This window comes from Nitrospirae bacterium YQR-1, from assembly GCA_039908095.1.
GTDB lineage: Bacteria > Nitrospirota > Thermodesulfovibrionia > Thermodesulfovibrionales > Magnetobacteriaceae > Magnetomonas.
In genome coordinates, this window is record JAMOBJ010000003.1 from 1 (window position 1) to 57,671 (window position 57,671).

Sequence of the window (57,671 nt, forward strand, 5' to 3'; positions counted from 1 at the left end):
ACTTTGTCAGCCCTCCTTAGTGGCTTACTCATTACTATCTTCTTATATCGGAGTTAATGACACAGTTTTTTGAACACTCTCCCACTTGAAAATACGATAATTCTAAAATAAACAAGCAGATGTTGTAATCTGATTACGATATTTTACACACTCTTCTCTAAAAACACCTGCAACTCATCCACCGAACCGGCTTTCTTTATAAGATTTTTGAAATCTTCTAATTTGTCTATAGTATTTATGGCTTTGACTGTATTCATCAACTCAAGTCCGGCATAACCAAATTTGAGTTCAAGCATCCCTTCAATCCCCTCAAGTAACCCATCACGCTTACCTTTCCGTTCACCTTCAAGTAACCCATCACGCTTACCCTCAAGCAAACCCACTTCAACACCATCCAAATAAAGCTCATCTTTTGTTATGTCAATAGTTACCGGCATTTTTTTAACCTCCCTTTTTACAGTTTTCGTCAAACCCCTTAGCCTTGATAGGGTTAGTAGTTTTAAAACATAGTTTTCTCGTTCTTCAACAGGTAATTCATATAATTTTGCAAGAATTCCCTTAATTGTTAAATCGGAATTGTCTGTTTTACATAGGATTGCCAAAATATTATCACATGGATCATCACTCTCAAGAAGTTCTCGGCAATCGATATCTCTGATATCTATTATCTTATAAGTGAAATGTAAACCTGGCATTTTAATCTCATTGCGCATATTGACTTTCCCATCACCGACATAAAGAACCACTTGGTGAACAGGTTTCCTATAATCGCAATATATTAAATGTAAATATTCTAACTCTCTACAATCCATATCCTTATCATTTTGCGCTTGCATTTCCATGTGAAATAAAGTGACATCTGGAAGTTCCACCAGCAAGTCGGGTTGCCTGTACCTGATGTCTGGAAATTGAACATCCAGAAACTTTGCTGTTTCAAACCCCGTTAATATCTTCATGAATTTTCGTGGCAACTCTTTCAAAATACTTTTTAATGTGATATCATAGTATTGTGGCACGTAAAAACTCCTTTCTATTCTATTTTCTTATTATAACGTAGATGCATGTTCTTATGATATATCAAAGCCGATTTTAAAAGGAAATTCAGGAGAAAAGAATTCTCCATTAGAGATAACATCAAAACTTTAAATCAACGAAACCAACAGTAAAAACCCACTCGTTCCGGAACCGTTCCGGAATACACAATTCATTAGTTAATCTCCTTATATTTAAAATTTAGTTCATATTAATAACTACTATCAAAAAGATTTTTTCTGATGATAAAAGATTTTTTTATTTCGACTTTGCACATAAATTCCTTAAAATACTACAGCATCATCTTACACAAAAATATATCTGCAAATAGAAAACACCCATAACCACGACAGAAACCTGCTTCACTCCGTTACGCCCCTACGGGTGACATTTTTTACCTTGCAGCTTTATAGAAATTAGGCGACGGGGAGGGCCGTTCGGTATTCATACTCATAGTCGAAAGCGCCGACGACGTATTGCAATATTGAATTATTTTATAATATACTAAATAAAAAAATATGGAGGTTAAGGCAATGGCAACATCTGATGGCGCTAAAGATGATAAGAACATGCTGACTCCAAAGCAAAACGCTCTTTCTTTTGAGATGGAGATCACAGGCACTACCATATGTTTTGACGGTTTTTTTGTAGATATAGGCTCAACTGTAGTGGTTAAGCTTAATGATGAAAGATTGTGCAGCGGAACAGACAGCTTTTTCAGGGTTGGTGACGGGATACTTGTAAAGTATTATATTGACACTAAGCTTTTTTTCTTTGAGTCTAAGATTACAAAAGTTATAACAGACCCCGCACTATTAGTAGTTATTGCATACCCTGAAAAGATCGAAAGAATGGAACGCCGTAAAGATAACAGGATTAAATGTCAATTGCCCTGTAAAATACTCCTCAAAGATAACAAAATCCATGCCTCAATAACAAATATAAGCGACACAGGGTGCAAGTGTGAATTGTATGAGTCCAGCCTAAGGGATAAGGCCTCAATGCATTTTTTTTATGAGGACGACTATATGGTGAACATTATCATCCCTGTCGGAGGCACTACCGGAGAGCATACCTTCAACGGAAAGCTGAAGTACCTTAGTGACAGCTATGACTCCTATCATGTGGGAGTGGAGTTTTGCTTTATTAATACCCAGGAAAGCCATATTCTGGAAACAATTCTCAAGCGCGGGTGGTAGTCTGCCGTCACTTTCCATCTCTGCCGTTTGTAAAATGTACAGAGGTGCAGAACTCTGCAAATCACAGGTAACATAGTTGATTTATTCAACGCAACGGTTTATCCTGCAACCGTGGAAATCAGCAATGCCCGGATTGCTTCAATAAAAAGGGAAATTAAGCCTTATAACAGCTACATTGTCCCCGGTCTGATAGATTCACACATCCATATAGAGAGCTCAATGCTTATTCCTTCTGAGTTTGCCCGTCTTGCCACCCCGCATGGTACGGTTGCCGCAGTATCCGACCCCCATGAGATAGCCAATGTTTGTGGAGTTGAGGGTGTGAGGTTTATGATTAAAAATGGAGGCAGTGTACCGTTTAAGTTTTATTTCGGAGCGCCCTCATGTGTTCCCTCCACCCCGTTTGAAACCGCAGGATACACTCTGGGAATTAATGAAATCAGGGAATTGCTCATGTCGGATAACATCAAATATCTTAGTGAGATGATGAATTTTCCAGGTGTGATTAACGATTTTCCTGATGTGCTTGCAAAGCTGGATTTAGCAAAGTCACTGGGTAAACCGATAGACGGCCATGCGCCGGGATTAAGATCGGAGAGCTGCAAAAAGTACATTGCTTCCGGCATAAGCACAGACCACGAGTGTGTATCATTAGAGGAGGCCATTGAGAAAATTACTTACGGCATGAAAATTCACATCAGGGAGGGCTCGGCCGCCCGAAATTTTGATGAGCTGGCTCCACTTATCAGTACTCATACAGATTCGGTTATGTTTTGCAGTGACGATAAGCACCCCGATGAGCTCTGTTTAAGCCATATTAATGATATGGTTAAAAGGGCGTTAAAGAAGGGCTTCTCTATAATGAAGATACTCAGGGTGGCCTCATTAAACCCTGTTAAACACTACGGCCTTGACGTCGGACTTCTAAGGGAAGGCGATTTTGCCGATTTCATCATTGTGGATAACCTCACGGAGTTTAATATACTTGAGACCTACATAAACGGAAGCCTTGTTGCTAAAGACGGTAAAACACTCATAGAACGTAAACATCCTGAACCTTTAAATAATTTCAAAACGCAAAGGAAGACGGAAGAGGATTTTAAAATAACGGCTAAACCAGGAATGATTAAAGCGATTGTTGCTGAGGATGGGCAAATTATAACTAAGATGGAGTTAGTAAAACCTAAAATTGAGGGGGCCTGTGCAATCTCCGACACTGACAGAGATTTACTTAAAATAGCAGTTGTTAACAGATATGAAAATGTTGCCCCCATGATAGGTTTCATAAAAAATTTCGGGCTTAAAACCGGCGCTATAGCCTCATCAATAGCTCATGACTCTCATAACATAATAACTGTGGGAGTAAGCGACACAGACATATGTCACGCTGTAAATTCAGTAATAGAGCGCCGTGGCGGCATATCTGCTGTGTATGCCGGCAAAGAGGATATTCTGCCGCTTCCTTTTGGAGGCATTATGTCTGATAGTGACGGCTATGAGGTTGCCAAAAGGTATCGAATCATTGACAACATGGCTAAGGAAATGGGCTGCACCGTGAAGTCTCCGTATATGCTCCTTTCTTTTATGGCCCTCGTAGTTATTCCGGCTCTGAAAATCAGCGATAAAGGACTTTTTGATGTTGACAGCTTTACCTTTACAGAGCTTTTCGTGTAAAGTAACAATAGTGTTACATAAGTTACAAACAAAAGGAGTCACAATTAGAAATGATGGTGGCAACAAAACAAAAGGAGATAAATATGAGATGGTTCAATAATATGATGTTAAAGAAAAAGTTTCTTCTTGTTTTTGGTGTACTGTTTTTACTTTCTGTTTTGACATTTGCTTTTACTATGTCAAGACTTAAGAAATTAAACACTAACCTTGAAGAGATAGTTACAGGGCGGTATGAGAAATTAGCAAAATTAAACTCAATCGAAAAAGAAGTACTTACAATTGCAGTAGAACTAAGAGATATATTGGTTGTTGATGACCCTAAGAAACAGGATAAATACATTAATGACATAAGGGCTATACAGACACAGATAGCACAGGAGCTGGAATATCTGGAGAAATCCATCAGAACGGCTGAGGGCAAACAAACATTAAGAGAAATAAAAGATGGAAGAGAAAAATATATTATAACCAGGGAAGAGCAGTTTAAGGCTCTGCAGGGCGGCAACAAAGTTTTAGCCACAGAGTTGTTGTTGACAAAGGTAAACAGCTCACAGGATGCATATATAAAGGTGCTGGATGCAGCTATTGTCTATCAGAAGAAATCCATGGATGCAGCTCTTAAAAGTGCTGAGAGTGAATATATAACCTCCATAATAGTATCAATCATCTCAGGCTGTGTGTTCCTTGCATTTGTGATAACCTCATTATTACTGCTTACAAAGAGCATCGCAGGCCCGCTGAAAGAGGGAGTATTATTGGCCGAGGCGATATCAACGGGCGATTTATCAAAGATGGTTTACTCTGAAAGCAGCGATGAGATAGGCATTTTGCTAAAAGCTCTTGAAAAGATGAGAACAATGCTGGCCGATAATATAATGATGATTTCAACATCATCAAGCCAGTTGGCCTCAGCCTCACATGAACTTTCACAAACTGTACAGAAGATGTCTTACAGCATTAAGGACCAGTCTGATAAATCATCCCAGGTGGCAACGGCATCTACGGAGATGTCACAAACGGTTGTTGACGTTGCTAGAAATGCAGCAAGCATTTCGGAATCGGCAGTGGAGACATCTACTATTGCTAAAAATGGAGCCGCAGTGGTAACACATACTGTCAAAGAGGTGGAGGGGATAGCAAAGACCGTATCAGAGTCGGCACATCTGATAACATCGCTGGGAGATCGTTCCCGGCAGATAGGTGAGATAGTCAGCGTTATAAAAGATATAGCCGATCAGACGAACCTTTTAGCTCTAAATGCGGCGATAGAGGCGGCGCGGGCGGGAGAGCAGGGGCGCGGTTTTGCCGTAGTTGCCGATGAGGTAAGAAAACTGGCGGAAAGAACATCCAAGGCGACCACAGAGATTGGAGATATGATAACAGCCATTCAGAAAGAAACCCAGCAGGCGGTAACCACTATGAATGACGGTTCACAGAGGGTGGTAAACGGCGTTGAACTGGTCAACAAGGCGGGGGATTCTCTTAAGAGTATAGTTGAAAGTGTTGAGGGATTACAGTCTATGGTGCATCAGATAGCATCGGCAACTGAGGAGATGTCACAGGTCTCTGAACAGATAAATGGTGATATTGAGATTATAGCTAATGTGTCAAGGGATTCATTTCTCAGCACAACCCAAATAGGTGAAGCCTCAAGTGACCTTGCAAAATTGTCAAATGAATTGAAATCAGTCGTCTCCAAATTCATTGTTGACGGGCACCATAAAGGCGGTTCACAAAGGATGCTGAGTTAGCTAATACCAGGTTGCATTCATTCGATTAACTTTGTCGGCTTCGTCAAAGGCTCCCAGCCGCCTCGTTACTCTTTTGACTGCAACCCGATTAAGTGCAAGAATCTCCGTTTTGTTCTTTTTCGTTCCAAAAGTCTTTTAGTCTTAAAATTTCGTCCACAACTTCAAAGAAGCAGTTTACAATATGCGGGTCAAAATGGCTGCCTGCGCTCTTTTTAATCTCATCAAGGGCCTTGTCAACCGGCCACGGCTCTTTGTAAGGCCGCATCATGGTAAGAGCATCAAAGACGTCGGCAACTGCCACTATTGCAGCGCTTTGCGGTATCTCCCCGCCCCTTAACCCCTTCGGGTAACCTGTGCCATTGTGCTTTTCGTGGTGGCTAAGGGCAATATCCGCCGACATCCTGAAAAGGGGTGTATTGCTCTTGGATAATATGCTGTGCCCGATTGTTGTATGGGTCATCATTATCACCCATTCATCAGGGTCCAGTTTGGCGGGTTTTCTTAATATGCTCCCAGGGACTCCGATTTTTCCTGTATCATGCATAGCGGCGGCAAGGGCTATCATATCAATCATTTCCGGAGGCCAGCCACATGCCCTTGAGAGCTCCACCGAGTATGAAGCCATTCGCCATATATGACTTCCCGTGTCGGAGTCATTAAAGTGGCCGGCTTCACCAAGCATAAATACGGCTGATTTCTGGCTTACCTCAAGCTCCTGTGTGCGTCTTTTAACAGTCTCCTCACAAAGCTGCTTTTGATGAAAAAGTTCTAAATGGGCTGCTACCCTGTGTAGTAAGACAGATGGAGATACCGGCTTTGTAATATAATCCACCCCACCGGCTTCAAACCCCTGTGATTCATCTCCCACATCCGTCAAAGAGGTAATAAAGATGACCGGAATGTCCTCAGTTTCAGGGTTGGCTTTTAACCGGCGGCACGTCTCGTATCCGTCGATTCCAGGCATCATCACATCAAGCAAAATCATATCAGGAATGCTCTTTTGTGCTATATCCAGTGCAGTAAGTCCATCTGTGGCAAATGATAGTTTATACGTATCTTTTAATATCTGCCTCATGATTTGTCTGTTTCCTGCCTCATCGTCAACTATCAAAATACTAAATTTAGTATCCGTCATTCTATATCTCTCCATCAGGCTTTATTTAGTGGTAGTTCTATTGTAAACTGTGCTCCGCCCTCTATGTTGGATGCAAAGATTTTGCCGTTCATTTTTCCCTCTATAATGGCTTTGCACATGTAAAGGCCGATACCGGTGCCTCCATCTCCCTTGGTGGTTATATATGGTTCAAAAATCTTTTCTATCATTACATGGTCTATCCCCCCGCCGTTGTCACTTATTTGTGCAACCACCATGTTTTCCGTTTCCTTTATATCAATAGTAATCTGTCCATCATCCTTGATAACTCCCTTTTTCCTTCCGGCATTTATTGCATCGCGACTGTTGTTTATCAGATTTAAGATAACCTGTTTTAGTTCATTGCGATAACCTGTTGAATATATCCGGCATGTTTCCGGTATGTTAATCTGTACATAAATGTCATGCTTTTTTAAAAGATCGGAAAAAAGATTAACAACCTCGTAAAAAGCCTCTGTCACATCGAAAACGTCTTTTTTATTGGAGGGCTTAAGAAAGTTTTGAAAATCATTTATCGTATGGGACATAAGCTTAATTAGTCCCATACATTGAGCTGCAAACTGTTTGAGATACACCTTATCCACCTCTGCGGCGACAAATGCCTCTTCAACATCCTGCACAATAAGCGCTAAGGAATTCAAAGGCTGCCTCCATTGATGTGCTATAGCGCCAATCATCTCGCCCATGGCCGCCATCTTAGACTGCTGAATCAGCATCTGCTCCTCAAGCCTGCGCTTGCTGACTTCCTCCTCCACCTTGCTCTCCAGTTGCCGTTGCAGATTATATAATTTCAGATGGGTTTCTATTCTGGATATGACCTCGTCACTTTGAAACGGTTTACAAACATAGTCAACCGCTCCACTTTTAAAGGCGTTAACTTTCTCAGCACTGTCTGTCAGAGCACTGATAAAAATAACCGGAATATCGGAAATCCCTGCAATAGCCTTTAGTTTCATGCACGTCTCATATCCGTCCATCTCCGGCATCATTATATCAAGAAGGATTAAATCCGGTTTTAAACTCTGAGCCGCCTCTAATGCCATAACACCGCTGGTTGCAAACGAAAGCCTGTACCTGTCCTGTAGTATCTGCCTCAGTAGTTGTCTGCTGCCTGCCTCATCATCAACTATTAACACGCTCTGTTTAGTTTCCGTCATTTTGCACCTCCATGACTATCGCTAACTCCCCGGCTAACTTTATTGTCTCCGCTTTTGCCATGGCAAAGTCGAGCTCCTCCACGTATTTTTTTATTGGTTTTACCTGCCGGATGTTGAGCGCAGTTTGTAATTCCAACATTACCGGTTCAACATCATCCGGGTTGTATTCGTCAAAAGATTTCAATAACCTGATGATAATCTCTCTTACAACAGGCATATTAGGCCCGCTTGTGCTGACACTTACCAGCGGCTCCTCTTCCTGTACCTCCATGGTACTTATTGAGTCAGTCACAGTTCTAAGCAGCCCTCTGAGCAGAGTTGCCTGTTCTTTGGCACTATTGAGATTCAACTCTCTTAGAAACAGTGAAAGTTGCCGCACCACAGGATAAACTTCCGTCATAGATAAAATCCCCGTAAGCCCGCTCATAGAATGTGCAATGCGATAAGCTTCCTCAATATTATTATCTTCGATTAAAGACAGTATTTTATCAGCCGAATCTCTATACTTGGCGGTAAATCCCTTAAGCGCTTTCTTGTAAGTCTGTGCATCTCTCCAGACACTAATACCTTTATTAATATCTATGCCGTCAATAGACTGTATTTTACATTCTGAAGTCACCACTGTCTCGGCGTCCTGTTTTGCATAAATCTCTCCGATTCCCTCAGGTGCTGAACTTTCTATTATTGATAGTAGTTTCTCCGTCTCGATTGGTTTGTCGGCTACGGCGTCTATGCCTTTCGTTAAATATGATGCTTTTTCCTCAGCCATAACGCCGGCAGTCAGTGCGATAATTGTTATGTGTCCTCCGGTTGAGGATTCAATTTTACGAATTTGACGGGTTGCTTCTAAACCGTCCATTACCGGCATTTGAATATCCATAAGAATAAGGTCAGCCTTTTCTCTTTTAAAACAGTTCACCGCTTCCTGTCCGTTGCGGGCAACAATAGTTGTGTGTCCATATTGTTGAAGACGAATTTGTAGTAAAAGAATATTCTCCTCAATATCGTCTGCAATCAGAATCCGGAATTTGCGCCTTTGTTTTGTTAAGGCCTGAGGTTTTTGGTTATAGAGTGTTTCACCGGCGGGTGCATCAGCTTTTTTCAGAGTGATGGTAAAATAAAAAGTGCTTCCCTTGTTTGTCTCACTTTCCACCCAAATTCTGCCGCCCATGAGATGTACAATCTCCTTACATATGGTAAGGCCTAGCCCTGAGCCTCCGTATTTTCTGGTTGTGGAACTGTCTGCCTGAGTAAATCTTTCAAATATCATCTCTTGTCTGTCATGGGCGATTCCGATTCCGGTATCTTTTACTGAGAAAATGAGACTGACCCGGCCTGCCTGAGTCTGCTCATTCGAAACATTCAGATTAACGTCAATTCCGCCTTCTGTTGTGTATTTCAAGGCGTTACCTGTTAAATTAATAAGTATCTGCCTGAGCCGGGTCGGGTCTCCGTTTAATTTATCCGGAACCTCCGGTGAGACGTTGTAATTAAGGGTTAGTCCTTTATTTTTAGCTAAGATTGCAAACATATTACAAGCAGCAGCCACCACTGCTTTGATGGAGAAATTTACACTTTCGAGTTCCAGTTTTCCTGACTCAATTTTCATAATATCCAGGATTTCGTTAATTATGGATAGCAAAGAGTCGGCGGAGCCTTTTACTATTGCGAGATACTCCTTTTGCTTTACGTCAGCCGACATCTCCATGGCAAGGTCAGTCATCCCTATTATGGTATTCATGGGGGTTCTGATTTCGTGGCTCATGTTTGCCATAAAATCACTTTTTGCCCTGTTAGCTTTCTCAGCTTCCACCTTACTTATGTTCAGGTCACGAAATAACAGGTCAAAAGGTTTATTCATACCTGTGACGATTATGGCCCTATAAATAAAATAATAAGATATGACTTTTAAACAATGTCCGAGTATATTTATGTAATCGTATAACCCTACATAAAGAGTAAAACAAAGCTCTGTTAATATTGTAAAAACGATAGAGGCTGTTAACAACATTATGACCTCTTTATCAAAAAATCTTTTGTTTTTAATCAACAGAAACAGCGAGGCAATCAGAATGAAACAAACAATATACTCACTGTTTTTCTTAAACGCCGTCAGGCCGAGCCCTTCCACATAGCAAGCAGGAAAACTATTCCATAAAAAGATTGAGATAAATATCATTACACTTATGCAGGTATAAATGGCAAATATAAGAAAATCTTTTATTTTTTCTCTATACAAAAAAATTGGAGCAACCAGCAGGGAAATACTCTCAACATATCTGGTAGCTACCCATATCTCGGTTGCCACTCCGACCCTGTGCATATGAATTACATCCATACCCTTGTAAGTTAGCGTATGAAGCGTATCAAGGCTGCCGACAAAAAGATATGAAATACCGATAAAATAAAGATAATTATTTTTCATATACTGTCTTGTGTTATAGGCAAGAGTAAAGGTGCAAAACGCTATAATTATACTAAAAAACTCAACAAAGGTATGAAACACCAGATAGCTGTACAAGCTGCTGACATACATGGCTGATATAATTAATCCCCACAATAGTATTCCTTTGATTATTTTTAAGGAACCGGATATTTTGTGTGTACTATTATCTGTCATAAACCCCTTGCCAAAAAATTGAAAAATACTTTTATTTAAACTGTACATTATAGCAGATTTTGCTGGTTTTTAGCATGTTCCGTGAAATGGAAGGCTACTGAGAAAGGTTACAAAAATAAAATATCCGTTATAACTAATACACCGGTCTAAACCATAAACGATTTTTGACAACCCTTACAATTTTCAATTACAATACCAATATGCTCTACGGAGAAAGTGCGATAAAAAACGCTGCTCTTGAGATATGGGAAAACCCTAACCCTGAAAAGGACTATGAAATATCAATATCTTTTTCTGAATTTACATGTCTGTGTCCGCGTTCAGGGTATCCTGACTTTGCAACCTTTAAAATAACCTATGTGCCGGATAAGTTTATTGTCGAGTTAAAATCCCTCAAACTATATCTTAATTCATTCAGAGACATTGCCATATCTCACGAGAAATCGTCTAATTTAATATTTGATACGATTAAGGAAAAATTAGAGCCGCGCTATCTTCAGGTTATCGGAGATTTTAATCCCAGGGGAAATGTAAAAACAATAATAAAGGTGGAAACACCGTCTGCGGCAAAGCCTTCCTTAGTGGGAGACATATGAAGAGATTCAAATTTCTGCTGTTTTTCATTTTGGTATTAACATTTTTTATTTCAGCAGCCACTGCAGACGGCTTTATCGACAGTAGTGAGATTTCCAGACTTCAGCAGAAAATTAAAACGTTTCCTTTGGGAGAGAGAATAGCTCTTTGGGCTGAGAGATTTGTCGGCGTCCCCTATGATACCGACCCTCTTGGTGCATATGTAAGAAACAAGGTTATAGTCTATGACGAAAAGGTTGACTGCATGTATCACGTATTCAGGGCTGTGGAGCTTGCCCTGGCCGACACCCCTGACGGGGCTGTTGAGACTGCCCTCGATAAACGCTTTAAAACCCGCGGCAAACTCGACGGCAACGGCCTTGTTGAAAACTACGACGACAGATTCCAGTACGCTGAGGACATGGTCTTTAGCGGCAAGTGGGGTGAGGATATTACCGGAAAACTTGGGGCCGCCCCCGCTCAGATAAAAGGAGACAGGGGGGTGGATACAGTCTCAATAATTGCAAAGGAAAACATAAAGGAAGTACTGCCGCATCTAAAAAGCGGCGATATTGTGTTTCTGATAAAAAAGGTGGAAAAACGTGTCGTTGGTGAAATAGTCGGCCACGAGGGCATAATCAAAGTAGAAAAAGATGGTGACATTTATCTTATCCATGCAAGCGGACTTAAAAACAAAGAAAGTGAAAACTATAAAGTTAAAAAAGTCTCTTTACTTGATTATGCCGCTAATATGCCCTTTATCGGTATCAAAGTATCAAGGTTTGTATTTCCATAATCATAGAATCTGAGGAGTTATTCCAAGTTGCAGTCGGAAGTAAACACAGGCGGCAAGAAACAAGCGACGCTTCCCCTCACAGGGGATTCTCCTTTAGGGGAGACGCCCCGGAGCTTGTGACAAAGCCAACAAAGTTAGACAAATGAATTATAGCGAAAACCATAATTCCGTTCATTATTTTTAGTGGTTGAGATTGCCCTCCCCTGAAGGGGATTCCCCTGGTCGCTATCGCTCATAGCAATGACGAATAATAAAACACAGTAAAAACAACTACATGCCGTCATTGCGAACCCCCGCAGGGGGTGTGGCAATCTCTTCTTTAATAAAATCAATAAGAACATACTTTTGCTTTTTGCTATAGAATTGGAGTTATGTTATACCAAGTTGCAGTCGGAAGTAAACACAGGCGGCTGGGAGAAAGCTACACCTTCCCTTATTCCAACTCTAATTCATTGGTACTAGTGTCTAATTGCAGAAGTTTGCGATAGTTTTTCAGAGTTATATCCTTTTTATAATGGCTTGCAAAATTTCGTTGTCAATGAGTTTTACCTTTAAGGGCTGAGATTGCCACACCCCTTTGGGGTTCGCAATGACGGCGCTGGGCTGTGCGTTGACGTTTCTATCCGTCATTACGAGGAGCACAGCGACGTGGTAATCTCCTCTTTTAAAAAATTAATCAGAATTATTTGAAATATCTATTACTTTTGCAATTAGACACTAGTATTAGCTATCGGCAGCATCCTGACGGAAAAGAATTTTAATTACAGACAGTCATGCAGGGAAAACATACACACCCACAGATGAAAAAACAACTGAATCTGCTTTCATCTGTGGCGTATTCTATGATTAAAATCTTTATTAAAAATGCCTATTTTCTTCTTCTTGAAAACTTCATCTTCCTGCGAAGCTTTTTATGTTTGTGTTTTGACATCTTCTTCTTTCTCCACTTTTTTACATTACCCACTCAATCACCTCCTTACAGTTTGCTTATGATTATTACCATTTTTGTTTCGTCCGACTGCCTGCTCCATAAAGGTCTCCAGTTGAAGCTCCGTCGTAGTTGACTCAGTACCGTCATAGGGTATGCTGATACTGGGAATACCGCAGTCACGGCTTAGCGCCCTCATTAGTGCTGTCACGATGGTTCCCGGCATACAGCCAAAAGGCATAGCATTTACAATCCCCGCCACCCCGTGCTCTACTAAATCCACAGCCTTGCCGACGCTTAGAATTGTCTCACCCTCAAAGGACTCATGCACATACGGGGCTGCCTTTTTCACGATAACTCTCGTATCCGGTTCATGCAGGGTCTTCAAAAACCCTCTGAAGTGCCGTGCATACTTATACTCAATCGCTTTCTTATAAACCCGCTTTATCGCTATATCCATCAGAGCCTTGTAATCTTTCTTTATCATAGCATGTTTGAATCCAAAATAGTTTACGTAATAAATCCATTCCTCAACCGGCGCAAGCCACGCCTCACCGCCCAGGTTTTCTATTTTTTCAATTAGGTTTTCATTTGAAAACTTACTGGAGCGTACAAATATCTCGCCGATTACCCCTATAAGCGGACGCTTTTCTTCCGAGCGGGCAACAGCCTGAAAGTCCTTTCTTACCCGTTTTAATATATCATCCAGCTTCATATCTTTACTTCGCAATGCATCATATATTTCCATCAAATAGCTGTCATAAATCTTCCGGGTTTGTCCTTTAACCATTTCATACGGCCTTGTCTCATGCAAACACTTGGTCAGAAGCTCAATAGCCACGATTCCATTCCATGAGCGCATGACAAAGTCCTGTCCGGCTATTCCCAAATCTGCATAAAAGGTTGTATCCTGCACAGGGGAAAATATCTGAACTTCCTGAAGTCCAATTTGGTCAAGCAGAAGCCTCTGAAATACCGTGTATTGTCCAAACCTGCACGGCCCCGTTCCCGAGGGCATAAAGAAGGTTGACTTATCAGAATCAAACCCCTCTGAAAACACCGTTCTGAGCATATCTCCGGTTGTCACCACACAGGGGTAACACTCCTTGCCGGAGACGTAGCGCCGTCCAAGTTCAATGGACTCCTCATCACTTTCCGGCAGCACCTCAGCCGCTATGCCCGAGTACTCAAAGGCTGCAGCAAGTGCATATGCGTGGTCTGACATGCGTGGAATATAGATTTTCTCATATTTTCCATGTTTCTTTTTAGCCGCCTGAGGCGCAGCTTCCACTGTCTTAGGTTTTAACTTATTCCTGTTAGCAATGCTGTCAAGGAATGCCTCACATCTGGTAATTGCTCCGGCATCGGCGCTGTGCTCATCTATTTCAAGGTGTAAAAACGGCTTATCTCCCAGTTCCTCTTTAAAGTACTTTAAAATAAAAGAATCCGGCCCGCAGTTAAAGTTTCCGATAAATACAGGGTACAGATGCGGGTGGTTTTTTATAAACCTTGCCGCCTTTAAAATCCTCTGGCCGCTTCTCCAGTACATATCCGGCCAGTCGGCCTTAATTTCAGTTTCGGAAAGAGGCAGCATATCCATAGGCAGCGATCTGACATCAAGTGTGGCCAGCTTCTGGGGTATCTGAAGGTTTACCCCGCTGTCAAATGAATTATACGGCCTGCCCACTATAACGATGGAGTTTTCAGTAATCAGAGAGAGCGCCTGCCGCCCCTTTTTGCGAATTTCAGAGAAGAATTTATCCTGTGCCGCTTTTGCCTTTGGCATAATTTTTCTTATTCTGGTAACCCTAACTCTAAAAGCTCGTGCTATTTCCTTTTCAAGAAAACTATCGCTTCTTGAAAAATTAACTATCGGGCTTATAACACTTATGCCGCTAAAGGTGGCTTGTGCCATATATGGAATTGTTTGAGTATATGGGCAGGGAGAGCCTTTGGAAAACTCATCGCTCTCCCCTGCAGTATTTACATAAGAAGGCAGAAAGATATTCTTAATTCCCTTATCAAGCAGCCACTTAACATGGCCGTGGGCTGTCTTTACCGGAAAACACGACTCCGACAGCACCACCTCGGCCCCAAGATTCACCACCTGCCGGTTTGTCTTAGGCGATACTACTATGTTAAAGCCAAGCTCTGTGAGAATCACCCGCCAGAAGGGCAAATAATCGTGCATTAAAAATATGTACGGAATCCCGATTGTATTTTTTAACGACGCCGCAGCCTCAGCCTCTTTATAACTGTTTTCAAGACCGTTCCACAGCAGTTGTTCCCTGTAAAGAAACAGGTCATCGATGTTATTGTGCTGTTTGCGTTTGATGTCATACTTTTCGCATCTGCCTCCGTAAAAGAGATTTCCATTTTCGCCGTCAATTGTAACTTTATTAATTTCGCACATATTGGCACAGCTCTTACACTCAAAAGATTTAACCGAATAGGTGCTCTCCACAATGGAAAACCCTTTGAATGCCGATGTTCCAAGGCTTTCCTGCATACTGTCCCGTGCAATCAGCGCCATGCCGATAGCACCGGTTACATCGTGGTTAGGGGGCACGGTTATCAGCTTTCCGGTAAACTTTTCAAACGCTGCAACCACTGCCTTGTTGTAAGCAGTACCGCCCTGAAAGAAAATATTGTTACCCACTTTTTTCCCTGCAACGACCCTGTTTATATAGTTTTCCACTATTGAGTAAGAAAGGCCGGCAAGTAAATCCTGCCTCTGCGCACCCTTGTGAATGTTAGCCATAAGGGAGTTTTCCATAAACACCGTGCATCTTTCACCAAGACTGCAGGGAGATGAGGAGCAAAAACACTCATTGGCAAAGTCTTCCTTTATGGATATACTGAGTTTTTCCGCCTGTTCTTCTAAAAATGAACCGGTACCGGCGGCACAGGCCTTGTTCATTTCAAAATCCACAATGACGCCGTCCTCTATGGAAATGTATTTGGAATCTTGGCCGCCTATTTCAAAAATCGTATCCACCGTGCCGTCAATGTGTATGGCGGCTGTGGCCTGAGCGGTTATTTCATTTTTCACCACGTCGGCGCCTATGAAATCCGCTATCATGTATCTGCCTGAGCCTGTGGTTCCCACGCCTGCTATTTCAACATATCCGCCTATGGACTTTCCGACCTCACGAAGTCCCTGCATAACGGCCTCTATGGGGCGGCTTGCGGTCATCAGGTACTCCCTGGCAAGGAGGTTTCCATCAGAGTCAATAACCGCCACATTTGTGCTTATTGAGCCGATATCCACGCCCATGTAGGCTTTAATCCTCCGGTTTTCCTCTGAGAAACAGGACGCCCCCTGAGGACTATCGGGGACACTTTTTGTGCCAAACCCTCCGTTTCCACCTCTAAAGTGTCTTTCTTTGAAATCATCACCTGTGGAGATAAGGGGTTTTTTACCCTTATCGGAGTATTTAATAGCTTTTAAATAACTTTCAAGGCGCTTTAAATCATAGAGAACTGCAACACCGCCGTCAATATCCTTAAGGGCGGCGCCGATAGCGCCTGTTAAAGCACAGTGTTTAGGCACAATCAGGTTTTTAAGATCAAACACCTCCTTAAAGGCTCTTACCATTCCCTGATTGAGAGCAACGCCTCCGGTAAAGGCAATCTCAGGAAATATCTGTCTTCCTTTAACTATTGAACCTTTAAAATTCCTTGCCACGGCAAAACACAACCCTGACACAATGTCCTCTACCGGGGTGGCTATCTGCTGAAGGTGTATCATATCGGACTTGGCAAAAACACTGCAACGACCTGCAATGCGGGGTGGATTTTCACACTTAACGGCCAGCTCACTGAATTGCTCAATGCTTAAGCGCATTCTTTCCGCCTGCTGGTCTAAAAATGAGCCGGTGCCTGCGGCACATACGGAGTTCATTGAGAAGTCTTGTATGGAGTTCTCACCAAGCAGAATAAGTTTAGAGTCCTCACCGCCCATTTCGATTATGGTTTTAACCTCAGGGTTCAGCCGCAAGGCCGCGTAGGATTGGGCGGCAAGCTCGTTTATGTGGTTAATACCCAGAGCCTCGGCAATTGCCTTGCCTGCTGAACCGGTTATTGAAAGAGTGAGAGACCTACCCTCGTATTCTTTAAGGATTTTAAGGGCTATGGGTAGCGGATGCCCCTTGTGTCTTTCATAAATATGTTCCTTTAAGTTCCCGTTGTCATCCAGTACGGCTGCCTTTACGCTCACAGAACCGGCATCAAGCCCTAAATGGTCCATTTATACATTCCCCTGTTCGCATGTTTGAGTAAATTGCAACGATACCTATTATAGAGGATAAAATAGATTTTATTCAAGAGATGTATTTTTAGTCCAAAATATGTAAATTTTTTGGTGGTTGGCAATAGGCTATTCCCCTATTCAATATTAATACCAAGTTGCATTCATTCGATTAACTTTGTTGGCTTCGTCGAAAGCTCCTTGACGTACGAGCATAGTACGCCTGCGTCGCTTTCTCCTTGCCGCCTCGTTACTCTTTTGACTGCTACTTGGTATAAGGTATCTTGATACTATGTAGTTGTCAAATCGCAATATAGTGGAAAATTGCCCCCACAGGGGAAGGCTGATTCCGCCTGCACACCATGAGTGACTTATTTTACTATGCGCACTTCAATCTTTAATAAGTATAGCCGGTAACATTGTCTTTATAGCGGGAATTGTTGTCATAAGATTCCGCACCATACCAGCCAAAGTGTTCAACTGATATATTATAAGGTCTGAGGCCATCTACCTGGCTGTTGCCTAACACAAAGCCTGCCTCACAGGAATACCCGCCGATATTGCGCATTGGGGTTGTCGTTCCCTGAAAGCAGCTCATTACAATACTCTTGCAATTAAGATGGCTGTCACGATTTGAAGCTTGCCTGGCTGTACCATAAAGGTCGGTAAAATCTGCAGCTACTCCGCTACTTTTCTTTATGCTGGATATAAAAGTCAGCTTAAGCCCATATGACTCGGATGTTCCTACATATGTTGATAAAAATGGTACCTGATTAGTATCACTTGTACCGACATAAATGGACTGTCCACTAAAAGTTATCATAGATGTTTTCTTAAATGTGCCGGCATTGGTAATCGGCCCGGATACAACAAAAATTGAACTCCCATCCACGCTCCCTCTTGAGTTGCCGGTAACAGTAAAGCCGATTTTAGTTACATTGTCAGCGTCCGTACCAAAATTTGAAAAAACGCAGTATGTAGGATTATTTGTATTTGTATGCAGATAAGGCAAATAATATGTCACATATGTTCCGTTGTCGAACTGTGTTAGTGAGGAAAGAGCCGCTGAATGAGCTGTACGGGGCTTTGAAGCACCACCTATCAGTGCTGCTGCTATTATCAGATTAATAAGTATAAATAAATAAAGCCTTGTAGTTTTTTTCACTTAAACCTCCCTTCCGTTGCAACGTAAGGGAACGCACCGGCGTCCCCTTTCCCAACATCTGCAATGACCTCTGCGTATAAACCTGCATATAAGTTTGCCCATATCTTTGCAATTGATGCATTACGGCCTCTCTGCACAGATGTTAATAAGTATATCCGGTTGCGTTGTCAGCAGTGGTTTCACCAGCAAAATTAGCAGGTGTTATATTATAGGGTCTGTAGGTGTCAGGGGTATCCGGATCACTGGTATAACCTGATTCACAAGAATAACCGACAAGGTTACGTTTAGGGCTTGTTGTACCCTGGAAACACGCCATTGAAATGTTTTTACAGTTAAGATGGCTGTCTCGCTTTGCATTTGTTCCGAATTTAATTGTTGATATGAATGTGAGCCTCGCTCCGTAAGACTCAGATGTACTGATTATGCTTGATAAATCGGTATTTTTATTCTCAGTGCTTGTACCAAAGTAAATACCCTGCCCACTGAAAGCTATCTGGGTTGTCATTCTGTATGCAAACTTGTCAATTACATCATTGGAAAACATTACTTTATTGTTCCTGGTCGTACTGCCTGAGGAGTTGCCCATTACAGTAAATGCAACATGGGTAACATTATCTGCATGAGTGCCAAAGTTGGTAACTACACAATAAACAGTATTATTCGTATTGGAGTGTAGGTAGGGCAAATAATAACTTACATAGGTTGCATCAACGGCACCGGATATAGTCGCAAGCGTGACAACAAAAATAATTGACAGAGCCGTCACTAAAAATAATTTCTTCATTATAGCCTCCTTTGTAGAGAATTTATTTTATTCATTGTCATTTTCATAAATAACCAGCCAGCCACCAGTAGAGTATAGATTCATGCAGTATAGTTTGTCAATAGTTTTCAATAGCAATTTATATTATTTCCTTAATCGAGTGTTTTATGGAGATGAGAAAAGGGATTACCTCTGTTTGCAAAGTAACGGCAATTAAATCAGAGTTTTCGATAACAGCCAATAAGGGCTGATTTCCTGACATCAGTACTTTTCCCTCTTCTATTATTGTGTCTATATCTTTGCAAGTACTTTCTAAATAAGCTGGTTTAACATTGCCGGTTTCGGTTTTTAGCAGTTTTCTGCTCTGAGCCATTTTTACCAAAAACAATAACAGTGATATCTTGGCAAATTGCTGCCACAGGGCGGTATCATTAATAAAAATAGTGCCCTCCGTCCGGAAATCTCCTTCAATGTACATTTTAACAACAATTTCAGGTTCAAGCGCTGCTGTTATTGAGCTGGAAAATATAGCACCAATGGCCTGCCATATTGTTTTCATCAATGCCTGATTGCCGGCGTATAGTGAATAAACAAAAAGATTAAAAATTATTCTTAAAAGATATATGCCTTTTGCCATTGAGCTGACATTTTCCAGTATATCCGTTTTTATCTCCTCAATACGCCTGATTTTGTCTTTCTTATAATATGATGATACCTTGTTGTGAAATTCGTTGAAAGCCTCCGACCACTCATTGAGCATTTTTATATTTCTAATCTCAAGAGCCCTTCTTTGCAGAGCCTCCAGTGTAGAGTAAACAGAAAATTCATCACTCATTTCTATGTATTTTTTTCGGTTTAGTTCAATGAGCGCCTGATTGTAGGGTTCAATGGAAAAGGGCGGAGGGCCGGGGAGTGTATGGAGTTCTTTGAAAAAAGCCTCGATAGTTTCCATGCCGCCCTTTAGCAGAGAATTACTTAAGGAACATGCGAGGGATTCATTTAAAATATCCATATACTCTACAGAGAACTCCGCATTTCTAAAAACCGCCCCGGTAAACCATAAAAATATGTTTTCAGGTGTTGCCATTCTGCCGGACATTTCAGAAAATATCTCCAGAGAGCGTCTTATCACATCCCTGTTTCGGCTGCATGAGGAGACAGCAGCAAAAATTTCCATCCCTGAGCTCTCAACAATTGCAATCACCGGCAGATTGTTGCACAAGCTTGCAGCACTGTGTATTTTTGCTATTTGCTCGATAGGTAAAAGTAAAGCTGTCTGAAAATTCGCCACAGAGGCATCACCGGCCCGTGACGGCTCATCGTTGTCCTCAACAGTAAAGGCCGTCGCAGAGTCGTTTTTCTTTAACAAACAGGATGTTAGTTGTAGCAGCTCCGGAAGGATTTTTACAAGATTTTTACTGTTATGGGCTCTAACCTCCCGGGAGAGAATCTCACCTGTGCTTTGGAGAGCTTCAGCAAATTTTGAAAATCTGTTCCTTACCCTTGTTTTTGACACTGCATCCCATGCCTCCTGCAGAAGCCTGTTTAGAGTGTATCCGGCATCAGAGAGAAAAAGTCTCATCTTGATAAGATAATTCAGGGAAGCCCACAGGCCGGCGGCAAATATCAATAACGAAATCCACGCAGAGACCGCCCACAAGTCACTGTATGGCATCTCACGAATAAAAAACTTTAAAACAATACAGTAAAAAACACTAAAGGCAAGTAAAAAGGGGAGAGCCTTTGCCTCCCATATGCTAAAAAAAGCTGTTGATACTTTTGCCGTACCGTATCGCTTATCAGCTCTGTCCATTATCAGGTAGGAAAGTGGAATTAGCATGGCAAAAACGGCGGCATTAAAAACTACCATATCGCTTAAGAAGCCGGCACCGGGCATTATAAATTTGTTGATGTGCCATGTAAAATCAATGTTACCATCTATTCCTGGAACGTATAGATTGTTTTGCCGAAGCTTCTGATACTTTGTAAGAAAAGACTCTTTATATTTTAAGTAGTAGATTAAAGAGGATGCTGCCGCCCCAAAGACAAAAAGTCCCAGTGAATATAAAAAGTACTTTAAAGCCTTCATGCAAAGCTATTATACAGGCTGTCTTTAAGTAAAAGCTATTGGAATTTTTGAATCGCCGTTTTTTAAGAGAGAGCGTTGCGCTGACACCCTGATACTAAGTTGCCGACTGCGTTTACTTCTGACTTTTCTACACACTCGATCTGGTAATGAGCCCGAAATTATTACTTACACAAACCTGCTAAAAGGATATTAGCAGCGGCTTGTTTTTTCCGGAACAGAAATGTGCAGGTTGACGATTTCCCTGATCACGGCACTTCTGAAATCATCCAGCGGTGCATTCAGACAGTAGTAGCTCCAGGGTCCCTCCCTGCGCACCTTCAGAAAACCGGCATCTTTTAATATTAACAAATGCCTTGAAAGACGCGATTGTATCATGTTAAAAGAGGCCTGAAGCTCGCAAACACAGCTCTCCCCGTAAGTATAAAGAAATCTCAGTATCATCACACGGGTTTCATCTTTTACTGCCGATACTGTTTTTATAAAGTTTTCCATCTGCTGCATTATTAATTTTAACATAAATTATTTATATTATTATATCTACATATCTTGATATATTATATGTGATAGTGTATAATTAATAAATAGAGAAAATGAGGAGTTTGAAAATGGAAAAAATCAAAGTGTTATTTGTTTGTGTCCATAACAGCGCAAGGAGCCAAATGGCGGAAGCGTTTTTAAAAATTTACGGGGGTGACAGGTTTGAGGTTAAGAGTGCCGGCCTTGAGCCCGGAGTACTTAATCCGCTGGTTGTCAGGGTTATGAGAGAAGACAGTGTTGATCTCTCCGGCAACAGCACTAAAAGCGTGTTTGATATATTTAAAAAAGGAGATTTATTTGATTACGTCATAGCGGTCTGTGAAGAAACAAAAGCGGAAAAGTGTCCGGTTTTTCCGTTTGTAAATAAAGCTCTGCACTGGGGATTTGATGACCCGTCTTCCCTTGAGGGAACCGAGGATGAGAAACTAGCTAAAATACGGGCTGTCAAAGAACAAATTAAGGCAAAAATACAGCAGTGGATTAAGGAGATTTAAAAAACCATGACTGCGATTAACTCTAAGAAATTGTCCTTTATTGACAAATTTCTTACGCTGTGGATATTTAGTGCTATGTTTGCAGGGATTGGCATAGGATACTTATTTCCACAAACGCAGGATTTTTTAAATTTATTTCAGGTGGAGACAACTAATGTGCCCATTGCGATAGGGTTGATTCTTATGATGTATCCACCCCTTGCGAGGGTTAAATACGAAAAGCTTCACGATGTATTCAAAAACAAAAGTGTTCTGATGTTTTCTCTTTTACAGAACTGGGTTATAGGTCCGATTCTGATGTTTTCTCTTGCAATAGTGTTTCTCAGAGATTATCCGCAATACATGTACGGCTTGATTCTTACAGGCATAGCGAGGTGTATTGCAATGGTAGTGGTCTGGAACGACCTGGCCGGGGGTAACAGAGAATATGCCGCAGGGTTGGTAGCGTTTAATTCCATTTTTCAAATGTTGTTTTATTCTGTATATGGTTATTTTTTTATAACATTTTTACTTCCATTTTTTGGGCTGAAAGGAATAGTAGTTTCTATTACAATTTTGCAAATATCAAAAAGCGTATTCATTTATTTAGGAATCCCATTTATCGCAGGTATTCTAAGCAGGTTTATTCTTATTAAGAGAATGGGGACGGCATGGTATGAAAATGTGTTTATCCCTGCCATAAGTCCGATAACTTTAGTGGCACTACTGTTTACCGTGGCGGTAATGTTTACTTTAAAAGGACGTTATATAGTGCAACTGCCTTTTGACGTTGTAAGAATATTTGTGCCGCTTGTCATCTATTTTGTGGTAATGTTTTTAGTATCTTTTTATTTAGGCGGATTGCTTAAGTTTGGCTATGAAAAGACAACGACTCTGTCCTTTACAGCGGCAAGCAACAATTTTGAATTGGCTATAGCAGTGACAATAGCCCTTTTTGGAATAGACTCAGGGGCCGCCTTTGCAGCAGTTATCGGGCCCCTTGCCGAGGTACCCGTGTTAATATTTCTTGTAAAGGTAGCTCTGTATTTTAAAAAGAAGTATTTTGTTGTCTTTTAATAAACGCAGCCGTAATACCAAGCAGCAGTCGGAAGTAAACACAGGCGGCTGGGAGCTTTCGACAAAGCCAACAAAGTTAATCGAATGAATGCAGCTTGGTATGAATTATTTGACGGCTTCTGTGTACAAACTGTGCCTGCGTGATGTATTATAAACGTGGTGAGATCATGTAGAATATGCTGAAAAATTCAGATTATTGGGCTGAAGGTTTACAATAAAACTATAGTAACTGGAAAAATTTTATATAAAAACACGGGATTTGGAGGATTAAGTGATAGCGACAAATGATTTTAGAAGGGGAACTAAAATAGAGTATAAGGGTGAGCCCTATGAGATTATAGAGTTTCAGCATGTGAAGATGGGCAGGGGCGGGGCCTTTGTAAGGGCTAAGATGAAGGGACTTAAAAGCGGTAAGGTAATAGAGGATACGTTTAACTCAGGCGATAAGTTTCCTAAGGCCAATCTGGATGCCCGCCAAATGCAGTATTTGTATTTTCAGGATAATTACTATTACTTAATGGATATGGAAAGTTACGAGCAGCTGCCTCTGACAGCGGAGCAGTTAGGCGATACCAAACAATTTCTGAAGGAAAATATGATGGTTACGGTGCTCTTTCATAAGGAAAAACCGCTTACTCTGGAGCTGCCGATATTTGTGGAGCTGGCTGTTGCGGAAACAGACCCCGGTTTTAAAGGAGACACTGCCTCAGGCGGGGCAAAGCCTGCTGTGCTTGAGACCGGAGCAGCCATAAAAGTGCCGTTTCACATTAACGAGGGGGATGTCATTAAAGTTGACACACGAACCTTTGAGTACATAGAGAGGGTGAAATAATGGATCTGGAAAAAATCAAAGAGTTATCGGATTTTCTAAAGGAAACAGATATAACTGAGTTTTTTTATGAAGAGGGCGGAATTAAGATAAAAATAAGAAGAGGGCACAGGGCTGTGCCGGCTGCCGCCCCTGCAGTGGAGCCTTCTCAGATTGTAAAGGCACAGCAGAGTGATGTGGCAGCGGCTGAGGACAGATATGTAACTGTGAAATCTCCAATAGTGGGTACATTCTACCGGTCGCCGTCTCCGGGGGCTGCCAATTTTGTAGAGCTTGGCGATAAGGTTAAGCGCGGACAGATACTGTGTATAGTGGAGGCAATGAAACTCATGAACGAAATAGAGAGTGAGTGTGACGGAGAGATAGTTAAAATATTCCACGAAAGTGAAACGTCGGTAGAGTACGGCGAACCGCTTTTTAGTATAAATCCACTTTAAAAGCTGCAGTGTCAGAAGGTGATAGAATGTCTCTTTTGAAAAAAATACTTATTGCTAACAGGGGAGAGATAGCCATAAGAGTAATCCGTGCGTGCAGGGAGCTGGGGATAAAAACGGTGGCTATATACTCGGAAATAGAAAAAGATTCGATGCATGTGGCTTTAGCGGATGAGTCGGTGTGTGTGGGGCCCTCAAGGGCGGCAGACAGTTATTTAAATATACCGTCAATTTTAAGTGCAGCCGAGATAACCGACTCAAACGCAATACATCCCGGGTACGGGTTTCTTTCAGAAAATCCGCAATTCGCCGAGGCTTGTAAAAAATCACGGATAACATTTATAGGGCCTACCCCTGAAAACATCCGCCTTGGCGGGAATAAATCAAAAGCAAAGCAAATACTTCGCCGCCATGGTATTCCAGTAATTCCCGGCAGTGACGGCAACATAACAGATAAAAAAAGCGCTTTGAGCATAGCTAAAAAGATAGGCTTTCCAGTAATAATTAAAGCCTCGGCAGGGGGCGGCGGCAGGGGGATGAGGATAGTGCGTGAGGAGCAGGTGCTTGAACAGGCGTTTTCTGCGGCGGAGGCGGAATCGCTGGCCGCTTTTGGTGTCGGTGATTTGTACATTGAGAAGTACATAAATTTTATCCGGCATATAGAGGTTCAGATAGCGGTAGGTAATGACGGCACTGCGATTCATCTTGGTGAGCGGGATTGCTCTGTGCAAAGGAGACACCAGAAGCTCATAGAGGAATCACCCTCACCTGTGATTACTGAAAAGCTGAGAGAAAAACTCGGCAAGTTTGCAATTAAGGCCTCTGAGGTTCTTAAGTACAGAAATGTCGGGACGGTGGAGTTCATAGTTGACAGAGACGATAATATTTACTTTATGGAAATAAACACCAGAGTGCAGGTGGAGCATCCGGTAACTGAGATGGTAACTGGTGTGGATATAATAAAAGAGCAGATACGGCTGGCCTCGGGACTTCAACTGAGTGTAAAACAGAAAAACATTAAGATTCAGGGCCATGCGATAGAGTGCCGGATTAATGCCGAGGACCCTTACACTTTTGTTCCCTCCCCAGGTAAAATTACCTTTTTGTATCTCCCCGGCGGCCCCGGCATAAGAGTAGATACCTTTATACATAGCGGCTACACCGTGCTTCCACACTATGACTCTTTGATAGCCAAGGTGATTTCCCACGGAGCGACCCGTAAGGATGCAGTTGACAGGATGCTCAGAGCTCTTTCAGAGTTTAAACTGGAGGGCATAAAGACAACAATTCCTTTTCACAAGACAATTCTTACAAATCCTGATTTCCTGTCCGGCCAATTCGACACCGGATATCTTGAAAGACTAAAGGGAGGCCACTGAGATGAGTGGTTACAGAGGGCTCTACTTAAGCGGCCTCTGTTTGATTATGGACAGGGGCGACCGTGCTAAGCCTGCTTTTGATTCAGCCGTATCAGCTATCGGCTCCGGTGTTAAGTGGATACAGTTACGCGACAAAAACAGTGACAGACTTCAGATATTTAAAACCGGCAGAGTGCTTCGCTCTTTAACCTCCGCTAACGGGGTCAAATTAATAATTAATGACTATCCCGACATAGCCCTTGCTGTTGATGCTGACGGAGTGCACATCGGGCAGTCGGATATGCCGATAAAATATGTCAGAAAGGTGTTTGCTAAAAATAGACACAAAATAATCGGTGTATCCACGCACAGTGTGGAGGAGGCGTTGAGGGCTGAGGAGGAGGGCGCAGATTATATTGGTTTTGGTCCAATGTTTAAAACAGTAACTAAGAAAGAGGCCGGAGCTCCGAGAGGTATAGAGATGCTCGCTGAGGTGTTAAAACGGGTGGCAATACCGGTAGTGGCAATAGGCGGTATTATGCGGGACAATGTTAAACTTGTACTAGAGGCGGGGGCACATGCTGTTGCCGTTGCCTCGGCCATTATGGATAGCGATGATATTGGAACAACAGCATCAGAATTTATTTCAGCCGTCTCAGGCGGCGGCAGGCATGCGAGGTAAAGCAAGTGTAGCACTGCTTAACCTCCACAATCCTCTGCTTCAGTAAAGGATTTATTCCAATTCTAATTCATTGGTATTATTCGTAATTTCTCTGTAAAATCAGACACTCTCTGAATTTTGCTTTTGCTCTGTAGTTGTCCTTTACCCATGAATCAACAGTCGGAGGAATATAAACCTCAGAGGTTACTATGTTTCCAATTACTATAAATTTAGGCGGATTTTTTTTCAGTTCATTAAGTACCTGCTCCTCCTTTTCCGTGCCTTTGCTTTTAAGCGTATCTATAAAGAGATGCTTTAACGAATAAATGTAGGAAGTTGAGCTTAGGCGCTCACTTTCAATATATGTGTATTTGTTATAGGATGGCGACCATATATAGTCGGTACTGAGGCTGTTGTTTTTAATGTAGAGGCTGCACTCCTCCGGCGCCCTTTCTTTGTATGGCCTCTTTATTCTTTTGTAAAACTGATCAACCATCGGCCAGTCAAAAACGCTGAGACATATAGCAAATATGGCGATAACGGCTATGGTTGACAATTGTGCGGGAAAACGGTGAAAGTACCGCTTAATAGTACAAGCCGAAAAAACCGCTCCGGAGGCGGCAAGGGCGGTAAATGGTGCAACAAGCTGCAGATAGTAATGGGCAAAGTGTGTTATAGTAATATTTACACCTATTGTGCCGAAAATAAACCAGATTAATAAAACCAAGGGGGCGTAACGGTATTCTTTATTGTATTTTTTTGAAAAAGAACCAATCACGCCGAGTAAAAAAAAGAAGTCTGTTGAAAGTATAAATAACATATGTTTAACCATCATACCAACAGCAATGTTGTAAATCTGTGATACACCCAATCCGAATTTTTTATAGGAATAGTGTTGTGAATATGATAGGTTATTGGAAAGCACCTCTGCAAAATAAGATAAAAGGTCTGCCTTTGTAAGATACGCTGCAATTAATAATGCAGGTAGTATGGCGGCTGAAACAAAAATAACTCCTAAACGGAGTTTTTCCTTAATGTCTGCATTTATGTTTATAAAAAGATAACCGGTCCATGGAATAACCAAAAAAAGAAAAGGCTCTTTGGTTAACACGGCCAGGGATAAAAACAATCCGGATGCAATTAAAAGCAAGGTTTTTTTGTAACCTTCAGAATCAGTACAATAAAGGGAAAAAAACACCCCTGTAAGTAAAAAAGCAGAGGCGTACTCCTCGGTGTAGTTGCCGGAGGAAAACAGAAGGGGAGTGTAAAAATGGCGCAAAAGAACTAATGTAAAAACAATGGCGATAAGAAAATTACCATGAAACAACTTTAGAAGAGTTAAAAAAAAGGCAATGGCAATGAGCATGGCAAATAGGCGTTCCATAGCATAGATGCTGTTTACGCAGGGGCCTGCTATTTTAAACGCTAAAAGGTTCAGCAAAAAAATTGCCGGCAGTTTATGGTCATAAGCATCCCTGTAAAGAGCTTTACCTTTAAACATGTGAAACCCTGTGTTTACAAAGATACCGGAGTCTCCGACATGTGCAGTGGAAGTAAAAAAATTAATGGTTCTAAATGAAACCCATATGACAAGCAGTACAAGAAGTGCTTTAGCAAATATGTAAAAATTTTTTTTTAGCTTTACCATAAACTATGTGTCCCCGGAATTAGCGGCTTATCTGAAACGCACTCTCTCCAAGTGTGTTTTTTTTAAACCTTTTCTTTATCTGTCATTTTCCCGGCTTGATTGAGAATCCACTTCTTTTTTCCCTTTTATAAAAGGACATAGATTCCCTTTTTCACGGCAATGACAATATAGAAGGGATAACCCTTTAAATCCATATCAATAGTTCCCATCTAAAAAAATGCCGATCTCAGGCGATAGTGCTCTCTTATGAAATCAACTTTGCAGCGTCAACAGCGAAGTAAGTCAGAATCAAATCAGCGCCGGCACGTTTTATGGAAACAAGTATTTCCATCATGACGCCTTCATAGTCAATCCAACCCATTTTTGCAGCGGCATGTACCATGGAGTACTCTCCTGAGACGTTGTAGGCGGCAACTGGAATCAGCGTATTTTTCTTGACCTCTGCGATAATATCCAGATATGAAAGGGCTGGTTTAACCATAACAATATCAGCCCCCTCTTCTATGTCAAGCAATACTTCACGGAGCGCTTCCCGCCTGTTGGCAGGGTCCATCTGATGGGTTTTCCTGTTACCGAACTGAGGAGTTGACTCCGCCGCTTCCCTGAAGGGGCCGTAAAAGGCTGAACTGTACTTTGCTGCATAACTCATTATAGGTGTTTCTGAAAACCCGTTTTCATCGAGAGTTTTTCTGATAGCGGCCACCCTGCCGTCCATCATATCTGAGGGGGCTACCACATCTGCTCCGGCCCTGACATGAGAGAGTGCCTCTTTACAGAGGAGTTCAAGGGTGGCATCGTTAATGATTTCCCCGTTTTGCACTACCCCGCAGTGGCCGTGGCCGGTATATTCACACATACAGACGTCGGTTATCACGGTAAGCTCAGGTGCAGCATCCTTGACAGCCTTAACGGCATTCTGTACCACACCGTCGTCTTTATAGGCGTCAGAGCCAAGCTCATCCTTATGCTCAGGCAGCCCAAAAATAATAATGGCGGGTATCCCCAGGGAATGTACCTCATAGGCGGTCCTAGCCAATTGCTCATGTGACTGCTGAAAACACCCAGGCATAGAACTAATCGGCCTGTTTATGCCGCTGCCCCCAACAGCAAACACAGGATATATGAAATCATTGACTGACACGGAGGTTTCCCTGACCATATCTCTTATAGCCTTTGTTTTCCTGAGTCTGCGCGGCCTTGTTATAGGAAACATCCTGATAGTGTAGAAGAAAAATACAAAAAAATCAAGAAATTTAAAATTAAATAATTTATGGTATTGCCATTTTTGCATTAAATTTATAAACTACCGGTAGTCAATTAAAAAAATGCACTGGCTTATTAAATAAAAAGAGCACAGGAGACTTTTGATGTTAGAAGTATATTTTGGCAACATGCTTGAGGAGATCATAGGGGAAAAGGGGCTTTCAATCGCTCAAGTTGAGGGGATAAGAGAGAAAGTGGAAGGCGCCCACAAACAGATAAATGAAAGAAAGTGGAAGGAGCTGGCATTTTTAGACCTTGGCAGCCAAAAAACGGCTAAGATAAAGGAAATAGCCCGCAATGTCAGGGATACCTCCGAGCACTTCGTAATACTTGGTATTGGCGGCTCAGCCATCGGGCCAAGAGCGATACTGGAGTCGCTCAGTCCGCTGCATAACTATAAAGGAAAGCCGAAAATCCATATCTTTGACAACATTGACCCAAGAACCATAGCAACCATGCTTGACGTCATAGACCCGTCTAAGACCACTGTTAATGTTGTAACAAAATCCGGTAACACTGCTGAAACCATCGCCACATTTATGCTTTTATGGGATAAAATAGAAAGAGCAGTGGGCAGCGATGTTGTAAACAGGTTTATATTGACAACCAACCCTGAAAAGGGTATCATCCGCAGCCTGATAAAGGAATATAATATAAAAAGCCTTGAAATTCCAACCAACATTGTCGGCAGGTACTCGGTGCTGACCACAGGGCTGCTTCTTTCGGAGGTGGCGGGGATAAGCTCGGATGAGCTGCTAAGAGGTGCGCATGAGATAACTCAAAAGTGCAAATCGGCGGAACTCTGGGAAAATCCGGCATATATATTTTCATGCCTGCTGTATCTTATGAGCACTGAGGAAGGCAGGAACATTAACGTAATAATGCCTTATGCCGATGGGTTAAGAGCATTTTCAGACTGGTTTTGCCAGTTATGGGCGGAAAGCCTTGGGAAATTAGGCTTTGGTATCACACCGTACCCATCAGTGGGCACCACAGACCAGCACTCACAGCTTCAACTTTGGATGGAGGGCCCTGAGGATAAAGTTGTTATATTTGTCAAAATAAAGGACTATGGTAGAGATATTAAAATTCCGGGGGTGCTCAGTGACAAGGAGGGTTTTAATTGTCTGTCGGGGCGCTCGCTCAATGAGCTCATAAGCACAGCGCTGCAATCCACCGAGCATTCGCTTTCAAATGCCTCAAAACCAAATGTTACGGTAGCCATACCGATTCTGGATGCTTACCATGTCGGGCAGTTATTTCAATTCTTTGAGATAGCGACAGCATTTATAGGGTTCCTCTTCGGGGTTAATCCGTTTAATCAGCCGTGGGTGGAAACCGGTAAGAATAACTTGTACGGCGCACTGGGCAAGCCGGGATTTCAAACCCGCAATGAGCAAATAGAAAAGATGCAAAAAGACTCTGTTTGCTGGAAAATATAAAAGGTTACATTTCATCCTGCCGTCCTGGGGTTGGTATTAATTCCTGAGCTCAAAACTTGTGTATGATATGAGGAACTATGAAAGAAACTATTTTAAATAACGGAGCGCATTACTCCAAAGACGGCAACTGCCGGTTTTCTCTGTGGGCGCCGGATTTTAAATCTGCTGAGTAAAAAAAAGTTATCTATAACAGGTAGTACCTTAGCCAGATATAAATCATAGATATAAAAATAGTCAGCATCATAATGGGAAAACCGTATGCCGCAAAACGCATAAAAGAAATCTTCCTTCCTGCCTTTTCAGCCATTCCAACCACTATGACATTTGCTGTGGCACCGATGGCTGAGCCGTTACCACCTAAGCACGCTCCCAATGCCAAAGACCACCATATGGGCATAAGGTCTTTGTGCCGGAGCAGGTCAATACCCTCAAGGTTAGGCCAGAGTTGATGCGCCATGTTTATTATCAGGGGATTCATAGTGGCAACAAAAGGAATGTTATCAATAATTGCCGATGCAATTGCTGAAAACCATAGAACGACCATGCTTGTGGCAAACAAGTTTCCATTGGTAAGAGCAAGCATTTTAAGCGATAACAAATTGACAAGCCCACCCTTTACCACGCCTCCGACTATTATAAAAAGCCCTATAAAAAAGAAAATCGTCGGCCATTCTACCTCCGCAAGTATATGGTGCGGCTCTTGGGTCTTTGACAGTAAAAGTAAAAGCCCCGCACCAAAAAGCGCTATTGTTGCCGGTTCATAGTGAAGCACGCCGTGAAAAACAAATCCGGTTAGTACCAATCCCAGCACTAATAGAGACTTCTTAAGCATCAACGGATTTCTTATTGCCTCTCTTTCATCCATTTGAAGAATTCTTAATTTCTTTTCTTCCGTTGTCTTCAGTTTGTTGCTGAATACTATTTTAATAACAAAAACAAGTACAACCATCATTAAAACAACTATCGGGGTCAGATGTACGATGAAATCCATAAAATCAAGTTTCGCTTTTGAGGCAATCATGATGTTTGGCGGATCCCCTATGAGCGTTGCCGTCCCTCCGATATTGGATGCTACAGCCTCCATAATAAGAAACGGCACGGGGTCAACATCAAGAGCATCTGCTATAAGAATGGTAACCGGCGTTATAAGTAACACCGTTGTAACATTATCTAAAAGGGCGCTTAATACGGCGGTAACTACAGCAAAAATTATCATAATGCGGATGGGGTCACCTTTTCCCATGCGGGCGCCCTTGATGGCAATGTATTCAAAAAAACCTGTAGGCCGCATAAGGTTAATTATTATCATCATGGAAATAAGAAGGAAAATAACATTCCAGTCAACACCAAGCTCCTCAACATGAAAAGCCTCGTGCTGATTAAGTATATTAAGAATTATCATGAGTGAGGCGCCGAATATCGCTACTATTGTCTTATGAATTTTTTCGGATATTATAGCAACATAAGCTGCTACAAATATTATGGTTGACGCATAGAAAACAAAACCTCCGGCAGTTATTGTAGTTGCAGCAGTTTCGTGCATCATTTTCCCCCTGTTTCATTATCTAACAGCGTCTTTATTACCACGTTGTATAAATCACGCAAATGTATCATGCCGATAACCTGATTTTGAGTATTTACAACCGGAAGCCTTCCAACATTATGCTTTAATATAATATCCAGACATTTCATAAGTGGAGCGTTTTCATCTACGGTGACCGTGGTTTTACTTATTATACCCTCAATCGGCATATCGGAGATTTTGCTTACCAGTGTTTCAAACATCCCGTCCCAGGTAAAAGCGCTGAGGTCATCCCCCATTTCCATATAGCTCGGATGAACTGCCTCTAAGATGTTTATCATACTGAGCATTCCAATGAGTCTCCCGTCATCATCAACAACATGGAGCCCTCTCACTCCGGTTACTCCCTCAGAGCGCCTTGCGCCTGCCATCTTTCGCACCGCCATCCTTATTGTGTCTGTATGTGAGATTGATTGATCTACAACCTCCATTATATCTTTAGCTTTCATAAGGGGCCTCCTTTGGTATATGTTATTGATTATAGCAAAATAATTTAAAATCTTGACAAGAATCTGTTGTGGATTAACATATCCTAATACAAAGCTGCAGTCAAAAGAGTAACGAGGTGGCAAGGAGCAAGCGACGCCTCCCTGGATTCCCCTTTAGAGGAGGGTACGCCCCTGAGCTTTTGACCAAGCCAACGAAGTTAGACGATTGAATGCAGCTTGGTATAATGTTATAATAACGCCGATGATAAAGACCGACAATACTCATAAAAACATACACTTTAAACTTATAGGCCGCCTTACGGCCGGATGGCTTATACTTTCACTGTTATTAGGGATTATAGTGTTTTATGTTAAACTTGAGAGCATTGATGAATTAGTGATTAAACTTGCAGAAAGCGAATCCAGGCCGCTGGTTGAGGATAAGAGTGCATTAGAAAATTTGCAGTGTAGTACTGAGGAGTGTATTGAAAATCTGAGGATAGACATGAATGAACACATAGAAAAGGGCCATTTTATTATTGTTGAGTTATATGACAGAGAAAAGAAAAGAATTTTAGAGGTGGAATCTCCGGATGCCGACACTGTGCATCGTTATGAAAAGATGGTAAAAAAGGAAAAAACGACCCACAAGTTTAAGGAGACAACCAGCTACAACCGGCTGTATGTTTCCGGGAATATTTTTATTCAGGTTTTTGTGCCTCTTCAGGAGCCCGATGGCGCGATAGCAGGCTACTTTGAGGGAGTCTATAAAGTTGACAACAGCACTATGGATGAAATAACAGATTTAATAGCCGGTTCTCTTTTGCTTGTAGTTGTTTGTGTTTTTGCAACTACTGCAATTCTTTATCCAATAATAATTGTTATGAATAAGGATTTGATAAAACTCTCAGCGGACCTCTCTGAGGCAAACATTGGAATGCTTGTTGCTCTTGGCAGTGCTATTGCCAAACGCGACAGCGATACAAATGTTCATAATTACCGTGTGACCATTTACTCTGTGAAACTTGGAGAACGTGCCGGAATTAATAAAGAGGCTTTAAGAAGTCTAATTAAGGGCTCATTTCTTCACGATATCGGAAAGATTGCAATATCAGACAACGTTTTATTAAAACCCGGCAAACTCACTGAAGAGGAGTTTGAAATAATGAAAACACATGTGCTCCACGGCGTGGATGTTGTTGATAAGTATAACTGGCTTAAGGATGCCATAGATGTGGTAAAGTACCACCACGAAAAATACGACGGCTCAGGGTATCTGTCCGGTTTAAGCGGAAATGATATACCTTTAAATGCCAGGATATTTGCCATTGCCGATGTCTTTGACGCTCTTACCTCTAAAAGACCCTACAAAGAGCCCTATTCCTATGCGCAAACCATCGCCGTTTTACAACAGTGCAGCGCAAAGCATTTTGACCCCAAATTCCTTGATTTATTTATAGAAATATCTAAAGACCTTTATGATTCTTTTAGTAAAGCGGATGATTCCTTTTTGGAGGCGGAACTTAATGGAATTGTCAGGAAATATTTCTGATTGCAGTCAACTTGGTATTATACATATTCCGGCAGGAAACCGTTTTATTACATTGCACTAAAGGCAGCCTGCCGTCATTTCAAGCTTAAGATACATAGTGGTCTCACCGGTTACAGCGTATCTGTGGTCTGCTCTGAGCCCTGCCACCCATATTAAGTCAGAGCCGGAAAACACCAAAGGTATTGAGTCTCTGAGGTGTCTGTGAATTTTTTCGTCAACAAAAAAATCATGGAGTTTTTTCTTTTTACCAAATCCCATTGGATAGAAAAAATCACCCGGGCGCCTGCAGCGTACCGTTAAACAGGGGGCTGTCCTGCCGCCATCCAGACATACCTGATACTTACCGCCACAGGGGATATTCTCAGGGCTTACTGAGGCTCTGAGAGCTAATCCAGTTTCTTTCAATACAACACAACCGGGGATATTTAATTCATATTCGCTGATTTTTAAAGGGGGTTCTGTGGTTATTCTCAATGTGGAATATCCCTTGATTGCTTTAACACCGTGTGGCAGCACAATGGTATCACCAGCTTTGCCGGTTCTTATTAATTTTATTATTTCATAGATATGGACATAGCCAACCTTTCTGAGAGAAGCTGCTGCTTCTATGGCGGTTCTCAGAGTGCGCCTGAGCAGGGCAGTCTCCAATACCTCAAGCGGCGGCAAAAAAAGCTCAACGGTCGTATCAGATTTTCTGCTAATCAGCGTCATAGTTTTTTTGGCTGCCTGGACTGTCATATAAGAGTCCTCTTCCCTTATGACCTCACCGGTCTTTGCAAGTGTGTGTGCAATACCCTGGTTAAACTCTTTAGCAAGGTATGGTATCAGGAAATGGCGTACTTTGTTTCTCAGGTAGTCTGACTTTAGGTTTGATGAATCCGTGATAAACTTCAATCCGTTTGTTTTAAGATAAGCCTCAATCTCACCTCTGGGCAGCCCGATAACCGGTCTTATAAATTTTCCCCTGACCGGAGGAATTCCGGAAAGCCCCCTCATGCCGGAGCCTCTTATGAGGTTTATCAAAATTGTCTCGGCCTGATCGTCCATGTTATGCCCCAAAGCCACCTTTGTTGCTTTTATCTCATATGCAAAACTCTCAAATATTTCGTACCGGAGGTTTCTAAAAATCTCCTGTTTGTTATGTTTTATCGAATCGGGGTTGGTAATTACTCTGACGTCAAAGGGTATGCCAAAGGAGCGGCAAAGGCCGGCGCAAAATTCAATTTCCACAGGGGTCTCCTTTGGCCGCATTCCGTGGTCAACACAGAGGGCATAAAGGTTAAGGTTTAAATCGAGAGTTTTCAGCACATGCAGCAAGCACACTGAGTCCGGCCCCCCGGAAAGCCCCACTATAACAGTCTCAGAGCCCGCCAACATGGAGTGCGCTCTGATTGTCTCTTTTACCTTTTCTATTGTTGTCACAGTTCAGCAGATACTAAGAAAGATTTATAATCTGTTGACATTTCAGTCTCTGAACAGCAATCCTGTCCGTTACGTTTTTTTTTATGGCCTTATGCACCCCTACTACACCTCCCTTATACCAAGTTGTAGTCAAAAGTACAACGCAGGCGTCGCTTGTTCCTTGCCGCTTGAGTTTATTTTTGAATTAGAATTGGAATTATACCAAACAGGCGGCTTACTTTACAATTATTTTGCATTATGTTTAAATATTAGCATGACTAAGGAGGAGACTTGGGCGGTTCTCAGGGAATCCGGAGCTGTGACAGGTGAAATGCCGGCGGGAAGATGGGACTTAAGCGGAGCTAAATTAACCGGCACTAACCTTAAAAGGGGATATTTTCAGGACGCAGTCCTCAGAAAAGCCGACTTAAGGGGAGTTGACCTATACAAATCAACCCTCCGAAACGCTAATCTTGCGGGGGCAAATCTCCACAGGGCCAGTTTAAGCAGATGCGACCTCTTCGGCGCTAATCTCTCTGATTCAGACCTCTCAATGGCCTCTGTGTCGGAGAGCGACCTCTCCGGTGCCATTTTAACTGACGCAAATATGGAAGACGGCATTTTTTTCTTTGCTGAGTTTAACAAAGCAAACCTTAAAGGCGCAAATCTCAAAGAGGCAAATTTCAAACGCGCTGTCTTAGTTGGTGCCACTTTGGCAAATGCCACCATGGTAAACACAGATTTCTCTTTTGCCGATCTAAGCGGCGCTGACCTAACCGGAGCCGCCCTAACCGGCATCATTACTGTTGGATGGACCATCAGAGCCGTTAAGGCCTCACACATATACTACACAAGTCAATCACTTAACGCTAATGAACAGAACAGGCACAGAGTCACTCTTAAAGAGGGCGAGTTTGAGTCTCTTTTCAGATCATATCCTTATATTGAAGTAATTTTTGCCGGAGTCCATCTCTATGATGACCTGCTGACTATGGGCTCTATTGTTAATTTTATTAATTTACAAAAAAAGGAGTTTAATTTAAAATTGGCAGGCATGAATATTAAAGGACAGTACTCTTTTGTAAGAATTACAACAGACAAGGATGAGTACTTAGGTCTCTTATCGTCTATGTTTTTAACACTGCTTCAAAAAGCCATGAAAGAAGGTATTAACATAAACAGCCGGTTATTGGACTTTGGAGGAAACGTTTATAAAATACTTCCTCGTAAACAAACTCTCAATATCAACGCAAGGAGGTTAACCGTAAACCTCATACACAGCGACGGTACCTTACATGCTCAAAGTGGAAAGATACTGGAGTCAGCGTCAAATGAAATCAACCGGCAATCATAACTCAGGAATTTACACCGCCTTTATAGAGAATAGCGTACATTGGCTTGTGCCGGTGTTATTGTGCTTTGTTATAACGGCAGTATCACTTAGGTGGAATTTTGTTCAACTGGACAGCAGTTTTAATGCAATTGCCCTTGAGGATGGCAGAGTGATATTTCAGATGGTGGAAAACACAAGACTCTGGAATGCGCGTCATGGCGGTGTCTATGTCGCTATAACAGAGCAGACCTTGCCAAATCCCTATCTAGATGTAAAAAGCAGGGACGTTACGACCACAGAGGGCTTGAGGCTAACCCTTATTAATCCTGCATACATGACACGGCAGCTATCTGAAATCATGATGGAACGCAACAGTATGATGTTTCACATAACCAGCTTAAAGCCTATCCGCCCTCAAAACAGTCCTGATGACTGGGAAAGCAGAGCGCTCAAAGAGTTTGAAAACGGAGTTACCGAGAAATCTGAGCTCTTTGAAAAAGCAGTTTTCAGGTACATGGCGCCTTTGAAAACCAAAGAGGCCTGTTTGAAATGCCATCATAAGCAAGGCTACAAAGTCGGCGACATAAGAGGTGGAATAAGTGTTACCGTTCCGGTTAATGTACTTTACAGTTCTATAAAAAAGCAAAAACTTAATCTTGCATTTCTTCACACAATTATATTTTTGTCAATAACCGTCATGATACTGTTTTTTATGTCTAAAATTCGCTCTCAGTGGTATAAACTCAAACTTGCCAAGGTGGAACAAGACTCAGTGGTAGAGCTAAGGACACATGAAATCAAAGAGGCTAACGAACAGTTGACAATAGAGGTTGATGAGCGGAGGCGCACTGAGGAGATTTTAACCGAATCTGAGACCAGATACCGTTCCCTCATTCAATCAGTGCAGGATGGTATAATTTCAACTGATGAAAATGGCCTGATTATTTCGTTTAACCACGGGGCGGAAACTATTTTTGGATACAACGAGGCTGAGTTAACAGGCAAACCGGCTACCGTGCTGATTCCTCTAAAGCTTCAGGATGCTTACATCAGAGGAATTCAGATGATGCAAATTCTCGGAGATTCCTACTTTGCCGGTAAGAGAGTTGAATTTGAAGGCCTTAAAAAGGATGGTGCTGAGTTTCCCTGTGAGATTTCCATAGCCTCGTGGAAAATTAAGGGTAATAAGTTTTACGTTGCCATTGTCAGGGATATTACGGACAGAAAGCAGATGGAAAATCAAATAACCGCCTCTTTGCACGAAAAGGAAGTCCTTCTGCGGGAAATTCACCATCGCGTTAAAAACAACATGCAAATCATCACAAGCCTTCTTAACCTCCAGAACAGTTACCTTAAAGATCAAAGTGATATTGAGATTTTTAACGAGACAAAGAACAGAATAAAGGCCATGTCTTTAGTGCATGAAAAACTGTACCAGTCGGAAACCTTGTCAAAAATAGACTTTAGCGATTACGTCAGAAACCTTGCAAGGGGTCTGTTTAGGTCTTACGGTATCAGTGAAAACAAAATCAGCCTGAAACTGGACATACCGGCTATTTCTTTTGTCATAGACACTGTCATCTCTTGCGGGCTTGTAGTAAATGAGCTGATTTCCAACTCGATAAAATATGCCTTTCCCGCTATTACCGCCAAAGATTCTCAATCCGGCGCTAAAGCACCTGATATGGAAATAGGCCTCTCACTCCGTCCTTTGGAAGATAATAATTATGATTACAAGTTACTGGTTTGGGACAACGGTGTGGGCATACAACCGGATTTTGAATTAGCCAATGTGAAATCCCTGGGGCTTCAACTGGTACAGTCCATAGTTGAAAATCAACTTCAGGGCCGGCTTAAAATCGAGCGTACAGGCGGCACTAAGTTTAAAATTGTTTTTAAGGAAAGCACGTACAAACAACGTCAATAGAAGAGGACAAATCCGGTATATGATTATAACTGTGACCTTAAACCCTGCTGTAGATAAAATACTAAAAATATCGAACTTTCAAACCGGCTCAATTAACCGTGCCGATGTGCTGAAAAAGTATGCAGGCGGTAAGGGCATAAATGTGGCAAGGGCGTTAAAAGCTCTTGGTAAGGAGTCACTGTCTCTGACAGTTGTTGGCGGTGGAACAGGAAAACAGATACTCGACATGGCCTCCGAGGAGGGTTTAAACCTCAGATACACAGAGATAACAGAAAACTCCCGCATGTGTATGTCCATTATAAGTGAGACATCTGAGACTGTCATCAACGAAGCAGGCCCTACTGTTACAGAGTCTGAAATTGCCGCGTTTAAGGTTTTATTTAACGAAACAGTCTCCGCCGGAGATATGGTTATTATCAGTGGTTCGGCAGCCTGTGGTTTTGGCGGGGATATTTTCTATGATTTAATACTAATGGCCGGTAAGCGGCAGGCCGGCGTGCTTTTAGATACAAGCGGTGAGTCTCTAAAAAGGGCCCTAAGTGCCTCTCCGCACGTAGTGAAAATTAACAGGGATGAGCTCATGGCAATTTCTGATAAAGCCCCTCCGTCTGAGGATATGATACTTACAGGGCTTGTAAAAATCAATGAAGCCGGAGGAGTTTTTTTAAGCATAGCCACAGAAGGTGACAGGGCGGTGTATGCAGTTTCAGAGGGTAAACACTACACGGTTATGCCGCCTGAGGTTAAAGCGTTAAACGCCCTTGGATGCGGCGACAGCTTTACCGCCGGCCTGGCTCTTTCCTTAAGTGAAGGCAAAAGCATAGAGGAATCTTTAATTTCAGGCGTTTGCGCAGGGACTGCAAGCTCACAGCAACTCGGAGCCGGTTTTCTGGATATCGAAACGGAAAAAAATCTAAGAACAAAGATGACAAAGAAACGGAAAGGAAATTAATACAAGGCTGCAGTCAGAAAAGTAAACGCAGGCGGCTGGGAGAAAGCGACACCTCCCCCCTGTATGTTTCAATAGCTTGTTACGATGCCAACAAAGTTAATGAATGCTGCTTGGTATGAAACGATTGAAGACAGCTTGGTATTAGGGGAAGACAGCGCCTTCCCCTAAACTCTTCTCTCTCTTACCCGACAGCTACTTTTTTAACTTCTTTGAGCCAGAATAATCTGGAGCCGTTTACGACATGTGCGTTTACCATTTCATAGATTTCAAGCGAAACTGCGTCTAAATCAGTGCGTTTTTCAAATGGTGACGCCTTCGGTTTTATTGTTTCTTTTGCCAGCGATTCAACATCGGAGGCTTTTACTGAAATATCTATTCCGGCAGCCTTGCCAACCTCTGCAAAAATATCGGCTACCGATTTTGCCTGACCAAGGGGCTCAACGGCTTTTGCAAGTTTTTTGAGCCTTCCCTGATAATCTACAATTGTACCGCCGGTCTCAAGAAATGAAGCCATCGGAAGTACCAAATCCGCCTCTTTCACTATATCTGTCATATTTGTTACGGCTGCCGCCCAGAAACCGGCTTTTGGCTTTTCAGGTAATGGGCCGTTGCCTACTGTCAACAATGCTGTGGCCTTGCCGCCTATCATATCTTTACACTTTGCACCTTTACCGGAAAGCCCCATCAGCGTTACGCCCTTAGAATTTGCCTCATAGGGGACGGACACCGCAGTGCCTTTGAAGAGAGAAAGGTTAGCTGCAGCCTGATACAGTTGCGGAGTAGTTATAACAACCGGTAATTGCGCATTTTTGAATAATTCAGCCGCTTTAGTCATATCCTCAGTTACAGCGGCCCCGGATACGTCTAAGCCGGCAGGCAGCGTAAGTCCGGCATCTGCAATTGCCTTTGCCAGTGACTTTAACAGAGAGGCCTCATCACCACTTAATGACACATCGGCAATACCGGCAATTTTTGCATCATCAGAGCTAATCACAATAAGTTTTGTTTTTCTGTCTGCCTTTGTTCTGATAAGAGCATCAATTGATGGAAGAAAGCGTGTCCATTGATCAGGATTAAGCCCTGCAACTACCATTAAATCAGCGCCTTCTACATCTACTGCATCCCCGATGAGAGACACTTTATCGCTATATGAAGACACTGAGGCGGCTAAGTGCTCTACAGAGGTCTTCTCGTAATAACCCTTCAAAGCCAGGGCATCCTCGTTGGTTATAGTGGAAACCGTTAAAATTCCGGCGCCGGCGCCTTTTATCTTTTCAGAGACTATCTTTGCGGCATCCGCCCATGTGGTCTCCTCAAGTTTTCCGTTTACTCTCTTAAGAGGATTTAAAACTCTGGTTTCAGCATTTAGTGAATCAAAACCGTACCTGCCCATAGCACAAATAAAGTGCTCAGCCAGTGCATCATCTCCACCTGCACATACCTTTGCTACATCCCCCTTATAAGTGCTGACGGTTATGTCGCAAGCCCCTGTGCAATAAAGACAAACCGATGCGGTCCTCTCGTACTGCCACTCACGCCCCTTACGCCATCTGTCAGCCTCAACTATGGCATTAACCGGACAGACATCAAGACATGAGCCGCAGAAGGTGCAATCCGACTCATGCAGCGGTTTATCGGCTGCCGTCGTTACTTTTGAACCAACACCTCTGCCGTAAAATTCCAACACCGAGGTTCCCTGCTCCTTACACACCCTTACGCATCTGCCGCAAAGAATACAGTAGTCAGGGTCCCTTTTAATAAATGGATTTTTATCGTCTATCGGGAATCCAAACTTTTTACGCGTAAACGAGGAATCCTTTATCTCAAAATCATAAGCATAATTTTGCAGTTCACACACACCGGCCTTTGTACAAGTCATACAATCAAGGGGGTGCATGGAAAGAATAAGATCAACAACAAACTTGCGCGCCTCCTTAACTTTCTCACTGTCTGTCACCACATCCATGCCGTCTTTGGTTTTCATAATGCAGGCGGTCATAGAGCGGCCGTTAACCTCGACAAGACACATGCGGCAGGCCCCGATTCCCTTCATTCCCTTCAGATAGCAGAAATTGGGAATGTGCACTCCCACACTCTCTGCGGCATCTATGAGATTCACTCCCTCAGGTACCTTATGCTCGGTGCCGTTTATTTTTATTGTTATCAGATTAGCCATTAAAAAATCCCTCCATCTTTTTTATTTCAAGCCTTAACCGCTAAGGTGTCTTTAATATTGACGATTTCTATCGCCCCGTATTTACATACCTCTGCACACTTCCCACAGCGGCTGCACCTGAGATCAACCACCTCGTATGCATAGTAGCCGGAAAGATATGGTTTTCTCTTTTCCCCTAATATGGCAAAGTCCTTACAAACAACCCTGCACTCGTCACAGGCAACACATTTATCCGGTATCACCCTGTAGGCTATTAACTTTACACATTCCCTGTCGGGGCAGGCGCCCTCTGTGTGCGCCTCATACACCTGAGGCAGTGTTTCCATGGTGTCAAGAATAAATTTGGCGGTGTCTTTGCCCTTTTTACACATGGAAGCATCAAGCATAATCGGAGCAATGTTTTTGATGGCCTCAATATCCCCCTGTGCAGCCTGTCCCTCAGCAAGGCGGTGATACCTTACCCGCATTTCATAACTTCCCATCGGACAGGGCAAACACCTTGCACACATAGGTCCCTCTATGAACTCATCCAGAAACAGTATAGCCTTCTGTATCGGACACTTAAACCTGTTAGTGTCCTCAGTTATTGCTTTAATGTCTTTTTCTTTTTCGTCAGCCATTTCCACGTTCTCCTTATCTCCTGGCAGCTTTTCCAACTGTGCCTTTACCCACTTTTACCGCTCCTATCGGGCAGGCCACATAACAGGCCTTACATTTTGTGCACATATCCTGATCTATGAAAAACGATCTTCTTGTCTCCTTAACTGCACCAAAAGCACAGGCCTGTTTACACAGTCCACAAAGGAAACACTCACTGTGCTCTATCGTATAAGTGCCAAGACCACTGCAAACCTTCGCCCTGCAATACTTATCGTGGACATGCTCCTCATATTCTTCCCTGAAGTACTTAAGTGTGGAAACTATCGGGTTTGGAGCACTCTGCCCAAGACCACACAGAGAGCCCTTTTGGACCTTGCGGCATATCGCATCAAGGAAGTCAAGGTCTTCCGGCTCACCCTGTCCTGAAGTTATCTTTTTCAATATCTCAAGCATCTGGTAGGTGCCCAGTCTGCACGGCGGGCACTTTCCACAGGACTCTTCTTTGGTAAATGACAGGAAAAATTTTGCCACATCAACAACGCACGTTTCCTCATCCATTACAACCATACCGCCTGAGCCCATCATCGAACCGACCTTGCTGAGGGAGTCAAAGTCCACAGAGAGGTCAAGGTACTCCTCAGGCAAACATCCTCCCGAGGGGCCTCCCGTCTGTACGGCTTTAAACTTCTTGCCGTCTAAAATACCACCGCCTATTTCAAAGATTATCTCTCTCAGCGTTATCCCCATAGGCACCTCGACCAATCCGGTGTTTTTAACCTTACCGGTCAGTGCAAAGACTTTAGTGCCGGGAGAGTTCTCCGTCCCTATGCTTCTAAACCAATCCGCCCCTTTTACAATTATGTGAGGCACACAGGCAAAGGTCTCTATGTTGTTTAAGTTACTGGGATAGCCCCATGCGCCACCCCCAACATCTGAAAGTCTCGGCGGCCTCGGGCGTGGAAAACCTCTCTCACCCTCCATTGAGGCAACAAGCGCCGTTGACTCTCCACAGACAAACGCTCCCGCCCCTTCTCTTACATCAAGGCTAAAGCTAAAGTCTGTTCCCAGTATATTGTTACCCAGTACTCCCAGTTCCTCAGCCTGCTTTATGGCGTGTTTTAGGTTAACTACCGCCAATGGATACTCATGTCTGACATAGACAAACCCGTACTGGGCATTTATTGCATAAGCACACAGAAGCATTCCCTCTATCAGGCCGTGCGGGTCCCCCTCCATTATGGAGCGGTCCATAAACGCTCCCGGGTCACCCTCATCACCGTTGGCAATGACAAGTTTTATTTTACTCTTAGCGCTCTTTGTGTGTTTCCATTTTGCTCCGGCAGGGAAGCCGGCACCGCCGCGCCCTCTGAGGTTAGCCTTATCCACCTCCTCCAGCACGTGGTCAGGACTCATCGACTCTAATGCCTTAACAAGGGCAGTATAACCCCCCACTGCTATATAATGTTCTATCTTCCGGGGGTCAACAAGACCGTTGTTGTGCAGGGCGACACGGAGCTGTTTCTTATAGAAAGGCAGTGTCTCCATGATTTCCTTGGGCTCGCTTAATATGTCGTCCCTGTAGAGGAGGTTTCTTACCGGAAACCCTGCTGAAAACGTGGTGACAACTATATCGTGTGCGTCCTGGGGCCGAACCTGCTTATAGTAATAACCGTAGGGTTCGGCTTTCATAACCGGCCCCTGCTGGCAAAACCCCTGACAGCCCGTCTTAACTATATCAACATGCTTGCCGCAATGGGCGGCTTCCTCTTCCACCTTCTGAATAACACCTGCCGCCCCTGTTGCCATACACGCTGTGCCGGTACAGGTGCGAAGCCGCGGTACATCCTCCTTAAAGGTTTCATCCTTAAGAAGCAGTTGAAGGTTTTTAAAAGCCTCAAGGCTCTTAACTCTTTCCATTATCGTGTCCCTCTTCTATATCATGAATCAACCCTTTTAATTTCTTAGGCCCTACGGTGCCTACAACCCCTTCATTGACGGTGACAACAGGGGCAAGCCCGCAACACCCTACACAGCCTACAGTTTCAAGAGTCAATTTTAAATCCTCGGTAGTCTCACCGGCCTTTACGTTAAACTTAGTTGAAAGGGCATCCACCACTTTGGAAGCGCCCCTTACGTGGCAGGCCGTGCCTGTGCACACTCTGACTATATTTTTTCCTCGGGGGGTAAAATGAAATTGCTTGTAAAAACTTGCTACACTGTAGATTTCGGCAAGCGGTATATCAAGCTTCTTAGAAAGCAATCTCAGCACATCCTCAGGCAGGTAGCCGTTTTCCGACTGTACCTTATGGAGTGTGGGAATTAAAATCCCCCTCCTGCTCTCCTCGCTGCTTATTATACCGCCGATTATACCAATTGACGATTTAACATTTATACTTTCTATATCCATTTTCCCTCCTAAGGGCTATTTTTTAGCCTGCTCTTTTTCGAGCTTCCGTCTGTCTTCCATGGTCATTAGAACTCTTTCCGCTCCAAACTTTCCAGGCTCGTACTTCTTTAACTTAAGAGCATCTCTTTTGCTGTCTATTGCTGCAAGGGCTGTAGTCAAAATATCCTTAGCATCGGGAATAAACTCCAGTTTGGCGCCCATTCTCTTAGACCATAGTTCAGTTTTTATAGCCTTCACAACAGAGCTGGCCTCAACCGGACTCTCCGAACCAAATATTACGTGTGCTCCGGAGGCGACAAAATAAACCCCTATGGCCAGTGCCTTTTCACTCATCCACTCAGGCGCTATACCAATTGCAGGCAAGTCGGTTATGTCATCACCAAGGCCGCCCTCTTCAGTCATATGGGTCATAATGGTCAGAATTCTGGAATTATCAACGCATGAGCCCAGATGAAGCATTGGAGGAATCCCTATTGCCTCACAGACCTCCCTTAACCCGGGACCTGCCTGCTCAAGGGCCACCTCAGGAATCATATACCCGGCCTTTGCAAACGCTGCGGCTCCGCAGCCCGTTGACACTACTAATACATCGTGCTTTATAAACTCCGTGGCCAGGTAGTCAAAATAACTATCCTGAGCCGTACGCGGATTATTACACCCTACGAGTGCTGCAACACCTCTTATTCTGCCTGCCATAATGGCGTCATTTAACGGCCTGAATGAGCCGCGGAAACTCCCCCCCTGCATGTAGGCGATGTATTCATGGGAAAAGCCGGCCACTACAGGACAGGTCTCGGTTGCCATCTTCCCAAAGCCGGTTCTTTTGGGATAATTATCGCAAGCTAACTTTATGATTTCCCTCGCTATCTCTTTTGCCCTGTGCTCATCGTACTGAATGTGCATGGCATCTATCATCTTGCCCTTATAGGAGGTGGTTATAACCTTAGTGTGGAATTTCTTTTGCACCTGCCCGATAGCGGGCATTATACACTGGACATCGACCACTATAGCCTCAGCCATGCCGGTCATGAGGGCCAGCTCCTGATTAAGAAATCCTCCGGCGGACGGTATCCCGTGCCTGACCAGTATCTCATTGGCTGTACAGCACATGCCGACCAGATTAATTCCCTTTGCCCCTTTGCTCTTAGCATAATCAAGCAGTTCTTTTTCAGAGCTTACATCAACAATCATCTCGGCAAGAGTGGGCTCATGCCCGTGCACTATGATGTTTACCTCGTCGGTTTTCATAACGCCCAAGCTTGCCGTTGAGTGTATAGGCGTGGGGGTGCCAAAGAGAATGTCGGTCATATCGGTGCTTAACATGCAACCGCCCCAGCCGTCTGCCAGAGCGACTTTCATTGCTGCCATCATCAGGTTTTCCGGGTCCTGGTCAACACCCATATTGGTCCTGTGCATAGCCTCAGCTATCTCCCGGTCTATACCGCGGGGAACAATGCCCCATTTGCGCCAGATTTCCTGCCGCTTCTTAGGCGCCCTCTTTACGTATGAAAGCTCACCCTTTTGCTGCCCGAAGTTGCTGAGTATCTTTAGTGCCACCTCTTTGCCCAGCTCCTCCTTAGTTTTACCCTCTGTGGGTATATCTAAAATACCGGCTACTTTTTTTAGTTTCTTCACGTCCTTTATTTTAAAATCAGTAACCTCTCCGGTTGAGGCCTCTAAAAGTGTAAATGCCATATCTCTGGCATGGTCGCTGTGTGCAGCAGTACCTGCGGCCACCATTCTGAGAAAATTCCTGGCCGTTACCACAGGCAGTGTGGCTCCGCAAACACCGGCAACTTTCTCCTCGGCATCGGGTCCGACAAGCCTGCACGGCCCCATAAAACATATCTTACAGCAGGCACCGGAGTGCCCTATCGGACACGGTTTCATGTGCTGTGCCCTGTCAAAGGCGGAACTCATGCCATGCGCATGGCCCCACTCCAGTATTTCTTTGGCTACCTTATCTGCACTCTGAGCGTTTTCTTCTATCATAATATGTGTTCTCCTTGCTGTTTAAAGCTCACACAGGTTAAAACCTGAGTCATTGACATTACCACTTCTGTCCCTTAGAACATGGATTCCATGGTCAGAGCCGGATGTCCAACACTTGAGAGGTGTTCAAGTAACTTTTCAGAGTCCTCAGCAATGGTTTCATCGGCAATCATATCAATCAGGTTGGGCACACCCTCTTCCTTAGCTCTTTCGTTAAAAGCTTCCCTTATTCTTTCCTTAAGAGCCTTAGTCATCCACACTATTCTTTTTAACCCGCCGTCTGCAAAGAGAAATTTACGGCTTGTCACAAAGTTAACTCCTATTCCCATAAATCCGGGGCTTTGCACGCCGCCCCCCACGGTACCCGCAAGGGAGGAAAACTTCATGCCGATTGGGGTCATCCCCGTGTGCCCTCTTTGTACTATCATAACGCCGTTTGCCTCCGGCACAACAGCCAATATACACTCAAAGCATCCACAGGAGGTCATCGGGTTTGCCATAATCGTATAAGCATTAAAAGACTCAACGGCGCCGCCCGTTGAGGCCACAATGTAGTCGTCAACGCCGGTCCATCTGCCAAATACAGGGTCAAGGGTCTCACCCTTTGGAATCGGCTGGTTGCCGCCCGTTGGGTCTATACCGAAAGCGGCCTTGCAGTCCAGCCAGTTGTAAGCGCCGCAGAGACCTAATCTCTCAGGGGTTATAACGCAAGTATGGGTTGGGGCAAATGACTGACAGAGCAGACAGGAGTAGAAAGTATCCACGTTTTCATCGGTCATAGAGCCCAGTCTGTCATCTCTTTCCTTCCAGACTCGTCTTGCCTCATCACGGTGAGCCAGCACATCGGCCTCATCCACAAACAACGTGACCTGTACCTTATCCACAATGGACTTAAACCTGCTGTGAATCATGGTATGCTGAATCTTGGCAATATCCTCAAGGGAGAATCCCTCAGCCTTGGCCGCTTTGCTGATTCTTATCCAGTTAACGTCACGCTGCCCCATGTGCCATATGCCCTGGCCCTCGTTTATGTTATGGTGGAGTTTTCTCTCCATTATAGGCTCATAGTCGGGCTGCATCTCTCTGCCTGCAACCTCTACCAGAATACCGATTGGCATAGCGCCGCCTGCCTCATACCTCTCCTTCCAGTTCTCACCCTTTATTATTATCTTACCGTCTTCTATTTCATCAAGTTCCCTGTTTTTCAAAAACTCAAAACCGGGAGTCCTGTTACCGCCAAACTCCACAAACGTATCCTCTTTTCTGATTCTCTCACCCTCAAAAGCCGGCCCGTAGGCGATTGGAATAGGGGGCTTATGGGATACAATCTTAAGGCCTCTGACCTCTATGGCTTTTGCAACTATCTTAGTGTGGTCCAGTTCCTTGTCAACCTCCTCGTATGTGCAAACACCGGTAGGATGAATAACGGGAACATTGCTGTCGCAAACTGCAGGGAAGCCCATGTTAATGGCTCCGGCTCCGGTTGCCCATTTGATGTCATCAAGGGGACCCAGAGGCAGTGCAAAGGCAAACACCCTGTCTTTAGTGTATTTAAGGTTTCCTGCAAAATCACCGGGCTTCATCCCTCCGTAAATCATCGAGGCCCTGATTGCCCAGTCAAGCGCATACAGGGTATGTTCGGTCTTTGTGCCAAGGGGCACTATATAGGTGTCCCAACCAAGTTCCACCTTTTTCCTTAGCAACTGCCGTGTAATTGTCTCGCCGTTTGACATACCGGAGAGGAAAACCAATATGTTTTTTTCCTGTATCTCCCTGACTATTCGAACAGCGGTATCATCATCCGGGGCGGCACCTATAATGGCGGCAAACCCTGGCATTCTGCCGTCAACGAGCTGAATACCCAGGTTTCGTTGAATTGTATCTGTAATAAAGCCGTTATAGACATACCCTGTTTCAGGGTCTTTTTCCGGTTCAAGTCCCTCCAGGTATCTCATGGCCAGCCATATCTCCTCCGCAAACAGTGTTGCCATACCGGAGTCAAGAGCCTCGCCTAAGTAAGGCGTCCACTCTTTTTCAACCGGCTCGGGGTGAAGGTATCCCCTTGTCATTTCGAGGGCCTCTTTCATATCTTTAAGTGTCTTTACGGCAAAGCCTGTCATAGCATATATCATGGGAAGATGGTACGCTGTATCAGGAAACTCAAACACGTAGTCTTCACCTTTTTCCGCAATATGCTTATATAACAGAGCCTCGGCGTTTTTAAACACTGTTTGGGCACCTCTTATAGCAGCCGATGCTATAATTTTAGACATCTTGACCTCCTTAACATCTAAACCTTTTATTTAGGACTAAATCTATCCTTTTTGTAGCTTTTAACACTTGCCTCTTCAAAAAGTCAAACCTCCCCCTGTTACCTGTGCACTCATAGTCCCTAAGCCGTTTTTGACTTCAGGTATGTGGGTATTGCGTTAGCTTCTCTTGGGCCCACGGTGATTTTCCAGCCCTCAAGTTTTTCCTCAAGAGCGCCGCTTAGAATAGCAACGTAGCCTGGAATTATCAGTTCCTTATTGGAAATCTTATCCTCTACACCGCTTTCTTTAATAAATGCTGCAATTTTGCCGGCTGTGAATTTACCTGCCGCCCACGCTGTAAGCACTGAGAGCCCCTCACAATCCATAACGGCAAGCCATGTCGGCACCTTGCTGTTTTCCACCTCTCCGGCCACTATAAAGTATGTAAGCGAGAAGTTTGTGGTTACAATCAGAGGAGAATTTGGCGCAGGCGCCCCTATTTCATAAATATTCTGCGCTACCTGCATCGGTACCTGAGGGTCAGTGTAGATATTTTGTCTCAGGGTAAAGGTGACAAGGTTTTTCCACTTCTCAGCGCTTGAGAGCACCACAATAGATGAGTACTTGGCAATACCCAGACCCACCATTAAAGTCTCAAGGAGATTATCGTCTCTCATCATGAAATTAATAGTGGGGAACCCTACTGATTTATTGCCTTTTTTGATGGCTGCCCGCCGCAGCAGAGTATTATGCTCAAGTATATCCTTAGCCTTCTTAGCGCCTGAGTCCATAACAATATCCTCGATACCGGCCCCTTTTGCCTTTTCCGTTAAGTCTTGCAGCTCATCGAGGTTTGAGGCGGCAACCCCCAGAGCGGCGCCGTTGCCTTTAGCAATACCAGCCATTTCAGTAACATTTGCCATTGTCGCCCCGTAAAGCAGCGCCTTCTTGTCTTTAAACTGTGCCAACGCCACTGCAGCGGCATCGGTGTTACCGGTACATATTATAGCAGGCACATCACCGGCTTTAGATGCAACTTTTTTGGCAAGTGCTTCAAACTTAGCCTTATCACCGGAGTCATTGATTATTGCGATAGCGTCAACTTTAAGTTTTTGGCCGACCCTTTCAATCTCCGAGGTAAGACACTCGTCTATTTTCTTATCCACAGTGACATCATCATATGTGTCCTTGATACCGATGGCAAAAACACATGGATTTACAAATTTCTTTTCGTGGCGGAAAAGTACTGTTTCCTCGCCGAGTTTTACAGCTTTTGTGCCCGTCCCTAATGTGATAGGCCTGACGGGAGGGGCTGAGGCCTCACCCAGGGTTGCCTTTGCCGCATCGGAGACATCCGGGCAGGCATCCAGGGATACCTTACGGGCAGCCAACTGCATGGCAAAAGCCAAACATGTTGGAAATCCGCACTTCTTACAGTTAGTCTTTGGTAGTAGCTTAAATATTTCCACTCCGGTTAATGCCATTTCTTAGACCTCCAGAATTTATTTTAGTTTTCTTTGTATTTACACTAACTCATCAATAAAGGCATCAACTGCTCTTACAGCTTCCGGATGCCTCATTATAAGAAGCTCCGCTCCGGAAAGTAACAGCGATGCGGCGGTTTGCGCCTCCCATGCGACACCCCTCTCAGTGAGTGCGCCCCACTCAGGCAGTATGTCCTCTGAGGCTGTAACCTCCTTGATTTTCCACACATACATTCCAACATCGCCAAGCATCGGCTGCTGCATGGTAGCATCGTTTAAGGTTAAAGCCGTCAAACGGATTCTTTCCATAACCGTGTATGTATATTCAAGGCCGTAACCAAGAGCCGAGCACATAGGGTCTATTATTATTTTCTCTTTGGTAAAGCCTAACTGGGTTATCATGATGTTAAGTTGTTTGGAGAGATTTATATCAAGCTCCGACATTGCTATAAGCATGTGTCCGTTAGCCATGGCTGATGCGGCTATAGTTTTATAGTTAGCCTCCTGTGCCTTACCGATTACACAGGTGTTACCCTTGGCCGCCTCCGAAACCTTTACCAGCACATCGGTGTCCTTTTCCGCATGGTTGCTGCCGATAATGATAAGAGGCACTGATATGGCGGCAAGGACGTCTTTAACGACTTTAACAGCATCGTCGGCGGATTTATTGCCGCTGTCGGGGTGCGTGCCATAGAGCCTAAGAGCGATAGCTTTAGCCTTTAAGTCCTGCTCACAGAATTTAGCCCACTTTACCGGATCATCCGACACTGCGGCATAGGGCTCTTTAACTTTATCCGGCCAGTCCGTCGGCGGTACATCCATTATTTCGTAAGCGATTACAGGTCTGTTGGGAGTTGAACCTTCAAATGAATGAAAGGGAAGAACGTTTTCTCCGCCGAATGTGACCGCTTTGTCACCGCTGCCTATAGTTACCGGATACACCTTACCGGTATATGTCTCTTTAGGTGGTGTGAATGCCATTTACCCCTCCTCTGAATTTTTTTAAATTTTATTTATAAACTGCTTTAACTTTCCTTATACCAGCTTCCCCTTTACCCTTATATATATAATACTACATTTCGAGATATGAGTGGGCGTAGAGTGTTTTATTCATAATAGCGTCCACGGTTTTAGCTGTAGTTATAATTTCGTGTGCATCCGCTATGGCTGCCGTCAGTCCCTCGTACATCAGAAGCGCTAAAAAGTGGTTGTTGAGAATCGGCCTGATGGGTTTTGGGCAGCCGTTGGAGATGTTACTCAGGCCGACAACGGTTTTCATGGGAGGATCGTTTAGTTCCTGAAACATTTTAATGGTGTGAATGACCTTAATAGCCTGGTCTTGTGTGGTGGCAATCTGAAGAACCAGCGGATCGAGGTAGATGTTTTCTACCGGTAAACCGTACTCCATTGCTCTTGCCATAATTTCGGCGGCAATGGCGGAGCGTTCCTCGGCGTCGGCAGGCAGCCCGCCCTTACCGACTGTAAGGCCGATAACATCACAGTTGTACTTTGCGGCCAGCTCAAGAATCGGGAAACGTTCGGGATCATTTGATGTGGAATTGATAAGAGGCTTGCCCCATTCGTTATTGTGCACTTTAAGTCCCTTTTCAAGTGCATCGTAGTTGGTAGTGTCAAGGCATATGGGAGCAGGCACCACTTCCTGAATGGTTGTAACCATCCATTCCATGAGGTCCTCTATACCCTCGGCAGGGCCGATGTTGGCGTCAATCATCCCTGCCCCCGCCTCAAACTGAGCCTTTGCTATCTCCTGAATCGGCCCCTTATCCCTTTTGTTCATGGCCTCCCTGACCCTTTTGGCTATTATGCTTAACTTTTCACCTATAATCAACATGAGTATCTCTCCTTTAATAAAAATTTTGCCTGAAAGATAACATATTTTACACGTTATCGTAAAGGTTACAACTTAGAAAATACTATCTTTTCACAAATTATTTCCACATGAATTTCATTTATAACTATTAAATTTTTTTATGAAGCTATCTGTTTTTGTTATAGGATGCCTGTTTTGCTGTATTATGACGAGAAATATGCTTACATATCAGCAAGTTAACATTACATTACGAATGTTTGTATATCAATGAATCTAATAATTAAAATTTTGGTGCAGAAAGAGAAGAGAAGGTTGAATGCTGCTTGGTATTACACCTGAAAACTCCCCGACTCTAATTTTCCCTTTATAACGCTCCAGACTTCAGAGACGGCGATATCGTCAAGGCATCTGCTTTTCTTTAACCCGTCGCAGCCGTCCTGCCCGCAGGGGATGCAGTCCCAGTGCCGTTGAATCGCTGTGTGAATACCGGAGTGCTGAACTGAATTTCTTTTAGAGTACGGAAATTTAACTGAGTGCCGGTTGTCCCACGGACCCCAGTTAAATACCCCGGAGGGGCCAAACAGAGCCACCACAGGCGTATTAAGCGCTGCAGCTATGTGCATAGGTGCTGAGTCAACTCCAAAAAACAATGCACTCCTTTCAGAGACGGCGGCAAGGCCTTTAAGTGTAGTCTTTCCCACAAGCGAGATTACTCCACTACCGGAGCCGCCGCTCTTTTCTTTGACTAACGATAAAATGTGGTTTGCCCTCTCTATTTCCTTTTCATCCGGTGATGATGATACGACCACCCTAACTCCAAAGCAAGTAAGTTTATCTATTATGCCGGCCATATACTCATCCGGCCAGCACTTAAAAAACCACCTCGAGGGCGGATGCACATGAACCACCCTGTCATACTCTGAAACACCGTTGGCTTTAAATAACCTATTGACGTCTTCCCGTTGTCTTTCCGGCACATGTATATGAACAGTGTAATCCATGGTTTCATCGTGGATTGAGAACAACCTCTGCACCAAGTCGAGGTTTTGCATAACCACATGGGTTAATCCGTCAAGAACAAAGCGATGCGTGTAGAGGTGGTTCTTTCCCCATAGGCTCATTTTACCTGAATCTTTTGCCGCCCGCAGCCATGCACCACTCATACGTGATATTATTGCCGCTCTGTCGCCTCCCGTTAAATCTATAGCAACATCAAAACTCCCGCCGATACTTTTTAAAAATTTAAATTCTTCCGCATATCTCTTTAAAAAAGAGAATTTTTTAATTTTTCTGTCAAATACGATTATCTCATCTATGGATGGATGCCCTGAGAGCACCTCCTCAGTGCCTGAGTTAATTAATGCCGCTATGCGGGCCTGTGGAAATGCTCTTCTGAGTGTACTAAAGACAGGGGTAGTTAACAACACATCCCCAATGTGTCTGAGTTTAATCACAAGGATAGATTTTATCTCTCTGTCGTTATCCACCGGTATTTCCTTTAACAAAATCATCAATTAGGGAGATAAACTCAGTGGCGGCATGCTCTATGCTAAACCCTCCGGCCTTCACCCAGGCGCTTTTACCCATCTCAGCCGCATGAGGCAGGGCGGTTGTAATTGCAACGGCTAATGCTTCATAATCTAACGGGTCATCTAAGACTGCTCCGTTTATCCACGGCTCTATTAGCTCAGAGGCTCCGTTGAAAGTAGTAGTAACAGCAGGAAGCCCTGAGGCCATAGCCTCAAGGGTAGCGTTACTGAAGGGGTCGTAAATGGTTGGCAGGACAAATATGTCACCTGCAGCATAGACCCTCTCTATCTCCTTTACCGGGCCTAAAAAAATAAACCGTTCCGATACTCTCATTTTTTTCGCCATACGCTTGTATTTTTCTATGTCCCCCTTACCGGCCACCAATACCCTAATATCGTCGCCAATCAGAGAGACGGCATTTATTAGTGCCGCCAACCCCTTTCGCTTAAACCCTGAGCCTGCAAACACCAAAACCGGCATATCACAGGCAATCCCATGCTCCCGCCTTAATCCGGCTCTGTAAGCACCTCTGTTGCCTAAAGTGAATCTCCTGAGGTCCGCTCCATTATATAAAACCCTGATTTTTCTTTCACTAACTCCGTAGTTATCCATAATCTGCCGTTTTACCATATTTGAGTTTGCAACAATCAGAGGGGTTGTTTGAAAACACTCTTGTTCAATTTTTAGGATTGTCCTGTGGCTGGGATTTATTTTAAAAGACAGTTGTCTCAGTGGGCTTTCAATAACACCTCTGAGCTTTAGCCAGCAGCTGTGGCAGCCGTCTCCCGCCCTGTATATGTCCTGAGATGTTGTGCGCTCAAAGCTGACTGTGCAGTCAAACTGTAGATTTTTGATGACCTTTTTTACGTCCCTGTTAAAAGACACGGTGGAAAACAGCGGACTGGTTGGAACTTTATAAAAAGCCACTCCTTCTGTTTGTCTCCAGTCTTTGGTGATAACTGCTATATTGTGCCCCTCTGATATTAAGCGGCTAATCAGGGTTTGAAGATAGTTTTCGGCACCACCATAGGGATCAAAGCGCTTTCTTATAAAGGCTATTTTCATAGTTGAATTGCCAAAGGCTTATACCAAGCTGCATTCATTCGATTAACTTTATTGGCATCCTTCTTTGGCATCGTCAAAAGCTCCTTGACGTCTCCAATCCCCTGTAAGGGGAGGTGCCGCTTTCTCCCAGCCGCCTTGTTACTCTTTTGACTGCAACCCGGCATAACGGCTTCCAATTGGAACGTTATTTTGCATTTCATTACAAATACCAGTCTCTAATCTTCTGCACACGGGGTCGCTGCCCCCGCAGCTTTTCTTCCCACCCAAAGGGCGGAGAGTTTCTCCCGCCAACCTCCCTCAAGAGAGGCTCAAAGGCGGCGGAACTATTTTTTCGTTTTTTTCTTAGGCGCCTTTTTTATTATAATCTTTGAGGCTACCACAGCTCCCTCACCTATGCCTGAGAGTATCTCAGTCCTCTGCTGTCCTCTTATCCCAATCTTTACATTTGCCTTCTCTATCCCGCCGCTGCCTTTTACCAGATAGACCAGATGTTTGCCATCCTCATACTTCACTGCACCGTTGGGTACAGTCAAGACGTTTTGCTTTGTCTCAGTCAGAACTTTAACGTGGGTTGTCATCTCTGGGCGCAAAAGTGCAGCCACTTCTTTAGGAAGTGTCACAATTGCCTGAAAATATACGATGTTATCCTTAACAAGGGGCTGCGGATCCACCCGGTCAATAACCACTTTAAAGGTCTTATCAGGGTACGTATCTACCGTAAACTTCGCCTCAAGTCCCTTTCGTATCCGCCCAATATCCGCCTCATCCACATATATCCACATGTCAAGCCTTCCCGGGGAGAGCACTGTCACAAGATTAGCCACCTGCAGCCCCGTCACCACCGTCTCACCCTCCTGAGCCGTTACCTCCGTAACCACACCGTCTATCGGAGAGACTATGTCCGTATAGGAAAGCCTGATCTCAGCCCTTTGCAGACTGTGTTTGAGTAAAGCCAGCTCACTTTCAGCTATCTTTATGTCTCCGGTATTCTCCGTCTTTGTACGCATCAGCGTGTCATGTGAGCGCAATGCGTCCCGCTCCGCCTGAATATACCCCGCCCTTGCAACATCATAGTCGTTTTTGGATATGTAGCCCTTCTCTAACAACGCCTCCTGACGCTCATACTGCAATTTTGCAAGCTCTGCCTTCGACCTCTTTTGCTGAAGCTCATTGTTAGCCTCACTCACTTTCTGTGGATAACTTCCCCTGAGTTTGGCAAGATTTGCCTCCACCCTGGAAATGTTTATCTTTAACTCCTCTATTTCCTTTTTTATATCCCTGTCATCAATTTTAGCTATCAACTGCCCCTTTTTTACCTCGTGCCCGACACGGGCATACATGGCAACAATTTCACCTGTCGTTCTTGACCCTATCTTTACGCTTGAGCCCACCTGAGGCTTGATTATTCCGGTTTGCACTACGATATTTTCCAGCGATGAACGCTCCACCTTAGCAGTTTCCATAATCTCATACCAGCCGGGAGCAAAAAAAGCTCTGTAGATTATCCAGACTACTACTGATAATACAACAAAGAGGATACCATAAGATATTTTTTTATGTTTTTTTACCCAGCCTGAGAATTTCAAAACTCTTTTTCGCCTCCTCCATGGCACGCTTTAGTGGTATCTGATGAGCGGCGGCAACTCTCCGGCAGTCTTCATACTCCGGTGAGGCCGTTACAATCCCGCCGTCTTTGTCCATGGCGGTCTTTATGCGGATGTATCCGAAGGGGGTCTGTACCATTTGCTGTTGTCTTTTTAATATCTGTCGTGAAAGCTCCCAACTCCTTAGTCCAAAAGTTGTAGTCTCACTGAATATTATACCGGTTAAGGCACTCTCGCTGCCGCTTGTGCATATCACTGTAAGTTTTATAGCCGGACGGCTCTTTTTCATTATTATCGGAGTGAAATATACATCCAGTGCTCCAGCCTCCATAAGTCTCTCCATCAGGTAGCCGTAAATCTCACCTGGCATATCGTCTATGTTGCTTTCAATTGCCAGAACTCTTTCGCTCATCCCTGTTTGCATTTCACCAACAAACACTCTCAGAACATTTGGCCTGCCGGGCAGGTCTTTCTCGCCGCAGCCGTAACCCGCCGACTTTATCGTCATATCCGGCATTGAGGTAAAACCTGTTGCCGTTGTCTTTACTATAGCAGCCCCGGTTGGTGTTGTAAGCTCCATATCATCACAATCGGAATATATGGGCACATCCTTTAACAGCTCAACCGTCACAGGGGCAGGCACAGGCAGCAGTCCGTGAGAGGTAATCACAGTGCCCCCTCCCA

The 57,671-nt window shown here is 43.7% G+C and carries 44 protein-coding genes (1 of these 44 running past the window's edge); 16 read left to right on the top strand and 28 right to left on the bottom strand.

Annotation, left to right across the window (positions count from 1 at the left end; genetic code table 11):
* Window positions 1–143 precede the first annotated feature (143 nt).
* Complete coding sequence (locus tag H7844_02855; protein MEO5356220.1) at window positions 144–1,016, bottom strand: hypothetical protein; 873 nt, start codon at window positions 1,014–1,016, stop codon at window positions 144–146.
* A 549-nt stretch (window positions 1,017–1,565) separates the two neighbouring features.
* Here H7844_02855 and H7844_02860 point away from each other — a divergent pair.
* From H7844_02860 to H7844_02870, 3 genes are all read left to right on the top strand, one after another.
* On the top strand, window positions 1,566–2,231 hold the full coding sequence (locus tag H7844_02860) for a flagellar brake protein (GenBank protein ID MEO5356221.1): 666 nt from the start codon (window positions 1,566–1,568) through the stop codon (window positions 2,229–2,231).
* Window positions 2,232–2,342: 111 nt separating this feature from the next.
* Window positions 2,343–3,905: an adenine deaminase gene (gene ade, locus H7844_02865; GenBank protein MEO5356222.1), complete on the top strand. Its 1,563-nt coding sequence runs from the start codon at window positions 2,343–2,345 to the stop codon at window positions 3,903–3,905.
* Between the two features lie 50 nt (window positions 3,906–3,955).
* Window positions 3,956–5,656, top strand: coding sequence for a methyl-accepting chemotaxis protein (locus tag H7844_02870; protein MEO5356223.1), 1,701 nt, complete (start codon window positions 3,956–3,958; stop codon window positions 5,654–5,656).
* A gap of 88 nt (window positions 5,657–5,744) precedes the next feature.
* Here the strand turns inward: H7844_02870 and H7844_02875 are convergent, their stop codons facing one another.
* The 3 genes from H7844_02875 to H7844_02885 are packed head-to-tail and all read right to left on the bottom strand — an operon-like array spanning window position 5,745 to window position 10,586.
* On the bottom strand, window positions 5,745–6,791 hold the full coding sequence (locus H7844_02875) for a response regulator (protein MEO5356224.1): 1,047 nt from the start codon (window positions 6,789–6,791) through the stop codon (window positions 5,745–5,747).
* Window positions 6,792–6,805: 14 nt separating this feature from the next.
* The gene (locus H7844_02880) at window positions 6,806–7,966 is read right to left on the bottom strand and encodes a hybrid sensor histidine kinase/response regulator (protein MEO5356225.1); all 1,161 of its coding nucleotides are present in this window, start codon (window positions 7,964–7,966) and stop codon (window positions 6,806–6,808) included.
* Entirely contained in the window at window positions 7,953–10,586 is a 2,634-nt protein-coding gene (locus H7844_02885; GenBank protein MEO5356226.1) for an ATP-binding protein, read from the bottom strand. The genes H7844_02880 and H7844_02885 overlap by 14 nt, the downstream gene beginning before the upstream one ends.
* Window positions 10,587–10,786: 200 nt before the next feature.
* On the opposite strand from H7844_02885, the gene queF reads away from it, so the two are divergent.
* Window positions 10,787–11,182 (top strand): preQ(1) synthase, encoded by a 396-nt coding sequence (gene queF / locus H7844_02890; protein MEO5356227.1) that lies wholly within the window; start codon window positions 10,787–10,789, stop codon window positions 11,180–11,182.
* Window positions 11,179–11,955 (top strand): DUF1460 domain-containing protein, encoded by a 777-nt coding sequence (locus H7844_02895; protein MEO5356228.1) that lies wholly within the window; start codon window positions 11,179–11,181, stop codon window positions 11,953–11,955. The genes queF and H7844_02895 overlap by 4 nt, the downstream gene beginning before the upstream one ends.
* A gap of 868 nt (window positions 11,956–12,823) precedes the next feature.
* On the opposite strand, the gene H7844_02900 is transcribed toward H7844_02895, so the two are convergent.
* The 6 genes from H7844_02900 to H7844_02925 all read right to left on the bottom strand — a co-directional run bounded on the left by H7844_02900 (window position 12,824) and on the right by H7844_02925 (window position 21,641).
* The gene (locus H7844_02900) at window positions 12,824–12,919 is read right to left on the bottom strand and encodes an AURKAIP1/COX24 domain-containing protein (protein ID MEO5356229.1); all 96 of its coding nucleotides are present in this window, start codon (window positions 12,917–12,919) and stop codon (window positions 12,824–12,826) included.
* 4 nt (window positions 12,920–12,923) lie between these two features.
* Window positions 12,924–17,132 carry an acyl-CoA dehydratase activase gene (locus tag H7844_02905; GenBank protein MEO5356230.1) on the bottom strand — a complete coding sequence of 1,403 codons (4,209 nt, stop codon included), beginning with the start codon at window positions 17,130–17,132 and terminating at the stop codon, window positions 12,924–12,926.
* Between the two features lie 397 nt (window positions 17,133–17,529).
* Window positions 17,530–18,297: a hypothetical protein gene (locus H7844_02910; protein MEO5356231.1), complete on the bottom strand. Its 768-nt coding sequence runs from the start codon at window positions 18,295–18,297 to the stop codon at window positions 17,530–17,532.
* 142 nt (window positions 18,298–18,439) lie between these two features.
* The gene (locus tag H7844_02915) at window positions 18,440–19,081 is read right to left on the bottom strand and encodes a hypothetical protein (protein ID MEO5356232.1); all 642 of its coding nucleotides are present in this window, start codon (window positions 19,079–19,081) and stop codon (window positions 18,440–18,442) included.
* 118 nt (window positions 19,082–19,199) lie between these two features.
* Window positions 19,200–21,149, bottom strand: coding sequence for a hypothetical protein (locus H7844_02920; GenBank protein ID MEO5356233.1), 1,950 nt, complete (start codon window positions 21,147–21,149; stop codon window positions 19,200–19,202).
* 189 nt (window positions 21,150–21,338) lie between these two features.
* Entirely contained in the window at window positions 21,339–21,641 is a 303-nt protein-coding gene (locus H7844_02925; GenBank protein ID MEO5356234.1) for a metalloregulator ArsR/SmtB family transcription factor, read from the bottom strand.
* Window positions 21,642–21,754: 113 nt separating this feature from the next.
* Here H7844_02925 and H7844_02930 point away from each other — a divergent pair, with 113 nt between their 5' ends.
* From H7844_02930 to thiE, 6 genes are all read left to right on the top strand, one after another.
* On the top strand, window positions 21,755–22,180 hold the full coding sequence (locus H7844_02930; protein ID MEO5356235.1) for an arsenate reductase ArsC: 426 nt from the start codon (window positions 21,755–21,757) through the stop codon (window positions 22,178–22,180).
* Window positions 22,181–22,186: 6 nt separating this feature from the next.
* Window positions 22,187–23,236: an ACR3 family arsenite efflux transporter gene (gene arsB, locus H7844_02935; protein ID MEO5356236.1), complete on the top strand. Its 1,050-nt coding sequence runs from the start codon at window positions 22,187–22,189 to the stop codon at window positions 23,234–23,236.
* 271 nt (window positions 23,237–23,507) lie between these two features.
* A complete protein-coding gene (efp, locus tag H7844_02940; protein ID MEO5356237.1) occupies window positions 23,508–24,068 on the top strand; it encodes an elongation factor P in 561 nt (186 codons plus the stop codon).
* The gene (accB, locus tag H7844_02945; GenBank protein ID MEO5356238.1) at window positions 24,068–24,502 is read left to right on the top strand and encodes an acetyl-CoA carboxylase biotin carboxyl carrier protein; all 435 of its coding nucleotides are present in this window, start codon (window positions 24,068–24,070) and stop codon (window positions 24,500–24,502) included. The genes efp and accB overlap by 1 nt, the downstream gene beginning before the upstream one ends.
* Before the next feature lie 26 nt (window positions 24,503–24,528).
* Window positions 24,529–25,878 (top strand): acetyl-CoA carboxylase biotin carboxylase subunit, encoded by a 1,350-nt coding sequence (gene accC / locus H7844_02950; protein ID MEO5356239.1) that lies wholly within the window; start codon window positions 24,529–24,531, stop codon window positions 25,876–25,878.
* 1 nt (window position 25,879) lies between these two features.
* Entirely contained in the window at window positions 25,880–26,539 is a 660-nt protein-coding gene (gene thiE, locus H7844_02955; protein ID MEO5356240.1) for a thiamine phosphate synthase, read from the top strand.
* A gap of 76 nt (window positions 26,540–26,615) precedes the next feature.
* Here the strand turns inward: thiE and H7844_02960 are convergent, their stop codons facing one another.
* Window positions 26,616–28,166, bottom strand: coding sequence for a hypothetical protein (locus tag H7844_02960; GenBank protein MEO5356241.1), 1,551 nt, complete (start codon window positions 28,164–28,166; stop codon window positions 26,616–26,618).
* 244 nt (window positions 28,167–28,410) lie between these two features.
* Window positions 28,411–29,379, bottom strand: a complete 969-nt coding sequence (hemB, locus tag H7844_02965; GenBank protein ID MEO5356242.1) for a porphobilinogen synthase — start codon at window positions 29,377–29,379, stop codon at window positions 28,411–28,413.
* Between the two features lie 154 nt (window positions 29,380–29,533).
* Here hemB and H7844_02970 point away from each other — a divergent pair, with 154 nt between their 5' ends.
* Window positions 29,534–30,871, top strand: a complete 1,338-nt coding sequence (locus H7844_02970; GenBank protein ID MEO5356243.1) for a glucose-6-phosphate isomerase — start codon at window positions 29,534–29,536, stop codon at window positions 30,869–30,871.
* A 184-nt stretch (window positions 30,872–31,055) separates the two neighbouring features.
* Here the strand turns inward: H7844_02970 and H7844_02975 are convergent, their stop codons facing one another.
* Window positions 31,056–32,414, bottom strand: a complete 1,359-nt coding sequence (locus tag H7844_02975; GenBank protein MEO5356244.1) for an ArsB/NhaD family transporter — start codon at window positions 32,412–32,414, stop codon at window positions 31,056–31,058.
* A complete protein-coding gene (locus H7844_02980) occupies window positions 32,414–32,902 on the bottom strand; it encodes a CBS domain-containing protein (GenBank protein MEO5356245.1) in 489 nt (162 codons plus the stop codon). Before H7844_02980 ends, H7844_02975 begins: the two co-directional genes overlap by 1 nt.
* Window positions 32,903–33,107: 205 nt before the next feature.
* On the opposite strand from H7844_02980, the gene H7844_02985 reads away from it, so the two are divergent.
* Window positions 33,108–34,433: an HD-GYP domain-containing protein gene (locus tag H7844_02985; protein ID MEO5356246.1), complete on the top strand. Its 1,326-nt coding sequence runs from the start codon at window positions 33,108–33,110 to the stop codon at window positions 34,431–34,433.
* Window positions 34,434–34,490: 57 nt separating this feature from the next.
* Here the strand turns inward: H7844_02985 and tilS are convergent, their stop codons facing one another.
* Window positions 34,491–35,855: a tRNA lysidine(34) synthetase TilS gene (gene tilS, locus H7844_02990; protein MEO5356247.1), complete on the bottom strand. Its 1,365-nt coding sequence runs from the start codon at window positions 35,853–35,855 to the stop codon at window positions 34,491–34,493.
* 310 nt (window positions 35,856–36,165) lie between these two features.
* Between tilS and H7844_02995 the strand changes: the two genes are divergently transcribed.
* Genes H7844_02995 through H7844_03005 form a run of 3 tightly spaced genes read left to right on the top strand, consistent with a single transcriptional unit; the run spans window position 36,166 to window position 40,046 of the window.
* Entirely contained in the window at window positions 36,166–37,188 is a 1,023-nt protein-coding gene (locus H7844_02995; GenBank protein ID MEO5356248.1) for a pentapeptide repeat-containing protein, read from the top strand.
* The gene (locus tag H7844_03000; protein ID MEO5356249.1) at window positions 37,166–39,094 is read left to right on the top strand and encodes a DUF3365 domain-containing protein; all 1,929 of its coding nucleotides are present in this window, start codon (window positions 37,166–37,168) and stop codon (window positions 39,092–39,094) included. The genes H7844_02995 and H7844_03000 overlap by 23 nt, the downstream gene beginning before the upstream one ends.
* Window positions 39,095–39,113: 19 nt before the next feature.
* The gene (locus H7844_03005; GenBank protein ID MEO5356250.1) at window positions 39,114–40,046 is read left to right on the top strand and encodes a 1-phosphofructokinase family hexose kinase; all 933 of its coding nucleotides are present in this window, start codon (window positions 39,114–39,116) and stop codon (window positions 40,044–40,046) included.
* 181 nt (window positions 40,047–40,227) lie between these two features.
* Here the strand turns inward: H7844_03005 and H7844_03010 are convergent, their stop codons facing one another.
* The 13 genes from H7844_03010 to larC all read right to left on the bottom strand — a co-directional run.
* Complete coding sequence (locus H7844_03010; GenBank protein ID MEO5356251.1) at window positions 40,228–42,222, bottom strand: 2Fe-2S iron-sulfur cluster-binding protein; 1,995 nt, start codon at window positions 42,220–42,222, stop codon at window positions 40,228–40,230.
* Window positions 42,223–42,248: 26 nt separating this feature from the next.
* Entirely contained in the window at window positions 42,249–42,842 is a 594-nt protein-coding gene (locus H7844_03015; protein ID MEO5356252.1) for a 4Fe-4S binding protein, read from the bottom strand.
* Between the two features lie 13 nt (window positions 42,843–42,855).
* A complete protein-coding gene (locus H7844_03020) occupies window positions 42,856–44,739 on the bottom strand; it encodes an SLBB domain-containing protein (protein ID MEO5356253.1) in 1,884 nt (627 codons plus the stop codon).
* A complete protein-coding gene (locus H7844_03025; GenBank protein ID MEO5356254.1) occupies window positions 44,726–45,229 on the bottom strand; it encodes an NAD(P)H-dependent oxidoreductase subunit E in 504 nt (167 codons plus the stop codon). Before H7844_03025 ends, H7844_03020 begins: the two co-directional genes overlap by 14 nt.
* Before the next feature lie 15 nt (window positions 45,230–45,244).
* On the bottom strand, window positions 45,245–47,221 hold the full coding sequence (cooS, locus tag H7844_03030; GenBank protein ID MEO5356255.1) for an anaerobic carbon-monoxide dehydrogenase catalytic subunit: 1,977 nt from the start codon (window positions 47,219–47,221) through the stop codon (window positions 45,245–45,247).
* A 74-nt stretch (window positions 47,222–47,295) separates the two neighbouring features.
* Window positions 47,296–49,494, bottom strand: a complete 2,199-nt coding sequence (acsB, locus tag H7844_03035; protein ID MEO5356256.1) for an acetyl-CoA decarbonylase/synthase complex subunit alpha/beta — start codon at window positions 49,492–49,494, stop codon at window positions 47,296–47,298.
* A gap of 119 nt (window positions 49,495–49,613) precedes the next feature.
* On the bottom strand, window positions 49,614–50,957 hold the full coding sequence (acsC, locus tag H7844_03040) for an acetyl-CoA decarbonylase/synthase complex subunit gamma (GenBank protein MEO5356257.1): 1,344 nt from the start codon (window positions 50,955–50,957) through the stop codon (window positions 49,614–49,616).
* A 39-nt stretch (window positions 50,958–50,996) separates the two neighbouring features.
* Window positions 50,997–51,938, bottom strand: a complete 942-nt coding sequence (locus H7844_03045; protein ID MEO5356258.1) for an acetyl-CoA decarbonylase/synthase complex subunit delta — start codon at window positions 51,936–51,938, stop codon at window positions 50,997–50,999.
* A 91-nt stretch (window positions 51,939–52,029) separates the two neighbouring features.
* Window positions 52,030–52,809: a dihydropteroate synthase gene (locus H7844_03050; GenBank protein MEO5356259.1), complete on the bottom strand. Its 780-nt coding sequence runs from the start codon at window positions 52,807–52,809 to the stop codon at window positions 52,030–52,032.
* A 308-nt stretch (window positions 52,810–53,117) separates the two neighbouring features.
* Entirely contained in the window at window positions 53,118–54,299 is a 1,182-nt protein-coding gene (gene rfaQ, locus H7844_03055) for a putative lipopolysaccharide heptosyltransferase III (protein ID MEO5356260.1), read from the bottom strand.
* Window positions 54,268–55,383: a glycosyltransferase family 4 protein gene (locus H7844_03060; protein MEO5356261.1), complete on the bottom strand. Its 1,116-nt coding sequence runs from the start codon at window positions 55,381–55,383 to the stop codon at window positions 54,268–54,270. Before H7844_03060 ends, rfaQ begins: the two co-directional genes overlap by 32 nt.
* Window positions 55,384–55,706: 323 nt before the next feature.
* A complete protein-coding gene (locus H7844_03065) occupies window positions 55,707–56,969 on the bottom strand; it encodes an efflux RND transporter periplasmic adaptor subunit (GenBank protein ID MEO5356262.1) in 1,263 nt (420 codons plus the stop codon).
* Window positions 56,938–57,671: the 3' portion of a nickel pincer cofactor biosynthesis protein LarC gene (gene larC / locus H7844_03070; protein MEO5356263.1), read on the bottom strand. It continues 451 nt past the right edge of the window; 734 of the gene's 1,185 nt are visible here — the last part of the coding sequence; its start codon lies off the right edge, out of view; the stop codon is at window positions 56,938–56,940. The genes H7844_03065 and larC overlap by 32 nt, the downstream gene beginning before the upstream one ends.

What these genes read in the sequence shown, in the direction of transcription:
- H7844_02860 (MEO5356221.1), top strand. Translation starts at nt 1,566, where the DNA reads ATGGCAACATCTGATGGCGCTAAAGATGATAAGAACATGCTGACTCCA.
- H7844_02870 (MEO5356223.1), top strand. Translation starts at nt 3,956, where the DNA reads ATGATGGTGGCAACAAAACAAAAGGAGATAAATATGAGATGGTTCAAT.
- H7844_02875 (MEO5356224.1), bottom strand. Translation starts at nt 6,791, where the DNA reads ATGACGGATACTAAATTTAGTATTTTGATAGTTGACGATGAGGCAGGA.
- H7844_02880 (MEO5356225.1), bottom strand. Translation starts at nt 7,966, where the DNA reads ATGACGGAAACTAAACAGAGCGTGTTAATAGTTGATGATGAGGCAGGC.
- H7844_02885 (MEO5356226.1), bottom strand. Translation starts at nt 10,586, where the DNA reads ATGACAGATAATAGTACACACAAAATATCCGGTTCCTTAAAAATAATC.
- queF (MEO5356227.1), top strand. Translation starts at nt 10,787, where the DNA reads ATGCTCTACGGAGAAAGTGCGATAAAAAACGCTGCTCTTGAGATATGG.
- H7844_02895 (MEO5356228.1), top strand. Translation starts at nt 11,179, where the DNA reads ATGAAGAGATTCAAATTTCTGCTGTTTTTCATTTTGGTATTAACATTT.
- H7844_02905 (MEO5356230.1), bottom strand. Translation starts at nt 17,132, where the DNA reads ATGGACCATTTAGGGCTTGATGCCGGTTCTGTGAGCGTAAAGGCAGCC.
- H7844_02915 (MEO5356232.1), bottom strand. Translation starts at nt 19,081, where the DNA reads ATGAAGAAATTATTTTTAGTGACGGCTCTGTCAATTATTTTTGTTGTC.
- H7844_02920 (MEO5356233.1), bottom strand. Translation starts at nt 21,149, where the DNA reads ATGAAGGCTTTAAAGTACTTTTTATATTCACTGGGACTTTTTGTCTTT.
- H7844_02925 (MEO5356234.1), bottom strand. Translation starts at nt 21,641, where the DNA reads ATGGAAAACTTTATAAAAACAGTATCGGCAGTAAAAGATGAAACCCGT.
- H7844_02930 (MEO5356235.1), top strand. Translation starts at nt 21,755, where the DNA reads ATGGAAAAAATCAAAGTGTTATTTGTTTGTGTCCATAACAGCGCAAGG.
- arsB (MEO5356236.1), top strand. Translation starts at nt 22,187, where the DNA reads ATGACTGCGATTAACTCTAAGAAATTGTCCTTTATTGACAAATTTCTT.
- accB (MEO5356238.1), top strand. Translation starts at nt 24,068, where the DNA reads ATGGATCTGGAAAAAATCAAAGAGTTATCGGATTTTCTAAAGGAAACA.
- accC (MEO5356239.1), top strand. Translation starts at nt 24,529, where the DNA reads ATGTCTCTTTTGAAAAAAATACTTATTGCTAACAGGGGAGAGATAGCC.
- thiE (MEO5356240.1), top strand. Translation starts at nt 25,880, where the DNA reads ATGAGTGGTTACAGAGGGCTCTACTTAAGCGGCCTCTGTTTGATTATG.
- H7844_02960 (MEO5356241.1), bottom strand. Translation starts at nt 28,166, where the DNA reads ATGGTAAAGCTAAAAAAAAATTTTTACATATTTGCTAAAGCACTTCTT.
- hemB (MEO5356242.1), bottom strand. Translation starts at nt 29,379, where the DNA reads ATGTTTCCTATAACAAGGCCGCGCAGACTCAGGAAAACAAAGGCTATA.
- H7844_02970 (MEO5356243.1), top strand. Translation starts at nt 29,534, where the DNA reads ATGTTAGAAGTATATTTTGGCAACATGCTTGAGGAGATCATAGGGGAA.
- H7844_02975 (MEO5356244.1), bottom strand. Translation starts at nt 32,414, where the DNA reads ATGCACGAAACTGCTGCAACTACAATAACTGCCGGAGGTTTTGTTTTC.
- H7844_02980 (MEO5356245.1), bottom strand. Translation starts at nt 32,902, where the DNA reads ATGAAAGCTAAAGATATAATGGAGGTTGTAGATCAATCAATCTCACAT.
- H7844_02995 (MEO5356248.1), top strand. Translation starts at nt 36,166, where the DNA reads ATGCCGGCGGGAAGATGGGACTTAAGCGGAGCTAAATTAACCGGCACT.
- H7844_03000 (MEO5356249.1), top strand. Translation starts at nt 37,166, where the DNA reads ATGAAATCAACCGGCAATCATAACTCAGGAATTTACACCGCCTTTATA.
- H7844_03005 (MEO5356250.1), top strand. Translation starts at nt 39,114, where the DNA reads ATGATTATAACTGTGACCTTAAACCCTGCTGTAGATAAAATACTAAAA.
- H7844_03010 (MEO5356251.1), bottom strand. Translation starts at nt 42,222, where the DNA reads ATGGCTAATCTGATAACAATAAAAATAAACGGCACCGAGCATAAGGTA.
- H7844_03015 (MEO5356252.1), bottom strand. Translation starts at nt 42,842, where the DNA reads ATGGCTGACGAAAAAGAAAAAGACATTAAAGCAATAACTGAGGACACT.
- H7844_03020 (MEO5356253.1), bottom strand. Translation starts at nt 44,739, where the DNA reads ATGGAAAGAGTTAAGAGCCTTGAGGCTTTTAAAAACCTTCAACTGCTT.
- H7844_03025 (MEO5356254.1), bottom strand. Translation starts at nt 45,229, where the DNA reads ATGGATATAGAAAGTATAAATGTTAAATCGTCAATTGGTATAATCGGC.
- cooS (MEO5356255.1), bottom strand. Translation starts at nt 47,221, where the DNA reads ATGATAGAAGAAAACGCTCAGAGTGCAGATAAGGTAGCCAAAGAAATA.
- acsB (MEO5356256.1), bottom strand. Translation starts at nt 49,494, where the DNA reads ATGTCTAAAATTATAGCATCGGCTGCTATAAGAGGTGCCCAAACAGTG.
- acsC (MEO5356257.1), bottom strand. Translation starts at nt 50,957, where the DNA reads ATGGCATTAACCGGAGTGGAAATATTTAAGCTACTACCAAAGACTAAC.
- H7844_03045 (MEO5356258.1), bottom strand. Translation starts at nt 51,938, where the DNA reads ATGGCATTCACACCACCTAAAGAGACATATACCGGTAAGGTGTATCCG.
- H7844_03050 (MEO5356259.1), bottom strand. Translation starts at nt 52,809, where the DNA reads ATGTTGATTATAGGTGAAAAGTTAAGCATAATAGCCAAAAGGGTCAGG.
- rfaQ (MEO5356260.1), bottom strand. Translation starts at nt 54,299, where the DNA reads ATGATTTTGTTAAAGGAAATACCGGTGGATAACGACAGAGAGATAAAA.
- H7844_03060 (MEO5356261.1), bottom strand. Translation starts at nt 55,383, where the DNA reads ATGAAAATAGCCTTTATAAGAAAGCGCTTTGATCCCTATGGTGGTGCC.